Here is a 57,671-nt window from a genome sequence, read left to right on the forward strand (position 1 = left end):
TGATACACGCTTTGCGTCAGCTCATTGAGCATGATTAGCGACAGAGGAGATTCAGCCTCGAGATTCAAGCGCAGATCTTTGGGCGCATCGTCGCCACGAGTCGTCAATATTTGGCTACCGATCTGCAACCAATCTTGAAGATCTTTCACCATGCTCAGCGCAAGTGGTGTTGGCGTTAAACCTCTTGGTGTCTTTACAAATAGAGGATCATCGAACCAGTCTCGAAGTTTAGTCAGTGATTTGCTTACCGTTGAGGGCGTAACGTTGAGCTTTTTGGCAGCTTTGGAAACACTCTGCTCTTGCAACAGCAATTGCAGAGTGAATAACAGATTCAGATCAAGACGGGCTAGTGGCTTCTTCATAATCACTTTTAACTTGGGAAGGACCTACCCATAGTATTAGAGCAATACTGATAACTCCACCAGCAGCTAATATAAATACCAACATATTCAATGCACTTAGCCCGATAACGCCCATCAACCAGATAAACAGTGCCGACGTACACACCTGAGAAACGCCCAGTATCGAACTCGCGACGCCTGCTCGTTGTGAATAACAGCTCAATGCTTGGCTCATCGCAACACCAAAACCCAGTGAGAAACCGCCGCACACGAAAGCAAAACCTAACAACGTGACGTAATGGCCTAAGCCGCCGCCAATCGACGCGAGCAACAAAATAGTGGCAATAACAAAGCACGCTTGTGAAGTCAGCATTAGGTTCTTTTGTTTAAACACATTCAAAGCAAACGGGGCTGAGAAAGACACCAACATACTCACCAACGCGGTTAAAGCCATGGTGTAAGAGTACTGACCTCGGTCGAAACCAAGCTCTGTCATGATCAGCATTGGAGACACATTCACGTAAGTCAAAATCGCCGTCACGCCTAAGCTGGTCATGATCACACGGCTGACAAACAACGGTTCTTTAAACGTTTCGATTGAAGTTGATTGAGGTGTCTCAGATAAAGAAGCTTTCGTTATTATCGACTCTGTAACCTTAGGTTTAGTCTCTTTTAGCACGAGCACCGACAACAAACACACCACCACTCCCATGCTCGCCATGGTCGTGAACAAACTCGGCCACGGGTAAACCGTCATGATTAAGTGGCCAATCACAGGCGCAAGCACGGGTACGATGCAGGTAATGCCATTCATCATCGACAACACCTTAGCGCGCTTTTGGTCGTCTAACACATCTCGCAAAATAGCGAATGCCACTACATAACATGAACCCGCACCAACACCTTGGAAAAAGCGTACCGCTAGAAACGGTTCCGCACTGGTGACGACTCCACCTAACATCGAAGAGATAGCAAAGACAATCGCACCGAAAATAGCGACTGGCTTTCTTCCTACACTGTCGGCAAATTTACCGGCGAACAACATGGTGGTTGCCATGCCCGCAAGATAGATGGAGAACGCGACATGAAGCTGCGCCTCAGAGGCATTTAAGTCCGCTGCAATTTGAGGTAAGCCAACCAGATACAAGTCAATCGCCGTTGGATACAAGAGAACAAGCGCAAAACTACAAAACAGAAAACGATACATAAAACCCCCACATAATTGGTGTGAGGATAATAAGAGCGAAACGCTAAACTACCGAGTGGCTTCTGCGACAACGGATCTTTCCATTTACGACAAACCCTCATGACTCTGGTTAGAAGCATCTCTGATTGAGGCGTACATCAAACAGCTAATAACACAAAGTCCACCCATTATTAGATAGCCCGTACTCATACCAAACAGCTTTACACTCATCCCAGAAATCAAGTAACAAAACAACCACCAGAAGTGTGTCAAAGAAAAATGAGCCGCAAAATAGGGAGCCGTATCTTCACCTTCACAAGTTTGGGTAATCAACAAGCCAGCTGAGGTTTGAATACAAGACATACCAACGCCCATCGCTAAACACATTAGGCCAAACCCTATCCAACCCGGCGTAAAGCTCCCTAAGACAAAAGAAGCGCATATGGTAACTAACCCTATCCAGTGAAAATGCTGGGGAGAGTGACTCTCTAACCACTTTGGTAATCGTAGCGCCATAAGCATAGAGCCCAAGCCAACAACCATCATCGCTAATGCGGTTTGCGTTTCATCACCATGCAGTACTTCATGAACATAAATCACAGTGTTAACTAACACCATCGCAGATGCACTGGCGGCGGCCAAATAAGCAAACCACAAAGCTCTCAACTTAGGTTTTTTCAAATAATTGCGAAGCCCTTGCACCGCACTAGGGCTCTCAGTTTTATTGACTGACTCTTTCACACGTTTCAGATTTGGTAGTGTGCACAGTAAGATCAAAACACCCGACAGAATAAAAGTGGCCGCATCCAACATAAACAACTGCCTAAAGCCAATTAAACTCAGTAATAAAGCCGTTAACATTGGGCTAAAAATCTGCTCAAGATCGTAAGCCATTCTGCTAAACGATAGTGCTTTCGCGTATTGTGTTTTATCAACTAACACCAAAGGCAGAGTGGATTGAAACATCGGAGTAAACCCCGCAGAGCATGCATTGATAAGAAACATCAGCACATAGACTTCCCACACGTCAGTGACAAACGGCAAGCAAACAAACAGTAGCGCCCTAATCAAATCGAGTGCAACCAGAGTCTGCCGTTTCGGCAGCTTATGAGCAATAGCACCAAATATCGGAGCTAATCCAATATACGCCAACATCTTTAAAGCAAAAGCGATACTCAGAACCATACCCGCTTCATCGCCAGACAGTTCATAGGCAAGTAAAGCTAAGCAGACAGAGCTCATGCCAGTGCCGACCAAAGATATGATTTGTGCAGAGAGCAAGCGAACATAATCTCGATTGCGCCACATAGACGTATTGCTCATTTCCGCGATCATTCTTTCACCTCAATCCGCCCGATCAAGTCCGAGAATAACCCACGCAACCACAGCTTTACGCTATCCCACAGTCGCACTACCCAAGAGCCTTTTTCTACAGATTGCTCCGCTACTAAAATGTAACTTGCCACCTGATTGCCGTTACTTTCCCATACGACTTTTCCAACTTCGGCCCCCTGCTTAACTGGCGCAACCAACGGCTCAATCAATACAACCGATTTTTGCAGAGAATCGACTGTTCCTCTCGGCATTGTTAAATACGCATCTTCGGCTACCTTGGCGTTAACTTGTTCAGCTCCTCCCTTCCAAACTCGCACCTGAGACTCGATTTGATTCTCTTCCATCACTTGTTTGGTATCGTAGAAACGAAATCCATAACTCAATAAATTCTTTGAAGCCGTGGTTCGGGCTTGAGGACTATTGGTACCCATAACAACTGATATCAAACGCATTTTACCTTCTGTAGCAGAGCTGACTAAGCTATAGCCAGCATCTTCGGTATAACCCGTTTTTCCACCATCGACGTTGATAGACTTGTCCCAAAGCAGTTTATTTCGATTATATTGAGTAATCTTATTCCATTTAAACAAGCGCTCTTCATACAAAGCATAAACGTCTGGTACATCCTTAATAATCGACTTCATCAAAATTGCCATATCAAGCGGAGAAGTTTGAATTCCTTCACCGTCCAAGCCATGCGCATTCACAAAGTTAGTATCTTGCAGCCCGAGAGAACTCGCCCAACCATTCATTAGGCTAACAAAAGCTTGCTCACTACCCGCGATATATTCAGCCAAAGCAACAGAAGCATCATTTCCCGACTGAACGATCACGCCTTTCATAAGGTTAGAGATTGAAATCTCATCTCCAGGTTGAATAAACATCTTGGATGAATCTGAGAATTTGGCCGACCAAGCATTTTCACTGATCGAGACTGTATCCTCCCAGGTCAATCTACCGGCCTTAATTTCTTGCCCGATGACGTAAGCTGTCATCAATTTAGTTAAACTTGCAGGAGCTAAAATCGCACGTGAGTTTTGCTCAGCAATGATGGCGCCAGATTGAAAATCCATTAATACGTAACCTTTGGCGGGCAAGTCTGGTGGGTTAGGCGTTACCACCGCGAAGCTTGGGCTACTGACGCTTCCTAAAATAAAGCCTAACAATACGAATAGCCGGATATTCTTAATCAACGCTTTTAAACAAGTAGATGATTGCAAAGTAAGTAGGAATACACTTAGTCGATTCGACAATAACGCACGATTCATGACTCTTCCTCCAGCGTCAGTACAGCAATATCGCCAATATAGCTCTGACGACCAACTTGATTGGTCGTAATGTACTGGTGGGTTTCCGATCCTTTACCGCAAACCAAGATAAGATCGCCACTTCGACTCAATTGCTTAGCGACCTGAATTGCCTCATAACGATCACTAATTTCATAGCAAAGTGCGTCGTTTACTTGTGAGGTTAATGCTCTGAAAATGTCCTCTTGCATTTCACCTAATGGGTTGTCCGAAGTAAAAATGACAACATCAGAATGGTTAGCACATAACTTCCCGATATCCGCTGCATCACGAATTCGATCACCTGTCACGCCAACGACAGTGATAACTCGCTTAGCCAATTGAGAATGGATGCCTCGATAGAGAGCCGTGAGGCCATCATGGTTATGGGCGTAATCAACGAGAGCCACAGCACCATTATTTAGCGAGAGATATTTTGAACGCCCATCAGGGGCAACAACGCTATTCAACGCGTCCGCGATATTCGACAACGACCACTTTAATGCCAAAAGGGTTGTCGCCATTGCTAGGGTGTTCTCGACATTAAACTGAAAGGGAAGTTGGCTAGAAACAGACTTTTTGCTACCTTGATGATTGAGAATAAAGGTAGCGCCAAATTTCTCAACCTTAAGCTGTTCGACATAGAGATCCGCTTTAGGGTTATGCATTGAGAAAGTCAGTACATTCACTCGACTACTTGCTCGTTCAATCGCGACATTGGCGTGTGCATCATCGAGGTTGATCACCGCAAAGCCATTGGGTTGAATACGATCTAAAATCTGAAGCTTCGCTTGAACATAACCATCCATCGTCCTGTGATAGTCAAGGTGGTCACGACCAATGTTGGTGATCACTCCAACGGAGAGCGGTACAAACCCAGCTCTGTCTTGAACTAATGCATGACTACTCAGTTCCATGACATTGTCAGTAACCTGCGCTTCAGCCATATCCTTGAATAAGTTTAACAATGTGACCCCGTCTGGCGTGGTATTACTCAACTCTTGTTTTTTGCCCGCAAACTCCACACCGAGCGTCCCAATATAGGCGCTCTGTTGCTTGTTCTTAAGAATCTGATTCAAACCATGTGCGACGGTCGTTTTTCCATTGGTCCCCGTAATACCGATATGATTGATCTTCTTATGCGGGTATTCATAGAAAGCTTTAATAAGTAGCAGGCTTTGATAATGACTTCCGGTTATTAATACAGGCACAGACGCTGAAACGGGTTTTGTTGCAATGATTGCAACCGCACCATTCGCAACTGCACTTTCAATATATCGATGGCTGTCATGAGCAGTCCCTTCACGACAAACGAATACATCCTGAGGCTCAATGTCCTCACTATTTGTTGAGAAGCGCCTAATCGACAGCGTGCTCAGTTGTTTTAAGAAGCCTTTCAATTTGTCACTCAACATCCACTTGTCCCTTATTTGGCTAGGATTTCTTGCTTGAGTTGAGTATATTTTGCTAATCACCATCGATAAAATTGAACAAATCAATCCAACTTATCAGCGAAATTGATAACCTAGATTCTTTTTTGTTATTTCTACCAAATGCGAGGATTGCTGTGAAAGATCTTAATTGGCGTGGAATCGACCTCAACCTACTGTTAACTTTCGATGCTCTTTTTCGTTTAAAAAGTGTTTCGACAGCCTCAAAAGAGTTGCACTTGGGACAACCTGCCACCAGCTATAACCTAAAACGACTTCGAGAGTTATTAGATGACCCGCTGTTTGAAAGGCAAGGTAATAAGATGCTGCCAACCATGAGAGCACATGAAGTCGCCCCCAAGGTTCAACAAATTTTGGCGATTTTTACGCAAGATGTTTTACCTGCTGAGCAATTTGAGCCAGAAAACTACACAGGTCAGTTCGTCATTGGCATCAGTGATTATGCAGAGCAGATCTTTGGTCCGGACATTTTCGACACTCTTCAGCAACTTGCACCTCTTAGCAAAGTTCTGCTCAAACCGGTCGATAGCGCAAATTGTGTGACCTTACTTGAAGACCAAGATACTGACTTGTGCATTGGCGTATTTCAGGAATTGCCAAGCCATTTAAATACCACTTTCCTTTACCGAGAAAAACATCTGTGCACCTTTGATAACAAGGTATTGAAAACCATCCTCCCGATACCACTCGAGACTTATTTAAAAACGCCACAAATGATTATTACGGCTAACCAAGAACTCACGAGCCAAGTCGATATCACGTTGGAGAATATTGGTGTAAAACGCAATGTTGTGCTTGGTACAACTCGTTTTTTAACCATTCGAAGAATGCTTTCGGGAAGAAACGTATTAGCTGTAATGGCAGAGATGGTAGGTCGTTCTGAATTGATAGAAGATGACTTGGTCTTATGCGAACCGCCGATTAAAATCCCTGACTTTGACATCGACATGGTGACGTTGAAACGAAATGCAAATCACCCTCGCATCCAGTTTCTTACTCTGCTCGTCCAAAACCTGATTCAAGAAAAAGTCAAAGAGCTCAGGCTCATCAAATAACACTCATGACAAACACGATGACATGCAAGGATTCATTAAATAAGCAAGGTTTTGACTCAATTTCACTGTAATTAAGACATGACTTAATCAACCTCAACTTGCGAATTCTTGAACGGCGATCAATTTACAAAAGTTATCAAAAAGCTAAAAAGAATCACCAGGCAAATATCACAAGCTATCAGATATACACCCCATAAATTCGCGCTTAAATTTTTTAGAAAAATTCAAAATTTATTAGAATTTAACCCCTAACTTTGCTGAGTAATTTGTTAGTCTTGGCAACAAATATTTACAATCCAACTAAAAATTAATTGGATACCTCGAGGTTGTTTTCTTGAATATGAAATTATTCGGCAGTTCTTTGATTCTTTCAGGAACTGCATTAGGGGCTGGTATGCTTGCCATTCCCATGGTGTTGGCCCAATTTGGCTTCATGATCAGCTCAGTGCTGATGCTACTTATCTTTATCGGCACCACTTACTCAGCTCTTCTTCTGGCAGAAGCGTGCACCAAAACTAAAGACAACAGTGGCATGAGCAGTGTTGCTTACCTAACTCTGGGCAGCAAAGGTAAACACTTTATCAATGCACTCTTTTACCTGTTGCTGGTCTGCATGCTGATCGCTTATATCTTGGGTGTTGGCGATATCATTCATAAGCTATTGCTCGACGTGGGCGTAGACATCTCTGCATCCGCTGCTTATACCGTTTTCAGCCTATTGATGGGTGTGATTGTGGTGGCGGGTAAATCATATATCGACAAATTAAATCGCGGTTTATTCATCATGATGGTGGTGATGCTATTTATCGTTATCGCCTCTTTGTTTAGCAACATTCGCCTTGATTACCTGACTCAAGCCAGCAAATACAAGGCTAATGACGTGGTGCAGTACAGCGCGGTTATCTTTACTAGTTTTGCCTCTATGGTAGTGATCCCGTCACTGGTTATCTACAACCGCGAAGCGACTCAAAAGCAGATCCGTAACATGATTCTGCTGGGCTCGGTGATTCCACTAATCTGCTACCTAACTTGGTTATTCGCGATTATCGGTAACCTTGGTACAGACGCTATCAGCCAGTTCCATAACATTTCAGAACTGATCTCTGCGTTTAGCGGGCAGTCTGCTTGGCTGAAAGTCGTGATTGCGCTGTTCTCAGCATTGGCACTGGTGACATCTTTCCTTGGCGTGTCCATGGCGCTTTACGACCAAAACAAAGACGCCGTTACCAATAACAAACTACTGGCTTACGCTCTGACCTTTGTATTGCCTTTGGTACTCGCTGAACTGTTCGCGAGCCAGTTTGTGAGCATGCTGGATTATGCGGGCATGGTATTGGTATTCTTAGCTATCTGGGGGCCTCTGGCGATGGTAGTTAAGGTTCGTAGACCTGATTTCCCTCACCTACAAACTGAAGGCAGCTACACAGCAGCCGGTGGCGATACGGCACTGATGGCAACATTCGGCTTTGGTGCGTTGATTTTTATCTCTTGGTTTATGGGTTAACTATTCACTTGGTCATAGACCCAAACTAAGACCAGAAAGAGCAGCGTTGACTGCTCTTTTTTTATGCCTAATTTCCCTACCCACGTTATTCCTTCCTCCTTCTCGACAGGCATCGCCTGAGACCTTCAAAGAACGTATTTAGAAACAGTCATTTAGATAAACAACTCGTCATATTTAGATCTCAGCACCAGCTCAAAACACCATGTTCTATGATCATATAAAGTAACTCCATTGCTGATACATCTGATAATTAGATCACAAAACAACCTCAATGGTATTGTATTGGTACTATCATTTAAAATACCATCATTGCATACCCTACAGTACTAAAGGACATAATAATGAAATCGACTAACTTCAAACTGTCTTCAATGATGTTCATTGAATGGTTTATCTGGGGAGCATGGTTTGTTCCCTTATGGCAAATACTCAATACCAATGGTTTTACCCCGACTGAGATCGCATGGTCTTATGCATGTACCGCAATCGCCGCGATCATTTCACCGATCCTAGTTGGATCAATCACCGACCGTTTCTTCGCAGCGCAGAAAGTACTTTCAGTGATGTTGATAGCGGGTGCAGGTTTAATGTACTTAGCAGCTCAACAAACCGAGTTTGCCACCTTCTTCCCAATCCTTTTGCTTTACTCGTTAACCTACATGCCGACGATTGCACTGACCAACAGCATTGCTTTCTCTAACGTAGAAGACGTAGAACGTGACTTCCCGCGTATTCGTGTAATGGGCACCATCGGCTGGATCGCTTCTGGTATCGCGATTGGTTTCTTACCAGGTTGGTTGGGTTACGGCGATATTTCATCAAGCAATATCCCTCTAATTCTGACGGCACTCGCTTCAGCTGCTCTGGGTATCTTCGCACTGACATTGCCAGACACTCCACCCAAAAGTACCGGTAAACTTAGCCTAAAAGTAATGCTTGGCCTTGATGCACTCGTGTTGCTGAAAGACAAAAACTTCCTAGCATTCTTCGTTTGTTCTTTCATGTTCAGCATGCCATTGGCGTTCTACTACATCTTTGCAAACGGCTACTTAACCGAAGTAGGCATGAGCAACGCAACTGGCTGGATGACGCTGGGTCAGTTCTCTGAAATCTTCTTTATGCTGGCGTTACCTCTCTTCACCAAACGATTTGGTATTAAGAAGGTACTACTACTTGGTCTCTTTACGGCAGCAGTTCGTTACGGTTTCTTCGTCTACGGAAGCGCAGACACTTGGTACCTATACTCACTGTTGTTCGCAGGCATCCTATTGCACGGTGTGAGCTATGACTTCTACTTCGTAACGGCTTACATCTACGTCGACAAAAAAGCACCCGCTCACATGCGTACCGCAGCGCAAGGCCTTATCACATTGGGTTGCCAAGGTATCGGTAGCTTGCTGGGTTACCGCTTAGGTGGCGTATTAATGGAGAAGATGTTTGCTTACGACGAACCACAGAATGGACTCACGTTCGATTGGTCCGGCATGTGGGGCTTCGGTGCCATCATGATTGCCATCATCCTCGTGATCTTCATGTACTTCTTCCGTGAACCAAACGGCGAAATCAAAGAGATTAAAATCGACAACAAATCAGATGGAAACCCATCAGAGCAGACTCAAGTAGAAAAAGCTCAAGCGTAACTTTATACCTGCTCAGTCTTCTCTCTAGCCTTATTTTTTAGCTAAAGGCTGAGCAGTTTTTAAATAACCTATTTTTGGTGAAGTAAGATGAACATTTCAAAACAAGACAGAATTTTAGGCACTTTTTATGGTCAAGCACTGGGTGATTCAATGGGAATGCCATCAGAGCTTTGGCCTAGAAGCCGAGTAAAAGCGCACTTTGGTTGGATTGACTCTTTCCTGCCAGGGCCTGCTGAAAACAACGCCGCTTGTTATTTCGATGCTTGCCAGTTCACGGATGACACCTCAATGGCGCTGGCTCTTGCTGACGCTATCATCGAATGCGACGGTGAGATCTCACCAGAGATCATTGCTCGCAACGTATTAAGCTGGGCTGAAGGCTTTGACGCATTCAACAAAAACATTTTCGGTCCTAGCTCAAAAGCTGCGATGCGTGCGATTAAAGAAGGCACTTCCATTGATGAGCTTGAAAACAACGGTGTGACTAACGGTGCTGCGATGCGTGTATCGCCAATGGGCTGCCTTGTGCCAACCGCCAGCCTAGATACCTTTATCGAGCAAGTTGCACTGGCTTCAAGCCCAACACACAAATCAGATGTTGCTATCGCGGGTGCGGTTGCGATTGCTTGGTCGGTATCAAAAGCAATTGAAGGACATAGCTGGAGCGAAATTAAAGACCAATTACCTGCGATTGCCAACGCAGCACAAACCAAGAACATCACCACATTCAGTGCTTCAATGGGCGCTCGCATTGAACTTGCTTTGATGGTTGCTTCAGAAAACAGCGGCATTGAAGAGCGCATGGAAAAAGTCTACAACTTAGTCGGTGCTGGCGTGAGCACTATTGAATCGGTACCAGCAGCCATTGCGATGGTTGAACTGGCGCAAACCGATCCAAACCGCTGTGCGATCCTGTGTGCTAACTTAGGTGGTGATACCGACACGATTGGTGCGATGGCGACCGCAATTTGTGGCGCATTGAATGGTATCCAAGCTATCGATGTCGATCTAAAAAAACAGCTTGATGACGAAAACCAACTCGACTTTGCAGGTTATGCCGCAACCTTCCTGCGTTTAAGAGAAATTAAGGAGCAAGGGTATGCCTCATAGTTCTTTGATTACACTGATTCCAACCCTCAAGAATCAACGACAGTTGTGCCTGATTGGTGCGGCTGTGGTCGATATCGTGACAGAAACACCTGCCCTCCCGAAGCGTGGCACCGATGTAGAGCTGACCGAGAAAGGCATTCATGTCGGAGGTTGCGCCCTAAATATCGCGATTGCTCTGAAAAAGCTGGGCGTTGAATCAATTAATGCCTTACCAATTGGTCAAGGTAAATGGGCTGACATCATCACCACAGCAATGGCTGAAAAAGGCCTAACAAGTCACCTACAAGATCCAAGTGGCGACAATGGCTGGTGCTTAGCGCTCGTTGAGCCAGACGGTGAACGAACCTTCTTATCTGTTAGCGGTGTCGAGAACAACTGGAACCAACAAGCGCTTGATCAGTTAGATCTGCAAGACGATGCGATTATCTACCTTTCTGGTTATCAGTTGTCTTCGGGTTGTGGTGAAGAGATCGTTAGTTGGCTAGAAACGTTGCCCAACAGCATTGAGTTATTCATCGATTTTGGCCCTCGCATTGGTGATATTCCAAAACCACTGTTTGATCGCCTAATCAAACTGAAACCAACGGTATCTTTGAATCGCCAAGAAGCTGAAGTTCTGGGTATGCAAGACATCAACACCTTCGTTGAGCAATGGCATCACACTTATCGCTGCCCGCTGATTTTACGTATCGACAGTGATGGCGCTTTGTTCGCCACTCATGATGGCTACGGAAACGTTGCGCCATTTAAAGCTACAGTGGTAGATACTATTGGCGCAGGTGACACCCATGCCGGAGGCGTATTAGCTGGCTTGGCTTCTGGCTGGGAATTGCCCGACGCAATCTTGTTAGGCAACGCCGTGGCATCTTACGTGGTGAGCCATGTAGGTGGCGACTGTGCCCCAAGCGTGGACGAGATTACTCGCTACCTTAACCAATACTAATCCTTGCTAATTCATGTACACACTAGGCTCAGTCTTACTGGGCCTTTTTGTTACGCCTGTCTTTTTTCACCTACCTTTTTGGCCCTTCTCCCATGATTAATTTTTCTGCTTTGAACCGCTTTTCAATTGCAAATAACAAAGCAACCAGAATTCTGCTCGCGAGCTGTGGAATCAACCTGTGCATCGGTGTTCTTTATACTTGGAGTGTATTCAAAAACTCGCTTTTAGAACTTGGTTGGAACAACACTCAAGCCTCGATGCCCTACACGATCACCATCATCACTCTTTCATTGGCACTGCTCATTGCTGGTCGTATTCAAGATAAGATTGGTCCACAAAAGGTATTGATGGTGGGCTCTTTGATGGCGGGCACAGGAATGATCTTAGCGAGCCTATCTTTGACACCATGGAACCTGAATGTGAGTTTTGGTTTGGTCACTGGTGCGGGAATTGGCTTCGCTTACGCATGCTTGAACCCAACGGCAATGAAGTGGTTTCATTCTTCTCAGAAAGGCATGGTCAATGGGTTACTCGCCACGGCGTTTGGCCTTGCGGCTATCTACTTGGCTCCGCTTACTAGCTACCTAATATCCGTCGTTGGATTGGAACAAAGCCTCCGCATACTTGGAACTGGACTCATCGTCATTGCGTTCCCACTGGCTTGTTCGATCAAAAACCCGCCAACTGGGTATGAGCCGAAAGCCAACTCAGAAGAATCTGACTTATCAAAGCCTGCAGTACCTCCCGCACGTAATTACATGTGGAAAGAGATGCTCGCCACCAAGCAGTTCTACCTGTTGTGGTTCACTTACGCCTTTGGCACTGCCGCAGGTTTGATGATCATCGCCAACATCACCTCGATTGCTGCTGAGCAAGCCAATATCTTAGAAGGCGCTTATTTGATTGTGACCTTATCGATATTCAACTCAGCAGGTCGATTAGTGTCTGGGCTATTGAGCGACAAGATTGGTGCGTTGAAAACATTAGCGATTGCGCTTGGACTACAGACCATCAATATGCTGCTGTTCAGCCAGTTTGTGTCTAGCCCGACTCTAATGGTTGGCGCAGCGTTGGCAGGCATTGGATATGGCACCTTATTGGCAGTGTTTCCTTCAATCATGGCGGACTTGTACGGCCTGAAAAACTTTGGCGCCAACTATGGTGTTCTTTATACCGCTTGGGGTATTGGTGGCTTTATCGGCCCTATCCTTGCAGCAATCTCCGTCGATTGGTATGGCAGTTACTCGATAGCCTATTTGATCTGTGCGGTGTTGGTGAGTATCGCCACAGTTCTAACTTTCAAAGTAAAACCCATTTCAACAGAGCCTTGTAGCGACAAAGCGTCAGCCTCACGTTATCAGTTGAAACGTTCAAACTAATTGGATAAAACCTCGGAGCGGTGGAATCTTTGTTTCGCCCTCAGATTTCACATTTCTATTAAGTGTGGGCTGAGAACTTCGGGTATACTTCGATTAAATATAAAAGCTAAAACAGACCTTTATGAGCGCTTATCAACCACTGCTTACCCTGATTCAAGAACGAATCGAACAGAAAGATAAATCACCCTTATATCTGAAGATTGCCGATTCAGTGAAGCTGGCGACTGAGCAACAGATGCTCAAAGGTGGAGACTTCATTCCTACCGAGCGTGAGTTCAGTGACAAGCTTGGAGTGTCTCGTATCACCGTTCGTAAAGCGTTGGATATATTAGATAAAGAAGGCGTGATTGTTCGCTCTCGTGGTTTGGGTACCATGATCAGTGAAACCGTTGAGTACTCCAGTAAAGAAGCGACCGGCTTCTCTCAACAAGTGGTTCTGAAAGGCAAAAAGCCCGACACGTTATGGATTAAGAAAGACGTGATTGCGTGTTCTTCTGAAATAGCCAAGATGCTTAAAATCGACGAGAACGATCAAGTCTTTCTATTGAAGCGTGTTCGTTACATCGACGAGCAAGCGGTATCTATTGAAGAGTCTTACGTTCCTGCGCATCTTATCCACGACCCAGACGAGATTCAGTTGTCGCTTTACGACTACTTCCGCAGCCAAGATATCTCACCGACAAAAACTCAAAGCCGAGTGTCCGCTAAGATGCCAACGGAAGAGTTTCTAGAGAAACTCAACATCGATGAAACGGTGCCAGTGCTGCTTATCGAGCAAACCGCTTACGATAAAAAAGGCGTACCGATTGAATACAGCATCAACCGCTGTCGTGGTGATATGTATGTGTTCGTGAGCGAAGACTAGCTTCTAGCTTCTAGCTTCTAGCTTCTAGCTTCTAGCATCTAGCATCTAGCATCAATAATGACAGCAGATACAAAAAGCCCGTTAACCTTACTCAAATTAGCAATCGCAACTAATTAACAGTAGGACTAACGGGCTTTTTCAATTTCTGATTGTTATGGCCGATAACTAAAAGTACTTACTTAGTCAAATTACCAAGCAATTGCTCACACTGTGCTTTTAGCGATTTAAGCTCATCTTCATTCATCTGAGAAAGACACAGCATTTCAACTGGCACGGTCTGCGCTAGCTCTTTTAGCTCTACTCCCGCAGATGTCAGTGTAATAACCCTAACTCGTTCATCTTCAGCACTGCGAGTTCTAAGCACATAACCTTTCGCTTCCAAACGCTTGAGTAATGGCGTCAACGTCCCTGAATCCAAATGCGTTTTTGCGCCTAGCGCTTTAACATTGATCTCTTGTTGCTCCCACAGCACCATCATCACAATGTACTGCAAGTAAGTAAGATCAAGCGCTTTCAGTAAAGGTTGATACGCTCTACTCATTGCATTCGACGCACTATACAACGCAAAACACACCTGATTATCCAGCTTTAGATAGTCATCTTGGTCGCTCATGATCACCTCACTAATAAATTAAATTGTGCACAATATACTTGCGCGCTCAAATTTTATCAATTAAGCTAGCTTTAAAATTAAATTGCGCGCAATTTAATTTTACACAATTCAAAAAAAGGACTAAAATAATGACAACACTCTACACAACTTCTGCAACAGCAACGGCAGGTCGTAATGGCCAAGTATCAACTGATGACAATCTTCTCTCACTAGCATTGAGCTACCCTAAAGAGATGGGCGGTTCAGGTGAAGCGACCAACCCAGAACAGCTCTTTGCTGCAGGCTATTCTGCGTGCTTCTCAAATGCGCTACTTCATGTCGCTAAAGAGATGAAGATTAAGATCGCATCCGCGCCAACAACCGCAACGGTTGGCATTGGGCCAAACGAAAACGGTGGCTTTGCTTTAACGGTAGCGCTATCTATTGAGCTCGATTTAGAGCAAGAACAGGCAGTTACACTTGTGAAAACCGCTCACCAAGTCTGCCCATATTCAAATGCTGTTCGTGGCAACATTGATGTGAAGTTGTCGGTTAACGGAGAGGCACTTTAGTCCCACTTGATGTTTCTTCGAACTCAGTTCTGGGTGCTTGAGAATCCGTTCGAGCGCTTAGAACTTAGCTAATACGCAAATCTAGACACCAACAATAAGCTCGGACGACACTCTTATGCCAAAATAATAAAAACAAGATATCGAAATATTGCGATATCTTGTTTCAACGGGTATATTGCACATAAATCAAATACAGTAATCCAATGCCATGTCAGATATGAATGAAGTTTTAAAATCGATCAACAACCCTGTTCGCAGAGACATTCTTCATTGGCTAAAGTCGCCCCATGAGCACTTTAACCTTGAGAAACAGCTCGTTGATACCGATGTTGAAGGGGTATGTGTCAGCATTATTCAAGAGAAAAGCGGTTTGTCTCAGTCGACGGTGTCTTCTTATCTATCTAACCTGCAACGTGCAAAGTTGGTTACTTCAAAACGCATTGGCTCGTGGACTTACTACAAGCGCAATGACGAATACATCGAGAAGTTTTTAAAAGAATTATCTCATTCCCTCTAACGAGCGGGAACAAAACCGATTGGGTGGACGACACCGCCCTAACTTAAATTTTGATCTTTTAATCTTTAGCTGTTGTCCATTTTTAGAAGCTTAGACATCGAGAATTCTCGATATCTAGCTATTCAAATATGTAGTTAGGCAAATATATAGTTAAGAAAATATACAGTTAAGCACAAACAAAAATACGAAAAAATTAAACGGAGTTGGTACACATGAGCAAGTCTATACAATCTGTTGACCCGAGCAATGGCGAGCTTCTTGGTGAGGTGAACAATGCCTCTGTAGAGGAAGTGACTCAAACGATTCGTAAGTCAAAAGCGGCGCAAAAGGCATGGCGTAAACTCTCTATGAAGGAGCGCGCGCAAACCATCATCAAAGCCTATCAACAACTTGATCAGTACGCCGATTCTTTCTCTGAGTTGCTTGCTCGTGAAATGGGTAAAGATATTCGTCGCGCCACTGGCGAAGCAACTGGTGCGATTTATATGGGTCAGCATTATGCAGAAGAGGCACAACGCGCACTCAATACGCGAAAGTTATCTGGATCTACTGAACTTCAATATCGACCACTTGGTGTTGTGGGTGTTATCTCACCTTGGAATTATCCAGTCATGATGGCCAACAATCTCATCGTGCCTGCGCTGGTTGCTGGTAATACAGTGATTCTAAAACCTTCTGAAGAAACGCCTCTTATCGCCGAAGCTTTCTTTGGTGAGTTGCAAAAACACCTGCCTGAAGATGTATTAACCATTCTGCATGGCGACCGTGAAACGGGTAAAGCCTTGGTTGAGGGTGACATTCAAATGATCGCATTCACCGGTTCAAAAGCTGCCGGCCAAGACATCATGGTGCGTGCGGCAAGCAAGGTAAAGCGCCTTGTGATGGAGTTAGGCGGTAAAGACCCAATGATCGTCATGCGCGACGCGAACCTAGAACAAGCAGCACGCTTTGCCGTTGCGGGTAGTTTTGAAAACTCAGGACAAATGTGTACTTCTATCGAACGTATTTATGTTGATGAACGTATCGCCGATAAATTTGAACAACGAGTCACCGAGATCGCCAACATGTATCAGATTGGCCCTTGGGATATGCCCAACGTCAATATCGGGCCAATTATCAATGCGACACAACATGGCAAGATTGTCGACCAACTAGAAGACGCACAACAAAAAGGAGCGACTTTTCTTTTAGGTGGTTCAGAGCAACCCGAGCGTTATATCCGCCCTACGGTTATCACCGGAATGACAGCAGAAATGAAACTGGAAACAGAAGAAACCTTTGGTCCGGTTGTCGCGATCAGTCGCTATTCCGATATTGATGATGCGATTGAGCGAGCCAATGCCAGTGAGTACGGCCTAGGTGCCGTGGTATTTGGAAACCAAGGCGCCCACAACGTTGCTGACGAACTGGATGCTGGCATGGTTGGAGTAAATCAAGGACAAGGTGGCAGTGGCGATGCCCCATGGGTTGGTGCGAAACAGAGCGGTTTGGGATTCCATGGTTCTGTTGACGGACACCGTCAGTTTGCACAAGTAAAAGTAGTTTCAAAATAAGGGTTCATGATGAGTAACAATGAAAATTTCTATGTGGTTAGACGCGAATCAGGCACTCAACGCAGTGACCTACCCGTATGGGCACCAAAATCGGCTAATCCATTTGCACTTGATAAGCACGTAAACGCGGTGACACGCGCTGAAGTACACAATGTACCGGGTGCTTTTCAGTTACTTGACGTGCTGCTCCCTGAAGAAGTTCAGCGCATACTCGAAGAAGCCAACCAACTTGGCTTTACGGAAGATGCAGCCGTTTCTTTACCAAGAGAAGTTCGTCACAATCAGAATCTCAACTTGATCGCGGATACTGAAACCCTCGACATTATTTGGAAGCGTTGCCAAGATCATTTCGTTGATAAATACGATCACTTTGCTGGCGTGAAACCTTTGGGTATTAACGGTCGTTTTCGCTTTTATCGTTACGATGAAGGGGACTTCTTTAAGATGCATACCGATGGATCGTGGCCTGGTAGTCAGGTTATCGATGGGGAGTTGGTCGATGATTCATTTGGCGACCGTTGGAGCATGTACACCTTCTTGATTCTATTAAGTGACGACTTCGTTGGCGGCGAAACTCAATTTATGGTTAACCGTAATGACCCGAGCAAGCCTGCTCGTCGTCAAGGGCATCATCAGGAGAATGCCAATGTAGAATCGGTTAGAACACCAAGCGGCAGCATTCTGTGCTTTCCTCACGGCACTCACCCAGCCCATTGCATACACGGTTCTGCGCCAATACAGTCTGGAACCAAGTACATTGTTCGTACCGATGTGTTGTTTGAGCTTTAGCGTGTTGTCTTGATAGCTTTATCTCTTCCAAAAAAATGTCCCGCTCTAGGCGGGACATTTTGTATAGATGAACTCTTAACTCTTAACTCTTAACTCTTAACTCTTAAAAGTATTGGCGATCTGTTTGAGAGAAGCGGCCAATTCAGCTTGCTCCTTGGCTGTTGCTGCAATTTGAGTAGCGCCCGTGGTCGACTCTGTCGATTTCTGCTCTACTGCCATCACGTTCTGAGCGATATCTTGAGTCACAACCGCTTGCTCTTCTGTTGCCGTTGCAATCTGTTCAGTCATGCTGAAGATCTCGCTCACCGCTGCAGAAATGTCTTGTAGCGTATGCTCCACTTCTCTTGAGTCTTCAACCGCTTTCGATGACATCTTCTTGCTGTTATCGATAACATTGAACGCCGTTTGCACATCGGATTGAAGTGAACTGATGAAGCCTTCAATCTCTAATGTAGACTCTTGAGTACGTTGCGCCAATGTACGAACTTCATCAGCAACCACCGCAAAACCACGACCCTGCTCACCCGCACGAGCCGCCTCAATCGCCGCATTCAATGCCAATAAGTTAGTTTGGTCTGCAACCGACTTAATCACATCAATCACGCTGTTAATGTTATTGCTGCTCTCATGTAGATGAGTAATCTTGTCGGCTAAACCGTTAATTTCTGAAGCCAGCTTTTCGATAGAATGGTAAGAATTCTGAACGGTGCTCAAGCCTTCTTGCGATTGCTCATCGACCATTTTAGCCGAGCTTGCTGTCTGCTGAGTTTTAGCCGCAACTTCATTCACCGTTGCTGACAGCTCTTCAGTAGCCGTTGCGATCAAACCAATCTGATCTTGCTGCTGCACTAAAGTGTCTGAGTTGTACTGACACGTTTGTGATGTCTCTTCAGCCGCTGACGCCAGCGTCAGGCTCGATTGAGAAATACTATCAATCACACCTGAAAACTTCTCTAACGTTGCATTCAATGCTGATGATATCTGCCCTAATTCGCTGTTACCAACATACTTAGCACGAACGGTTAGGTCGTTATCATCACGCACTTTAGAGAGCATTAACGTTAGATCTTTTACTCTGGTCGTTAAGTCCGTAATCGCTTTAAAGCTCACAAACGTCGCGAACAAAGTAATCACAACAAACAAAGCAATACTGGCCATCATCGCAGACTGTGCTTGTGTTGTTTTTTGTTCAGTCAGCGTGATAAGTGATTCCGCTAAGTGGTTTTCTGTCTTTTTCAATTGAACGATACGAGCCGTCGATTGAGCGAACCAATACACTGGGTCGACATCAAAACCGCTCATCTTAGATTCAGCTAGATCACGAAGCTTCTCAACTTCTGCGACCGAGCGATCATTCAACTGTTGCTCAAAGAAACGCACGTTGGCTGAGTTGCTCAACACTTCGAAGTTTGAGAAGTAGGTATTTTGCTCTGTCACCAAGGAGATGAATTTCACCAGCATACCTGGGCCAAACTCATTTTTAGAAAAGGTGTTGTTGAGGACAGCGCGCTCGATACCTGCTCGCTCTTTACCTTGCAAGAAGTTGTAGTAAGCGATGGTTTCAGTCGTAATGGTGGCATCAGAACTCAGCTCAGCAATTAAGGCTGACACGCTAAGCAACTTTGCATTGAGTTTGGTGTAGTAACCCAAAGCTTCAGACAACGGGATAGATTGAGAATCCACTCGATTACGAATCGTGGTTATCTGATTAAGGCTTTGGCTTATTTCAGCGTTCAAGCGATTGATCTGTGGCAGATCGATATCGGCAGACTGCCAATATTCGTTTCTCTGCTCACGTCTGTTATCTGCACTGGTTCGTTGTGAACGTAATTCGCCCACAAATTGAGTGCCTTGAGAGCCGATAAAGCCAGCCGTCATGCCTCGCTCTTTTTGCAACTCATGCACCAATTCACTGTATACAACCGACAAGCGTGTCAGTTGATTCAATGAAGACATTTCACTCGTCGTTTCTACGCCTTTGGATATCGCAGAAACGCTGAGCCATAGAAACCCTAAGATCGGCAAAATAAGCAAAGCAATGATTTTTTGCTTAAAAGACATATCGGTTAATTTCATTTTTATTTCCTAGCAGCGAACAAATCTTATCTGTCGGGTAATTAGACACACTTCTAAAACGGTGTACCTTTACCGAGATCATATAATTATTTAGTTTTATCAATTACCGTGCCATGTAGGACAGCAATCGATAACGCTAGCATTTAACCTTACAGAATTCATTGACTTATTTATAAAACTGTTAGCTATGCAACTTTAGAAAACGCAAAAAACGTGCAACAACATTTTATTGACGTAAGTGACTGAAAGTTGACAGATTTTAATAACCCTAAAGGGGTATATAGGTGCTCATTATACCCTCCGTTCTTACTATATATTCAGCCCCAACTATGTATAATGCCGGGCTCAAAAAGTTAAGAATTCAATTAACGTAGAAGCATAATCAGAGGTTTTTATGGACTGTCCCGCTTGCGAAGAAAACATTGGATGGGAATGGGTAGAAGAAGCAGCAATCGAACCCAATGAAGAATTCGACTGCCCAGAGTGCGAAGAAACGTTGATGTATACCATTGATGAAGGCACCTATTACGGCGCGCAACATAAAACCGTCGAAGTTGTCGATCACTAGCCTTTATCTAGTTCACTACTAAGCAGGGAAAAGTGATCACTTAAATGATGCTTTCCCACGCATGGCGCAATGGCATCACCTTCCATTGCGCTCAAGAAAAATTCCGCAGGTCCTACTCGACTTTCCGGTAGTCGTCTTATCACGCATAAAGCCAGTTTCCTCACCCAGTCGGGAATGTACGTGATTCGCGCCGTTTTACCCTGAGATTGAAAAGCAAGCTCTGTTATTTGTGTTGCACTGAGGATATCAGGCCCGCCCACATCCAACTCTTTTTCGGTACGAGGCAGCGAAGCCAAGATAAAGTCGGCTAAATCTATGCCATGAATTGCATTCAAACGAACATTTCCTGAACCAAATAGGTGCACCCTTCCCGACTTCGCCATGTTGTAGAACTCTTCGATGTCGGCAAAAAATCCATTCGGACGAATCACACAAGGTGCTAAATATTCAGATGCCAATAATCGACGAGCAAAGCGTTCTTTTGCTTCAAGCAAGCGAACGTTTTTAATCACATTCGCCCTAAATGCCGAGACATAAACAAACTTTCTAACGCCTGCTCGTTCAGCTTCTTCTAACAGGTTGAGATTGGCTTGATAGTCCACATCCATGTAGCTCAATCCCTCTTTCTGACGTGTGATACCAACACAAGAGATGACGATATCCACTTCGTCACAACAACCTTTCAGGCTATCGGCATCGGTCACTTGAGCAATCTGGATTTGATAGTCACTCAAGCCGAGATCTTTCAATTTTTCAGCACTGCGAGCCTGAGCTTTGAAATCAGCATCACACGCTTGCAACGCTTCGATAAGATGACGACCTAAGTATCCTGTCGCGCCAGCCACTAGAATTCGGCTCTTGGGCTCATTCGTTACATTCATTTATAGACAGCCTCATTGATTAAACAGCCTCATTCATTAAACAGCCTCATTCATTAGACGGCTTCGTTTTCCGGACGGTAAGGTTCTTCTCGCAGAATGTGGCTGATTAATAACTTCAAATAGAACACAGGTAAGAACCACTCTAAGCCGACAGGGGATTCGACGACATAAAGCGATAAGATTAAGCTCAGTGTATACAAAATCAAGGCAACAGGGCGCTGAAGGTAGAGTGCAGTTTTCAGTACCAAGGCACATGCCAACATCATGTAACCACCCGTCACCGCTACCCACATCAGGTTCAAATCCAAGAACAACCAACTGAATACTGTTAACTGAATGAAGTGAATGGCGATAAAGGTCATGTGTTGCTTAAAACCTTCCCCTTCTCTGTGAAACCAACGCTTCGCACTTGATGTTGCATTGGTGATCACACCACCCAACATGTCGATAGTTAACAGTACCGCTGCTAGGTATTGTCCCCAAGACCAGCCCAACTCTGCATGGTTGGCATAAGCCGCAATAAGCGCACCCGCTATGAACGGAATGTACAGTTGCAGGTTCTTCTCTGCCGATGTCGCACCCGGCCCGATAAATTTATCTAGCCCGCCTAAGAAGCCCGCTCTGAATGGGGGTAGGTTCCAATCAATTCTCATAGTTACCTCGAATAATCGTCGTTTAATTTTTATTTAGAACACTTGGTCTTTTTAAATTAGATCGAAGTTTAACCGCTGTAAAGAATTATTTTGACTACTTGGACTAATTTAAACTAAAATGACACTCATCAGCTGCATTAAGCTATTGCTTCAGTTGCCTAAATTGACTGAACCTTCAATTATTGAATTCCGAGGAAGACTCATGCCAAAGATCGTCGATCATGACCAAAGACGCGAAGAGATCGCACTGAAAGCCGCAGGTGTGTTTTTGGAGTTTGGTTATAAAGAACTGGGAATGAGACAGCTGTGCTCGCACCTCAACATGAGCAAAAGCGCGGTTTATCACTATTACAAAAGTAAAGATGAGCTGTTCAAGGCTGCGACCGAAGCGATTGTTCGACACGATAGCGGTAACCTCGCCGACTTGCCTCTAGCTGTGGATGCAACCACTGAGCAGAAGATTGAAAACTTCGTCCATATCTTTCAGGCGATAGAATCACGTCACTTCCAAGAAATGAAATTGGTCTTTGATTACATTGATGTGATTGGTCAAGAAGCTGTGGCTGAAGATGCCAGCATCGAGATCGCCAACAATAAGTATCAACAACTGCTCGCCCATTACATTGATGCCGAGAATGCGATTGAGCTATATAGCATCCTCATCGGCCTGCTGACACACCAAACACTGTGTGGTGGAAAGCTTGAACCTGAGTATGTGCGTTCCGTGGCAAGCAAATACTTAGCCTAACCGGTTTCTCGAAAAGTAAGAACATAGCTAAAAAATATCAAAGGCTTAGTTACTCTATGCGGTTCAAGTGAAGCGATCACTTATCAAGCACAACCAAACACCCCTTTACTAGAACGAACGTTCAGCATAAAATATTGAACATATGTTCAGATTAATGAAGTAGATGTTATGGCCAAGACCGCGAAGTTCGATAGACAAGATGTAGTAGATAAAGCAACGAACCTATATTGGGAAAAGGGCTTCCACGCGACATCTATGCGCAACCTGCAAGACGTGATTGATATGCGTCCGGGTAGCATCTACGCGACGTTTGGTAGCAAAGAAGGTCTGTTTAAAGAGACATTGGCTCGCTATACCGAACTTGGCATCCTCAATCTGAACCGTTTCCGTAGCGAAACTGATTCTCCGATCAAAGCGCTCGAAAACTTCGTAAAACGTGCTGTGGTCGAATCAAAACAAAGCTCACCAAATGGCATGTGTATGCTGGCAAAAACGGTCGCAGAACTGACTGATGAACACGCAGAGTTATTAGAAGAAGCGAAGAAATCACTGAAGATCATGGAAAGTGAGTTCGCTAAGCTGATTTCAGAAGCTCAAGAGCTAGGTGAGATAAGCAAAGAGCGCGAACCTACTCAACTTGCTCGTCATGTTCAGGTTCAAATCGCAGGCCTGCGCACCTACGCGAAAACCTGTGACGATATCGATTTGCTTAACTCAATGGTTGAAGACGTATTTAAGTACCACCCTTTTTAAGAGCTAAACTTATCTATTGGAAAGCCATACAAAAAGACTCCACTTTCACCTTAACAGGTCTAGAGCGGAGTATTTTTAGTTTGGAACCGATAAACTTTGCGGTCTAAGGATTACACCTTTCTCATGATCAACACTTGCGCATTAAGCATCGCCTCTTTGGTGCTGACATCTAAGGTTTTAACGTTCGCGAAGCGCTCGACCTCTTTGATCGCCACATCGTGAGCGAAGATCACCAACCTCGCCCTTTCTATGTCTTTTTGTGTGATGCGATTACCTATCCCGTTGGCACCCTGTGTTTCGACTTTAATCCGAACCCCAAGATGATGCGCCGCCTTTTCCAAAGACTTAGCCGCTAGGAAAGTGTGGGCAACACCAGATGGACAAGACGTGATCGCGAGTACATCCGCTTGCCCTTCTTCTGTCACCGAACCACCCGCAAACTGATTAGAGCGAGCCTCACCTTCTACCACATTCTTTTTCAGCAGTATCACGATTAAAGCCGTAGTTAGTGCTCCCGCGAGTGTGCCAATGATGTAGCCAATTTTGCCATCCACCACAGGTAAAACAATCCAACCGCCCCATGGTGCATGATTGACTACATGGAACATAAAGCCGACCACGTTACCGACAATACCACCAGCCACAACTGCAGGCAGAACACGTGCAGGGTCGGCGGCTGCAAAGGGAATCGCACCTTCACTGATGCCGATCATTCCCATGATCCCCGCTGCTTTTCCGGCTTCGCGTTCATCGCGTTTGAATTTCTTCGGTGATATGAAAGTCGCCAATGCCATACCGAGTGGTGGCGTACAAATCGCAATGCCAACGCCGCCCATTAACCAAGGCTGGGTATTCACCTGCGTTTGAGCAAACAGCGTTGCAACCTTGTTGATCGGGCCGCCCATATCAAAGGCCGTCATCGCACCCAAAATACTGCCGAGCACCATTTTTCCCGAGCCCGCCATGCCCGTGAGCATTTGGTTCATCTCAAGCATAACCTGAGCTATCGGAGAGCCAATCACCCACATCACCGCGCCACAAGTGACGAAAGTGCCGACTAATGGATAGATGAAGATAGAACTCAGCGAGATCATGCTGTCTGGCAGTTTGATCTTCTTAAGTAGATTCACCACAAAGCCCGCAAAGAAACCGACCACTATCGCCCCAAGAAAGCCTGTGTTGTATTGATTCACCGCAACCCAAGAACCAATCATACCTGGCGCTAAACCCGGTTTGTCGGCCATCGAATACGCGATGTAACCGCCCAGCACCGCAGTAAACAGCGTTAAACCTGCGATGCCCATCTGCGCGATGTCTGCCAGAACACCGCTCTCAGGTACAGCGCCGTGACCCGACATCATCACCGACAGAGACAACAGGACTCCGCCCGCGACCACGAATGGGATCATGTGTGACGTGCCGTACAGCAGGTGTTCTTTGAGACGATTAAGAGATTGAGCCCAAGGGCTGAGTGGTTCGACGTAAACTTCATTATAGTTTGAGGCGTAACTATCGAACGATTCAGAATTAGCTTCGAGAAACAGCTCTTGAGCTTCCTCTACAGACTCAACCGCCTTTAATTTTGTAACAAAGTCATCTTCAATCAGTTTGGTCGAGATCTGAGCCAGTACCTCGATATGATGGTCATCGTTGTTATCTGGTGAAGCAAGCATGAAAAACACATCAGACAGCTCACCGCCATCAGCACCATAATCAATACCCGTTCGGCTAATCCCAACCGCAACGGCAGGTTTAGCTACAGCAGTACTTTTCGCGTGTGGAATGGCGATACCATCATCAAAGCCCGTGTTACCGATGGCTTCACGCTTCCAGATGTCATCAAGGAATTCACTTTTATTGGAAAGCTTACCAGAACGGTCGAGCAGCTCGACAAGCTCTTCAAATACCGCCTGTTTTGAGTCTGCCTGTAGTTCCAAGCAGATAATCTCGGGCTCGATAATGTCAGTGATATCCATGTGCTGCCTCGTCCGAGTACCAATTTGAGTGAATGAGATAAAGAGGTTAATAAGATGAAAAGATTAACGGTGTGGGGGCACTCAATATATAGGACGAAAGGTGCATTAACTAGATTATTGTAACCAAGAACTCAGAGTGTGACGTCCACCTTAGAATAAAAAACGGCAATCCATAAAATCCACAGAACCCATAACAATATCGCCCCTCCCCTATGCGAGCTTTCCATACTGGATTTCTCATGCAAGATAGCTTTTGCAAAATAGCTTCTGAAAGGTAGCTTATGTAACGTAACAGGGACGAGATTAAGCCGAGAATAATAATGAGAATTGTAGCGGTAACTGCGTGCCCTACAGGCATTGCACACACCTATATGGCAGCTGATGCTTTAAATAAAACAGCCCCTAAATTCAACGTTTCAATCAAAGTTGAAACACAAGGCGCTATGGGTATTGAAAACTTACTCTCTGCACAGGACATTAGCCTCGCAGACAAGGTGTTGATCGTCTCTGATATCGACATTGAACAGCCAAGTCGCTTCGACCCAGCTAAAACCTTATTCATTCCCATGGAAGAGGTATTGTTGAGTGTCGATAAAGTCTTTATTAAGCATTGTCGAACCTAAACCTTTCATGAACGAATATCAGATCACCTTCTTCGTTGACGATCCTGCAGCTAACTCACACGTCGCGCAGCCACTTAGCCGTTTGGCAAAGAAATTCAAAAGTACCATCCGTATTATCAATATCACTCAAAACCGAACGGCTGATCTCTCCAAATCTGTTGCGATGTTGCAAGTGGGTTTACTTCGTGGTGATTTGTGTCAGATCACCGCCATTGGCATCGATGCCGAGCTAGCGTGTTTCGTTCTTAAAGATGTGATTGCTGAGCATTACGCTATGGTCGGCTCGCAAGTGAACCATGAGTTCTCGAAGGACTTAATCCAACGCATGCCGCAGATATGTCCACCTTGTGACATCAAGTGGCACCATGCCAAAGCACAAACTCAACTGACCAAATTTGAGTGCTTGAAAGGGCTCGCTCACCTCGTTTACCCACAAGACCCAGATGAGCTGATTCTTGCCTTTATTAAGCGAGAGGAACGCTCGTCTACGTGTGTATCACCGGGGATCGCACTGCCACATGTAATGTTTGAATCAACTCAGGATCTTTCGATTGCAGTCATTGTCAGTGATGACCCGATTGATTGGGCTTCACGCATTGGTGAGGTGCACGTTGCTATCGCTTTGGTATTGCCAACGAAGCCACAGCGAGAGCATATTGTGGCGGCCACCAACCTAACCAGAAACCTGCTCCATGATCAGGTCAACGAGCGTTTACAAAAGACTCGAAGCAGCGTCGACCTACAAGCCCTATTGATGTACATCTCTTCACGCCTGATTTAGTTCTTCTCTCTCTTTTAAATTCAATTTATTAATCAACTAAGTTATTCACTCCATTAGTTGTAATCTCCATTGTTCGCACAATAAAAAACGGCTGAGCAATCACGCTCAGCCGTTCTATTCTAAATTGCTTTCTTGTAAGTTTAGTTACCTAAGCCGTTTTGTTCTCTTGTTTCGCATCTTCCACCGAGTCGTCCACGGCTTTCACCAGCATCAGACCAACGATGAATACGATACCGCCACACAGTACGAACATCATTCTTCCCCAGAATGGGTTAGGTAGAGCAAACATCGCCATTACTGCCACACCAGACACTGCAATCAGTGAACCCAGCATGTAACGTTGTTTGTTATCCAGTTTCTTCTGCGCTGTTGATTCAGAAACCAACGGTGTCGCAAGGTTGTTGAAGAAGGTATCAACATCTTTCTGACGAGTCGCTTCTAGTGGTTTGTAGAACAAAGTCGACAGAATGAAGAAGCCACCTGTAAACGTTAAGTGAGCAATCAGACCTACCGCTACTTTCAAGTCAGACCATTCACGGCCTGTTAGCGGCTCTAGGTTGAACCAGTTTTGTAGCATTTCAGCGGTAATAACGAAGCCTACGATGTAAGACACAATCGCGCCAACCACTAGCGTGCCCCAACCTGCCCAGTCCGGAGTCTTTTTAATGAAGAAGCCACAGAATGCTGGAATCGTCATTGGGAAACCGATTAATGCACCCACGTACATCATGGTATCGAACAGGCTCAAACCTTTCAGCGAGTTGATAAACAGTGCGATAAGGATGATAGCGACACCGAAGACCGAAGACATCAACTTAGACACAACCATCAACTCTTTCTCTGTCGCGTTTGGACGAAGAATCGGTTGGTAGAAGTTGATAACAAAGATACCTGAGTTACGGTTTAAACCTGAGTCCATTGAAGACATGGTTGCTGCAAACATCGCTGCAATTAGAAGCCCTACCATACCTGCTGGCATGTATTGCTCTACAAAGTATAGGTAAGCAAAGTCGCCCGCTTTAGAGCCTGCATCTGGATAATGCGCCGCAAGGTCAATGCCTTGTCCAGCGACAAACCAAGGTGGCATGAACCAAATGATTGGACCGATTGTCATCAGAATACATGCCAACAGAGCCGCTTTCTTCGCGTTCTTTGAGTCTTTTGCCGCTAGGTAACGGTAAGAGTTCAACATGTTGTTGGTGATACTGAACTGCTTGAAGAAGATGAAGAATGCCCAGATTCCGAAGATGCTTACGTAGTTCAGATTGTTACCAGAAACGAATGATGCGCCTTCTGCTACAGGGAAGTCATTAATGATCTCAGTAACACCGCCACCTTGCACAATAGCGACCGCAGCACACGTTACTGTTACCGCCATGATGATGACCATCTGCATGAAGTCAGATGCGATAACCGCCCATGAACCACCAGTCACCGACATAACAAGTACAACAAGACCGGTTAGAACGATGGTTGTCGTCATATCGAAGCCAAAGATGCCCGATGCGATAATCGCCAAACCGTTCAGCCAGATACCCGCAGAAACAATACTGTTCGGCATGCCAGACCAAGTAAACACTTGCTCGTTGAAGCTACCAAAACGCATACGAATCGCGTCAATTGGCGTGACTACACGCAGCTGACGGAATTTCGGAGCGAAGTACAGGTAGTTCATCAGGTAACCAAAGGCGTTCGCTAAGAAGATAACCGCGACAGCCATACCATCGGCATACGCTTTACCTGCTGCGCCAGTGAAGGTCCAAGCACTGAACTGAGTCATAAACGCAGTCGCGCCAACCATCCACCAAAGCATGTTACCGCCCCCGCGGAAATAATCACTGGTTGTACTGGTGAACGTTCTAAACATCCAACCTATTGCGATAAGGAAAAGGAAATAAATTCCTACGATCAGAGTATTGAGTTCCATGTATAAGTCTTCTTTATTATTAATATCTGAAGAGCATATTATCCGTAGAAATTTTAATTTGTAGTATTATAAGTCAAGATTGTGGTAAGCCGTATAAACCTGAATATTTAATTTTTAGACCTGAATTACATGTTAGTTAACAAAGAATATAATGCTATAAACTAAACATTAAAAATCAATAGATTACAGACATTTCAATCAGTAAGTCAACCAACAACAACGGGCTTTTATCGTCTCGATAAATGAATTTGAATTTACTTTAAAACCATTTAATGCACCCATTTTATATCTAAGCCCTTAGACGTTTAATCCCATTAATAGAGAGCGAAAAATAATAAGCAACTCGCAAAACCAAACCTTGTTGTTATTAATTGGAGCTATATAGAGAGTCGCAATAAATACACAAATATCAAAGAAAGGTTTGATAATAGATAAGGAAAACAGTCGAGAAGAGAAAGCTTAAAAGAAAACAGGGAACATATTGATCACCACCACACAGAGTCAGTTGTGATGACCAAGTCATACAAAATTCGCTCGTCTAAAATCAGATCGAGAAGATAATTTGAAACAGTATCAGATAGATCCACGATATTCGGTTGGGGTTTTTCCTGTTCGGTTTTTAAATACTCGGCAGAAGTAGTTCACATCTTTGAAGCCACAACGGACTGACACTTCATTGAGCTTGAAGTTGTACTTTTTGAGCATGAACTTAGCACGATCGACCCGCACGCGGGTGATGTATTCTGCCAGCGTCATGTGGCCTTGTTGACGGAACATTCGCGACAAGTGATTGGCTGAAATACTAAAGCGCGAGGCGATACTGTCTCGGGTGATATGACGGTGGAAATTCTCTTGAATGTAGATACAAATTCCCTGATAGACATCCTGCACTCGGCTGTGGGATTTCTCGACTGGCGCATCCAACATCGTCTTACTGTATTGCAGTAGCGCTTGCAGTAATAACTCGTCCATTGGCTGCTTGTTACTCTCTCTCGCGAGTGAGCTGAGCGCCTCTAGAATGTTATCAATCGCAAAACCAGAGCGAGTCTGAATACTGTGCTTTTGAATATCATAGAAGCTCTCCTCGCCTTTGCGTTTGCTCACCAAACTTAAACCCAGCTGGCGACGCCCAAATAGCATGCTCAGCACCGAGCAGTCAGTGTCCCAATTGGGTTTATTCCAACAGTTGGGTGGGATGAAAATCGCGTCTCCGGCTTTGGCAATCACGTTGGTGATCTTCCGATCATGACTCTCCATTTCATTAATATACTCTCCGTTCAGCACTAGCTCTAAACGTGGAAAGTTCACCTGATAACTGCATGCTGAAGGCGTATGAAAATCTCCAGCAAACCAGATGTTGTGAAACGGTTCTCGCTCGTTTAACACCGACGAGATTAGGTCATGAAATATCATTCTTCGAACTCTTATGGGCAGCAATAAGGCTACGGGAATAGATATACTCCTTAGTGAAACATAGTGCTATTGAGCAAAATCACAATTTGAGATCTAGGTTACAAAAATCCAGTCGTGGAAATAAATCTCCAGTCACAAATCTGGTATGGCACGTAATTTCTCTAATAACCCAACACGCTACAGCCCTTATAAATAAAAGCTTCATCACCTCAGAATCGCTGTCAACAGTGACCAAAAAACGCACCACTAACCGATCAAAATCACACTCCATTTAGAACGCATTAATCATCCAGTAAATGCATTTTTTCTTCACTACAGAAGGTAAGCCGTAGATTCCAGAATACCCCTAACAAAATAAAAAAAGAGTAGGGGTTCATTATGATCACGACATTGATCAATCAAGATTTGATTAAGCTTTCGCTTAACGCTGATTCAAAAGAAGACGTATTTAAAGAGCTGATAGACGTGCTTTATGCGCAAGGTCGAATTTCAGACAAAACACAGTTTCTTGCCGACATTAAGGCGCGTGAAGAGCAAGGTAATACAGGGTTTGAAGAGGGCATCGCCCTACCACACGCAAAAAGCAGTGCGGTGATCAAACCTGCGGTTGTTATCGGCGTCCATAGACAGGGCATCGAGTACGGCGCCGATGACGGTCAGCCATCAAAACTGTTCTTCATGATTGCTTCTCCTGATGGCGGCGATAATCACCACATCGAAGTATTGGCAGAGCTTTCTTCAAAACTGATTGAAGAAGGTTTTATCGAAAGCTTTATGAATGCTCAATCTGAACAAGAAGCATTGGAACTACTGCTTACCAAACCAGAACCTTCAGTAACCGAAACCAACATTGAGAAGCAAGGCTTCATCATTGGCGTGACTGGCTGTCCTGCTGGCGTTGCACACACTTATTTGGCAGCAGAAGCACTAGAGAAAGGCGCTGCAGCACTTGGCTACGACATCAAGGTCGAAACCAACGGTTCTATTGGTGTTAAGAACAGCCCGACTCAAGAAGAGATTGAACGCGCAGACGCGATTGTCGTGGCTTGTGACAAGCAGGTCGACATGGCTCGCTTTGCTGGAAAACGTGTCATCTGCACCAACGTAAAAGCGCCAATCAAAGACGCGCAAGGCTTAATTAAACAAGCACTCAACGCACCTAGCTACCAAGCTGAACAAACACCAACCAATCAATCTGTTGTAGAAAAAGCCTCACAAGCGCGTTCAGACCTTTATCGTTACTTGATGAATGGCGTATCTCACATGATCCCATTTGTGGTGACAGGCGGTCTTTTGATTGCCCTAGCACTAGCCATTGGCGGCGAACCAAGTGAATCCGGTATGGCAATTCCTGCTGGCAGCATGTGGAACCAAATATTAGAAGTGGGCGTGGTTGCCTTCACCCTGATGATCCCAATATTGGCTGGCTACATTGCTTACGCGATCGCTGACCGTCCTGCCCTAACTCCTGGCTTAATTGGCGGTTGGATTGCTAACAACGGCTCTTTCTACGGCGCTGACGCAGGCACAGGCTTCATTGGCGCAATCATCGCCGGTCTATTAGTCGGTTACTTCGTTAAATGGATCACCTCGTTTAACTACCACAAATTCGTTCAACCACTTGTACCTATCATGATCGCTCCGATCACTGGCTCTCTATTCATCGCGGGTCTGTTCATCTTCGTCATTGGCGCGCCTATCGCGGGGCTAATGGATGCTCTGACTGCCCTACTTACTAGCATGAGTACAGGCAATGTGGTTCTGCTTGGCATCGTACTAGGTGGTATGGCCGGATTCGATATGGGTGGCCCGTTCAACAAAGTAGCGTTCCTATTCTCGGTTGGCATGATTGCTAGCGGTCAAACTCAGTTCATGGGGGCAATGGCATGTGCAATCCCTGTCGCTCCGCTAGGCATGGCTATCGCGACCAGATTGGGCCGTAAGTTCGACCTGTTTGAATCTTCTGAAATCGAAGCAGGTAAAGCAGCAGGCGCAATGGGCTTAGTAGGTATCTCTGAAGGCGCGATTCCTTTCGCGGCTCAAGACCCAATGTCAGTAATCCCTGCCAACGTACTTGGCTCAATGACGGCCGCGGTAATGGCGTTCTCATTTGGTATCACCAACAGCGTTGCTCACGGTGGTCCGGTTGTTGCTCTGCTAGGCGCAATGAACTACCCAATGCTGGCACTTCTGTGCATGGCATCAGGTGCGGGTGTGACTGCGGTTACTTGTATCGCGCTTAAAAATCTACGCAAAGCCAAGCTAACGACAGCCGCGGCTTAAGCCATTTCAACTCCAATGGCTTGAGCCCTTCGACCCTACTGTTTTTAGTAACTAATACTTTTAGCAACGAATAAGTCGATTACAGCTCAAGCCATGTTTCCCTTCATGGTGATTTCGATGTCTGATTTTTCTTTAGCGAACGACTCGTTCGTACAACGCTTTTTCTACCCTATGACCAACGTGATTCAAAACTACGCATGGGGTAGCCCTTCTTCGTTCAATCAACTGTTTGGTATTGATAACCAGTCTGGTGAACCACAAGCGGAGATCTGGATGGGCGCTCACCCGAATGGTTGCTCGATGGTGACTGATAACGGGCAACAGACCACCCTTTCGAGCTTGATTTCTAAGAACCTAAACCTGTTTTTAAGCGAGAAGGTGGCGAGTCGTTTTGGCGAACTGCCGTACCTGTTCAAGGTGTTAGCAGCAGAGAAAGCACTGTCTGTTCAAGTTCACCCAAACAAGCAACAAGCGGAATCTGGCTATGCTCTTGAAGAGCAGCAAGGTATTCCGATGACCGCAGGCAACCGTAACTACAAGGATGCCAACCACAAGCCCGAACTGGTGTATGCCCTAACCGACTACACCGCAATGAATGGTTTCAGGTCTATCAACGAGATCCTTGAACACTTCCACTACCTCGGTATTCCAGAGTTACATTCGATGGTTAACGATCTCGCGGGCGATCAAACTCCCAATGGCTTAGCCTGCTTTTTTGCGAGTCTGTTGTCTTTAGAAGGTGAACAAAAAGGAATGGCGCTTACCATGTTGATCATGAAGGCCAAACTTTCTGATAAACGTGTATTCCAATTGATTTCAGAACTGGAAGATCAATACCCAGGTGATGTCGGCCTGTTTGCGCCGCTACTATTGAATGTGATTACCCTAAAGCCGGGGCAAGCCATGTATCTGGACGCTGAAACACCTCATGCTTACATCAAGGGTACAGGCTTAGAAATCATGGCGAACTCCGATAATGTGCTGCGCGCGGGGTTAACGCCTAAGTACATGGACGTAAATGAACTGGTTTCTTGTACTCGATTTAATGAGAAGCCTGCGGATAGATTACTACTGAGCCCGATCGAGCAAGGTGATGTAATGGAATACCAAATTCCAGTCGAGGACTTTAAGTTCTCTATCGTGCAAAACTCACATCAAAGAAAGATCACCACTGAGGGGGCAGAGATCCTGCTTCCGCTCGACGAGTCTATGGTGCTCACTCACCAATGTGGTGAAACCTGCGTAATAGAGAAAGGCCAGTCGGTATTCATTCCGGCTTATGCTGAGAGTTACAAACTGGACTGCGTTGGACGTGTAGCGCGCGCTTACAACTAGCTCCATCACCACTAATCACACACTATCTATGCCCTGCTTATTCAGGGCATTTTTGTTTCTGAAGAGGCAAGTCTACGTGTCAAAAACATAAAAAATACGTCATCAAATATGACCCAACTCACACCGCATTAATGATGCAAATCACACTTAATTTTGCTGGATACAAATGTACAGTGAAGGGCTTTTATTTGCTATTTCGCGAATCGGGTTAATCCATTAATTTTAATTCAAGAACTTCAATAGTGAATGAGTTAATAAATGATCACACAGCTAACTAACGTCAACTTAATTAATAACAACCTTCAAGCGAATAATAAAAAAGAACTGTTTGAAGAATTGGCAGGCATGTTATTTGAGAACAACCGAATCAGTAATAAAGAAGCCTTCTTGGCAGACATCGAAATTCGTGAATCTCAAAGCATTACCTCGATGGACGGCATCGCTTACCCACACTCAAAAAGCAAGGCTGTCACTGAGCCGGCAATCGCTGTCGGTGTTAAGCGCGAAGGCATTGAGTATGGCGATGAAGACGGCATTAACCCAACCGTGTTTTTTATGATTGCCTCACCAGACAACGGTGCTGACCATCATATTTATGTACTACAAGAACTATTTGGAAAATTCAGCGATGAATTTATTCAAGATATCCATAACGCAAAAGACGAACAACAGATCCTTAATATTTTAATTAATTCATAAGGCGTAGAAAATTATGAGCACCCTAACAACTCAAGCTACGAATACCAGTAGCAATTCTAATAAAACAAATAAAAACAGTAGTAGCGACTTTAAAAAAATCCTTAGTACCATGAAAGGTCACCTGCTTTTCGGAACCTCACACATGCTACCTTTTATCGTAGCCGGTGGTGTTCTGTTGGCTTTAGCGGTCATGGCATCAGGCAAAGGTGCAGTACCAGCAGACGGTTTGCTGGCAGACATCTCTAATATCGGTATCAAAGGCCTTGTTCTTTTCCCAATCATTCTTGGCGGCTTTATTGGTTACTCAATTGCAGATAAACCCGCACTAGCACCAGCGATGATCTCTTCTGGCATCATGGCTGACATGGGCGGCGGCTTCCTGGGCTGTATCGTGGCTGGCTTCATCGCCGGTGGCGTGGTGTTCCAACTTAAGAAGATCCCGCTTTCTGCAAACATGACGGCGCTGGGGGCTTACTTCATCTACCCGCTTCTAGGCACATTAATCTCTGCAGGTATTGTACTGTGGGGCATCGGTGAGCCAATCAAACTGTTCATGTCTTCAATGAACGAGTTCCTAGCTTCAATGGCTGGCGCATCTAAGATGGTTCTGGGCACAATCCTTGGCGGTATGACGGCGTTTGATATGGGCGGCCCTATCAACAAAGTAGCGACCTTATTTGCTCAAACTCAAGTAGACACGCAACCTTGGCTAATGGGCGGTGTAGGCATCGCGATTTGTACACCACCTCTAGGTATGGCATTGGCAACCTTCCTATTCAAAAACAAGTTCTCGAAACAAGAACAAGAAGCAGGTAAAGCAGCAGCAATCATGGGCTCTATCGGTATCTCGGAAGGTGCTATTCCGTTCGCAGCGAACGACCCAATGCGCGTACTGCCTTCAATCGTTGCCGGTGGCATCGTGGGCTGTGTGTTCGGCTTCATGACAGACGTTCTACTACACGCCCCATGGGGCGGCCTAATCACTGCGCCAGTATCAAGCAACATTCCAATGTATGTAGTGGGTATTGCACTTGGCTCGCTAACCACAGCGGTTATCGTTGGCTTCTGGAAACCAGTCTCGGTTGAAACAGAAGAAGACATGCTTGAAGCAGCGCCAGTACAAGCTCAAGCGGCTCCTGAAGCAGGTGAAGGCGAATATGACATCGTAGCAGTAACTTGTTGCCCTTCTGGTGTTGCACACACCTTCATGGCGGCAAAAGCACTAGAGAAAGCAGGCTTAGCAGCAGGCCTTAAGATTAAGGTAGAAACTCAAGGTCAAAACGGTATTAAGAACCGCATCACTGACCTAGATGTGGCGAATGCGAAACTGGTTATCTTGGCTCACGATATTCAAGTGAAAGATGCTCACCGCTTTGCCAATGCGAACGTGATTGAGTGTTCAACCAAAGAAGCGATGAAGAAAGCCGCAACACTGATCGTCGCATAACCCAACGTCAAGTTAGCTCCTAACTCTAGAGCCCTACCCCCTAAGGGCTCTATTTTTCTCTTCTCTATGAGCTCGTTACATGCTCTTCAGTCCCCACTTCTCAGCGGTTTGCTTGAAGAAACCTTGCGTCTTTTTCAATTCAACCCAGTGGTTAATGTAGTTAATCCAAACCTGATCATCTTGTGGTAGTAGCATCGCAATTGGAGTTGGTTTACGTGGCTCTTTCACCGGAACTATCGCGAGTTGTTTAAACTTCTCGACTAAGGTTGCAGCCTCTACGTTTGAAGTCACGGAGACATCGGCGCGGCGAGCTAAAAGCTCTTGGAAATCCCGTGCTGGCGCTTCAATCACGATGTGTTGTGCCGATGGAAAGAAGTCCTTCACCATTTTTTCTTGTACTGTGCCGAGCGTGGCAGCAACTTTGATTTCTGCTTTGTCAAAGTCACTCCAGTAGGAGAACTTCCCTAGGTCTTTCTTTTGCACAACAGGGACGAAAGCCAGATAGAAATAGGGTTGGCTGTACCCCGCGACTTTTGCTCGAGACATGTTGAGCGATGCGCTGCCAGTCACGTCGTATTTGTTGGCTGTGATGCCATTCACCAAGGTTTTCCAGTCTGTTGCGACGTATTCCACTTTAACGCCTAGGTCCTTAGCCAACTCAGTCGTGACATCGATATCAAAGCCGCGGTAGCTATTGGTCGCTGGATCCTTCATTGTCATTGGGTTCCAATCCCCAGTTGTACCAACGCGAAGAACTCCGGCATCGAGTATCTCCTGCAAACGACTTTGTGCATGTGCAATTTGTGTAAAAGCAAGTAAGCACATTCCTAATGCAATTAAGCTTTTCTTCATTTTTTATTCCTTCAAAGAATGCTGATTTCTAAGTGATGAATGTAGATATTCTTCTTAATTATTAACCATTAAACAGATTTGGTTGTTAACATAGCAATAACAAATGGAGTTTTTGGGAGTAAATGTGAACTATCGTCACTTATCGCTAGTTTCTCTGCTGTTTCTGACAGGATGTTCAGACTACCAATGGGGATGGTATGTACTCGACCCGTCGACGGAGCAGGGGCGAACTAACATTCAGTTTTTGATGGCTGGTTTTAGCGAGACTATTCAGGTTTCGTTGCTAAGCATGTTTTTTGCTATGGCTCTGGGTCTATTGGTCGCCTTTCCAGCGCTTTCTAGTTCTCCAATACTCAGGGGGATTAATCGACTTTACGTAGAGGTGATGCGTTCTATCCCTGTGTTGGTATTGCTATTGTGGGTGTATTACGGAATGCCGACATTACTCGATGTCTCTTTGAACCACTTCTGGGCAGGGGTAATCGCATTGACCATTGCCGAGAGCGCCTTTATGGCAGAAGTGTTCCGTGGGGGGATTCAAGCGATTAATCGTGGCCAACATGAAGCGGCCGAATCCTTGGGATTAACCTATTGGCAAAAAATGCGATTCGTTATCCTACCGCAGGCATTCCGTCAGATACTGCCGCCCTTGGGCAATCAGTTTGTTTATATCCTCAAGATGAGTTCGCTAGTGAGTGTGATTGGTTTGAGTGATTTAACAAGGCGAGCAAATGAGCTGGTGGTGAACGAATATTTACCTTTAGAGATCTATACGTTTCTGGTTTTGGAGTACCTTGTTCTTATTTTGGTCGTATCACAAGCGGTTCGTTGGCTAGAAAAAAGAATTGCGATTCCGAGCCATTAAATAGTTCTAACCTTCAAGAGTGTTTAGCTATCTCCAACAAAAAAGCCTCGAGCACAGTCCCGAGCTCCTGTTGATACTCCTCCTAAGAAAAATCCCCCCTCATCTGAGCGGGGATTTCTTTATTTTGACTCTTCGACACATCGACTTATTCAGTAAGTGCTTCTTCTGTCTCTAAATCAAACAGGTGACACTGTGAAGTGTTGAAGTGAAGCATTGTCTCTTGTCCAGTTTCTGCCGTGCGATCTGCATCGAAAGGCACGCGAGCCACCAGCTTATCAGCACCCAATTTGAAGTAGAGATACAGCTCGTTACCCATAGACTCAACCACATCAAGCCTGTGCGTTTGAGTATTTACCTCAGATAAAGGCGCATCGTGATTAGCCAGTTGAATGTGTTCTGGGCGAACACCGAACCACACCCACTCACCCATCTTTTCACGAGCGACAATCTGCTTGTCTTGTGGCAGCGTCCAACGAGTACCACTTTCAGAGACCACGTTCATCACACCATCAATCTCATCCAATCTCACCTTGATAAGGTTCATGGCTGGCGAACCAATAAAGCCCGCGACAAACTTGTTTGCTGGGTATTGGTAAAGATTCATTGGCGTATCGACCTGCATGATCTCACCTTGATTCAATACACAGATGCGGTCGCCAAGAGTCATGGCTTCCACCTGATCGTGTGTCACGTAGATCATGGTGGCGTTCTGCCCTTCTTGCTTCAGGTTATTGTGCAGCTGCGCAATGCTGACTCGTGTTGAAACACGCAGCTTTGCATCCAAGTTAGACAAAGGTTCATCAAACAGAAATACATCTGGCTTACGCACCATCGCACGACCTAGGGCCACACGCTGCCTTTGACCCCCAGACATTTCACCCGGCTTGTTATTTAGCAGATGTTCGATATCCAACGTCTTGGCTGCGTCTTCAATACGTTCATTGATTTCATGCTTTGGCAGCTTTTGTTGCTTAAGGCCAAAAGCCATATTTTCATACACCGACATGTGCGGATAAAGCGCGTAGTTCTGAAACACCATTGAGATACCGCGATCTTTAGGTGGCAGCTCGTTCACACGCTTATCGCCAATGTAGACATCGCCTTCTGAGATATCTTCAAGGCCTGCGATCATGCGAAGCGTGGTGGATTTTGCGCAGCCAGACGGCCCAACAAACACCATAAACTCACCTTCGCGAATATTAAGATCGACACCGTGCACGGCCTTAAAACCATTTGGGTAGGTTTTTTCTACCCCTCTCAGTGTGACTTCAGCCATAACCTGTCCTTAAATCAATTCGTTAAATACTATCTTTAGATTCTGTCGTTAAACGTTTTAGCCACGTTCTTGCAGTTGATTGAGCTCAAAATGAGCAACCGATGCGATGACCAGATCCGCCACTGGTTCTAACTCGCTGTGTTGCGCAGTGCCAGTCAGCACGCCAACATTACTTGCGCCTGCGTTGCGGCCAAATTCCATATCCGAAACCGTGTCACCAAACATGATCACTTCGTGTGGCTCAATACCACATTTTTCACAGAATGCATTGAGTAGTGCGGGCGCTGGCTTAGGTTCGATATCACCATCGGAGTAACCGACATAATCAAACATCTCGCTCAAACCAGATTGCTCTAAGGTGTAGATGGTTGAGTCTTTGGTGTCTGCGGTCGCGACACCTAAAATCATGCCCTGCTGCTTGAACAGACCCAGCTTTTCAGACACACCCGGTAGGGCTTCAATCCAGCTTGGATTCTCTTCCACTTCGTCATTGAAAGCGGCTTTGGTCATCTTAGTAAACTCAGCGAGCGAGACATTGGGTTGCAGCATTTTGAACCATGCTGTCGCGGTATCTTCCACTGGGTTTGAAGCTAATAATCCATAGTTATCAACCACATCACCTTCCACGCCGATGGCCAAGAGTAACTCAGCAGGTGTGACAGTTTGATTACCTTGATGCTGGTCACTGAAGGATTTCACGCGGTCACAGGCACCACGAGAAACGTTAAGCCACATCTTGTGAAACTCTAACAATGTGCCGTCTTTATCAAATAACATCGCCTTAAACTTCATCACGGCTCATTCGCTCCATTAGTTCTCCCCAAGTACGCACTAGGGGTTGGTTAAATTCTGGTTGTTTGCCGTCGAATACGGCATTGATACAGCCTTCAAATTCATTCTCATTCGATGAAGATTGAGTGCTGTTCGATCCTGTTGAAAATTGAAGATCTCCACGACGGATATCGACTCGACACCAACGGTAGCCCTCATCAACATGGATACTTGCCAGCTCATCACTTAAAGCGATTCGGTCTACAATCGCGCCATCCACCACGCACTCCGCGTAGTAAGGGTTTTCTGAGTCAGAGATTGCGATTCGGTATGTAAGAGTTTGTCCTTGAGAGTCGTTGCCCGGCAGCAAATCACCTAAGTTGATGTCAAACTTCAGGCCACAGCGGCGCTCTAGGTAAACTTGCCCATTACGCAAACCAGACAAGATGCCTTCGCCGCTCAAGCCATGGCTGTATACGAAAGTTGATGGGTCACCGTAGATAGAAGGCTCATCCGATTTAGGATTACGTTCATGGGGCTCAAGGTGTGAATCACTGCCGCCAATCGCGGTAATGCGCTGTCCACAGTTCCACATTTCATTGAGAACCAATAACGCCTCTTCGGTCGCTTTTGGCGAGGTCGACCATGTTGGGTCACAACACACTTCAAACGTAGACACTTGGCTTAGATCCACTTGCTCGTAATGCCAGTGCCACGGCTTCATCATCGGGTGATTAATGCCAAGGGAACTGTGTCCGCCATTGTGTCCACTTCTAGCTAAGCTCAATCCAGCTTCCATGGTCGCTTGGCTGCTGTGTTCAACGTTTCTGAGATCCAAAGACTTAACCGGCCCATGCACATTGAAGTGCCCAAGGTCGGTCGTGACTTCTAACGCTGGTAGAAACAAGCACTGATTGGATACAGGCAGCTTAGGCTGGCAGATGTTGTGCTCAGTGAAAAAGAAGAAATCGAGCCCTTGTGATTCGACAATATCTTTAGCCGCTGCCAAGGTGTTATGGCCATCAGAAAGCTGAGTGTGGGCGTGTAAATCGCCACGATACCAGCGGGAATCAGAACTCAGCATGTGGCTGTAATCGAACTCGATATAGTGATCAGTTGTGACCGTTGGGTTCAGTTCTAGCTCACTCTCAATTCCGTCAGTACCTAGCTCATTAGAATGATTAACTAACTCATCAGAGCAAAGCACATCGACTTGATATTGCATCGCGCGCTCGGTGCGAAACTCACCTTCGAGATTGTAAAGTTCTAAGAACCACTCGCCCGATGGAATGGCACCATCAATCGCGCCTAACCCGGAGTCTTGTTGTTGGATAGTGAGTGACTTGTGCGCCTTTTCAAACAGCACTTTGCCACGAAAAGCTTGATTGGCATCATACGCAGCCGCGTACAAAAATCCTTTTTTCACCGTCGTGCCCGTAATCACTACGCTGTGAGAACCTGCTGGCACATCAAAGGGGATACGTACTCTGCCAAACGGCAGCTCACCTTGAAATTGGGTCATTGTCTTCACCAAATTCGTCCTAATTGAAGGACTGGGTCAAAAAGAGGCCCACCCGAAAAGATGGGCCTTTGTTGGTTCATCGTTCGCTATTAATAGCTATTCGCTGTTAACAACTATTCATTGCTAATCGCTCTTCGTTACTAATAGCCAAGAGCTAATCACTTTACAGATTAAGAACGATTCGCTCGGTCTAGTGCACGTTGTGCTTTCTTAGCCGCTTGTTTTAGCGCTTTGTCAGCAGGCACGTTTTGGATTTGAATCTGGTCTGCTGCCACCTTCAGAGCATCCATGATCTTACCGTTGGTAGGATCTAGGAAGTCTTTGGTCGCCGTGTTCGCTTGCTTCAAAGGAATCAAAGCTTGTGGGTTATCTTTAGTGAACGCTTGGTATTCTGGTACTTCAGAAACACTGTTACGCACTGGGATGTAACCCGTAAACATTGACCATGCTGCCGTGTTCTTCGCATTGGTGTAGAACTCAACAAACTCGAATGCACCTTTTGCTGCCGCTTCGTCTGTGCCTTTTGGCATCACGTAAACCAACGCACCCGCTTGTGGTGCAGAAGGGTTTGAACCCCAACCAGGCTGTGTAGTTGCTGAAAGCTTAGTGAAGTCCAAATCACCTTGGTCGCCCGATGAACCAGTGTAACCAAGTGCGTTATCCTTCATCACGTCATCAATGGTTTTGTACCAGTATTCCCAACCTTGACCGCCGTAGTGAATGCGCATGATTTGATCATCGTGGATCCACTTACGGAAGCTGTCCCACACCTCAACCCATTCAGCCGAGTCGATGAGCACTGTTTTGCCATCATCACTGATGATCTGCGCGCCGTTAGAGAAAGCCGCGTCAATCATGTTGTCTTGACCCCACATCGGCTCCCAGCCATAAAACGTCACTTTGCCTTTCTCATCACGCTGTGTGACTTTCTCAGCGACCTTAGCCACGCCTTGCCATGTGTTTAGGTCTTGCTCGGTAAAACCGTTGTCTGCCAATACCTGCTTGTTGTAGTAGAACACTTGAGTTGTACCGTAAGCAGGCAAGCCGATGATGGTGCCATCGTCCGCAGTCACTTGGTCTTTAAACGCGCCAATGAAATCAGAGAAGTTAAACTCTTCATCCATGAAAGCCGTTAGGTCGCGGCTCAAACCACGTCCGTGCATCGCTTCCGCACGACCTGAATCTAACAACACAAGTTCAGGTGCCGTTTTAGATGCGAGGCCTGCTTGCAGCTTCTGGTAAGTTTCTGTGTAGTTACCTTGCAATGCTGGCTTCACCACATACTCATCTTGGCTCGCGTTGAACTCTTCGATGAGCTTAGTCATCATTTGCTGTGGCTTAGTACCACCGGAATACCAAAAGTTAACTTCGGTTGCGGCAAGAACACTGCTAGAGAACATAGACGCGCTTGCTGCGCCAGCACACACTAGTGCGAGAGTTTTTAATTTCATTTCCGTTTACTCTTTTACGCCGTTATCGGCGATACCTGAAAGAATCGTCTTTTGACAAATGACGAATAGAATTAACAAAGGCAATACTGCAATGGTGCTCGCCGCCATGATTTGCGACCAGTTCAACCCATAGTTACCTTCGGCAATAAAGTAGTGACGAATACCAGTAGCGATCAGGTTTAAATCCTGAGTTGTTATCACTAGGCTCGGCCACATGTAGCTGTTGTAATTGGTAATAAAAGTGATGAGGAACAGTGTTGCGACTGCTGCTCGGCATTGCGGTAAGATGATTGCCCATAAGATCTTGAGCTCACCTGCACCATCAATTCGTGCCGCTTCAATCAGCGACGGATGCACCTTGATAAACACTTGGCGCAGATAGAACACACCGAAAACCGACGCCGCATTCGACGCAACTAAGCCCATGTGAGAGTCCAACAAACCCAGTTTTGCCAAGGTGATGTAAGACGGAATGTAAGTCACTGCGCCCGGCAGCATGTAACAGCCCATCACGATGAAATAGAGCACCGTCTTCGAGCGAAACTTCAGCTGAGTCAGCGCGTATGCAAACATCGCCGAATTCACAATCACCAACAAGGTGGTGAACAAAGCCACACTAAAGCTGTTGAAGATGTACAAGCCAAACGGCGCGCTGTGAAAGGTTTCGACAAAGGTCTCCCAGCGAAACTGCTCTGGAATCAAATCCAGCGGGTTAGCAAAAATCTCATCATTGGTTTTCAGCGAACCAGACAACATCCATAAGAACGGGAACACCATGATGGTTCCGCAGGTTGCCAAGAACAGGTGCTTAGCCAGTGCGATAAACGAGCGGCGATCCACTGAGGTTTTCTTTGAGACAATCTCTGATTTGGTCGCTTTCATTTGGGCTGTGACTTTAGATTCAGCCACTCTTTGATTTAAGACTTGATTGGCATCCAATACTTGCGTGGTCATAATTCTGTCCTTTCAAAAATCGACTAGTAGTACACCCAGCGCTTGCCGATGTAGGTATTAATAAGTGCCAGCAATCCGGTAATCAGGAATATCACTAACGATGTCGCGGCCGCAGGTCCCATTTCGTAACGTTCAAACGCCTGTTGGTAGAACAAGTACAACAAGGTACGAGTCTCACCGCCCGGCCCGCCTTGCGTTAGGATCTGGAACTGATCGAACGCCTGCATTGCCGTGATAATGTTGACCACCACTAAGAAGAATGTAGTGGGTGAAATCAGCGGCAGCGTTATCTTCAAAAAGCGCGTTAAACTGCTGCAACCATCAATCAAAGAGGCCTCATACAGTGACTCTGGAATCTTATTAAGCGCACTAATGTAAAACAGCATCGTCCAACCAATCGCTTGCCACACCGTCACGATAATCACCGCAACCAAGGCCGTGTTTCCGTTTTCTAACCATGGAATCGCGCTAAACCCTGCCGACTCCAATAGGTGATTGACCAAGCCCGATTTCGTTTCAAAAACCCAAGACCAAACAATCGACACAGCAACGGTTGGCGTAATCCAAGGGGAGAAGATCACCGCACGATAAAACTGGCTGCCCTTGAAGTTTTTGTGCAGCAACATCGCAAACACGAGTCCAAGAATGATGGTTGGAATCACCACACCGACCGAGAACCAAAACGTATTGAGCACCGCTTGAATGAACTCGTAGTCCTCAACCATGTACTCGTAATTTTCTAAACCGATGAACGAATAATCTGGCGAGATGTAATCCCAATCGGTGAAGCTGATATAAATTGAATAACCAAATGGTACGAGCCAAAAAGTAAACAGTGGCACCAACAACGGTGCGGTAAATAACAGTACCTTTAAGCGGTTTTTCATTGGTTGTGAGAAAGCACTCATGGTGACCTCGTCCTTATTTGTATGCGGTTAAACTAAGTGTTTTTTATGACAGGTTAGTAAGAGCGTCCTTCATTTTTTTTATGGCTACCCATAAGAAAATCTTTACTCCAGTTCACCGTCTTCCATCTGGTGATAGAGCCAATCGCAGAAGAAATTCACCTTGGCGCTGCGACTGTGTTTGGTAATCAAGTAGTGGGCAGACTCGGCAGGCATCGACGAATCACTTGCCAGTACAAGGTCGTTTTTCTTTAGCAACTCTGACACAGCGAGAGAACGTACCAATAACATCCCAATGCCATGCTTGACCGCCTCCAAGGCGTGCAGAGAGTTACTCACTTCGAGCAGAACTTTCGGTAAAGTCATCTCGAACTGGTTATGACTGAGCCATTGCAACCAGTTCTCTCGGTAGCCTTTTACCTGAACCGTTGGCAGGGCAGCGAAGTCGGGCTTGCTAAGTAGTTCTTGATGGTCGGCTTTGAATTGAGGGCTGCACACCAACTGCCAATGTTCTTGAAACAGTCGCTCACAATGGGTGTCTTCGCTTTCGACCTTGCCGTTGGTCAGTTCGATATCAACATTCTGACAAGGGGTGGTTGATGGCCAGTCCACCAGCTGAATATCGAGCCTGATAAAAGGGTATTTTTGATAAAAGGATGGCAGGCGAGGTAACAGCCAGTTATGGCAAAAGGTGTGATTAACGCGCAGGCTCAACACGTCGGTTTCTTTTTCCCCGAACAGGATTTGAGTCTGCAATTTCAGGTGAGCGAGTGAGCCCGCCACAATCGGTTGATAATGTTGAGCCGAAGAGGTCAGCTTTACGCCTTTAGAGCTGCGTTCAAACAGGGTGGTATCGAGAAAGGTTTCTAAACTTTTGAGCTGCTGACTCACCGCAGCTTGAGTAACACAAAGCTCTCGGGCAGCCGCGCCAATGGAACCAAGACGAGCAACAGCTTCGAACGCAACAAGAGCGCGTAGAGGGGGTAACATGGCTTCACCTGATTGAAATAAAAGTGAAAAATACTTCAATCAGGTTTCAGTTTTTTGCGGTTCCAGTTACAGATTAATGACGAAAGGACATTGATCAGATATTTATGATCAACGTCCCTTTTCTTCTATTTCTTATTTCTATTGATATGTCAGAGGCTCAATTACTCAGTGATGTAGAGATCCTTAGAATAGATGCGCCCTTCCACGTTGTTCTTCGCAAAGCCACCAACACTTGGTCGCACTAGGCGAGCCTGCATGTAGTAATAAATTGGCGCGATAGGCATATCTTCAGCCAGTAACTGTTCCGCTTGGTCATAGAAACCTTGGCGATCTTGTTCACTGGTTGCGGCCAATGCGTTGTCCATTGCTGTGTCGTATTTGTCGTTGTTGTAGCGCGCAAAGTTACCGGAAGATTCAGAACGCAGTAGGCTCAAGAATGTCGACGCTTCATTGTAATCACCACACCAAGAAGCCCGCATCACATCAAAATCACCTTGGCGACGTGATACTAGGTAAGATTTCCACTCTTGGTTTTCTAGCTCAACTTGCGCGCCTAGATTACCTTTCAGCATGGAAGCAATCGCCACTGCAATCGACTTGTTCGATTCACTGGTGTTGTAAAGCAATTTGAAATCCAACGGATTAGCCGCATCGTAGCCCGCTTCTTTCAGCAGTTCTTTGGCCTTTTGGTCACGCTCCTTTTGAGTCCATGTGCTGTATTCAGGCTGTGTCGCATCAAAACCAGCCGTGTACTCATGAGCAAAGGTATAAGCAGGCAAGTTACCCACCTGAGTAACACCATTGGTGATAACGTCACGCATCATGGAATAAGAGACGGCTTTACGCACTCGCGCGTCATCAAACGGTGGTCGCGTGGTATTAAACGCGTAGTAGTAAGTACACAGCAAAGGCACCGCGGTAAACGCATCTTGGTATTTGGCTTTAAGTTGTTGCGCCATGTGTGTCGGCACATCAGACGTGATATCAACCTCGCCCACCGCGTAACGGTTGATCGAGGCATTCTGGTTCTCGAACGGAATGTAAGTCACTTCAGTTAAGTGCGTATCTGCGTTGTCCCAATATTTCGGGTTCTTCTTCAGTTCAATGCGCTCGTTAACCACCCACTCATCCAGCACAAACGCGCCATTCCCCACAAACTGCTTAGGATCGCTCCACGGCTTGTCGCTGTTTTCTAGCGTTGCCTTATGAACTGGCATCATTGAGGTGTGGCCCGTCATCGCCACAAAGTAAGGCACTTTACTATCGAGTTCGAACTTCACCGTGTGCTTGTCGACGGCAGAGATACCTAACTCTTCAACGGGCTTCTTGCCTTCAGCTACGTCAGCAATGTTGTTGATTTGAGTAAGCTTAAGATACCAAACATTCGGCGAAGCGAGTTTCGGGTCGACCGCTCGTCTTATCGCATACACGAAATCATCGGCAGTCACAGGATCGCCATTCGACCATTGAGCATCTTTACGCAGGTGGAATACAAACGTCTGGTTGTCTTCGGTTTCCCAAGATTCCGCAACACCTGGAGTGATGTTGCCATCGCGATCTTGAATCACTAAACCTTCAAATAGGTCGCGTAGAATGTGCATTTCAGGCAAGCCTTCTGCCTTCGCCGGATCGAGTGTCGCAGCTTCCGCATCATTAGCACGCACCAAGTGTTGCTCTTTCGCCAGAGAAGTTCCGGCAGGCAATGTGTCAGCAACGGCAGTCACTGAGATAAAAGGGGTCAATAAAGATGAAATGATTAAAGCCGTTGAATGTTTCTTAAAATCCATGTTTTTTTGCTCTCCTAGCCTATCTTTGAAGCAAGTAATAAAATTAACAATGCGACGGTTGACGAGTTTTAATGCTTTAGTTTATTTAAGTAGATTTGTTTAATCGTCAATACTTGATAGTACTTGATCAATCTGGAGATAAAGGTGAGTTTAATTCCAAGAACGGAAAGAGCTGCATTTTCAATAAAGCCGCTGTCATATGGAAAGTCGGTATTGGGCGCACCCTTGCTCTATTTCCCCGCGCAAGTAGAAAGCGAATCTCGAGGTCTAATATTAGCAGGCACACACGGTGACGAAACCGCTTCTATCGCAGGTTTGTCTTGTGCGTTAAGAAGCTTGCCAGCCGCCAACTTACGACACGATGTGATCTTGTCGATGAACCCAGACGGCAATCAACTAGGCACTCGCGCCAACGCAAACCAAGTCGATCTGAACCGCGCTTTCCCAACTGAAAATTGGACACAAAGCAGTACCGTCTATCGCTGGAGTTCTCACACACCAGTAAGAGATGTAAAAGTAAAAACCGGCCAAGCCGATCAGCTTGAACCGGAAGTGCAGTCACTCATTAACCTCATTGAGCAGCGCCAACCTAAATTCGTCATCTCTTTCCACGAACCACTCGCCATGGTCGACGACCCAACTCAATCAGAACTTGCCACTTGGCTAGGTAAGCAATTCAACCTACCAGTCGTCGAAGACGTTGATTACGAAACCCCAGGCTCATTCGGTACATGGTGCCAAGAAAGAGACCTGCCTTGTATTACAGTAGAGCTACCGCCCGTGTCTGCGGATTTGACTATAGAACAATATCTGGATGCGTTTGTGGCGGTGTTGGGGTGTGAGGAAGTTATTTAAAGAAGCACATTTGGGGATATAAATAAGTTCATACAAAAAAAGAGGCTATTGAAGCCTCTTTCTGGGTATCCTTTAACTTTTACTTTCTTCAATTTAGTTAAAGTTTGGGAGGAGAGCACTGAAAGTATTCAGTCCAGTAAGCTCTCCAATCAGAAGACAAGCTGAACAAAGGGATACCTCTCTGATGTGCTATCTCTAGCCAACCTTCACTTACCATAGGCTCCTGCCTCAAGGCTCGAGATATGTTATTGGGAGCTTTTATGTTCTTCGAATCTGTAATTATGTATGTATTAATTGCTTTTGTTATCTCGCTACCACTACTTGACCCATATCCCTGCTTTGCACGAACTACCAGACCCGCGAACACTATTGGGAGGTAAAGAGTCCCTTTGATTTTTCTCGCTTCCAAGTATTTAGGAAGTTCATCAAGGATCTCATCATCAAAATCTAATTCTTTGATTGGATTTGAGTAAAATTGTTTGGGTAGATCTATCTCCGAAGTGTTCTCAAAAAACGGTAGCAACCCCGTCTGATAGTATCTGTCTAAATCAAGAATAGAACTTCTGTTATACATATTGTCGATTCGCGGAACGGTTATGTAACTAGAATCATCACAGAGAAGTCCTTGAGGTTCATCTTTCGTATTTATTAGATGTGCATAACAACCATAGTCTAAGGAATACAGATTAAACTTCTGACTTTGTATTGAACTTACGGAAACACCTTGCTTAATCAAGTGAATCACCCTAGCGTCAAACAAGAAATCAATTAGCGAATCATTCGTATCACTTTGCACTAAAAACGCTCTAGTTTTTTTGTCAGCAATAACGGCACTAACAATCCATTCAAGTAGCTTGACTGCTTCTTTACGAGAATTGATGTCCTTGCTTTTTGAGGTCGTATACCAGTGCCTAGCAGCGTTGCGAATTCCTGTGACTCCAATTTTTCTCCCGTCAGCATACAATGATGCTTGGGATATAATATGAATTGCGTCTCTAGGAACACCTTCACTTGCTCGAGTAAATTCTTCTAGAGCGGGCTTGTTCGTAAACACCTGAGAGATAAATGACTCGACATTATCTGGAACTACGCCATATTTATCTGATGCTTGTACATGCTTATAAATAAGATTCTTAAAAAATTGTACCGACTTTTCACTATCACTATCGAAGACCATAAACTGGTCTAAATTAATTGAGGTAGAAGCGTCTGAAGCAACTTCTAAACCAATAAACTCCCCGCTGTTATTACATGTGCGGAAATTCGAACGATGCTCGATGGCTGCAATTTTTACCGTGATTGATGGAATAGAAAAGACTATTCTCCTAAGCATATCAGCTAAATATGGCTGAAGGTCTAGTGGAATCTCACTCCACTCATCTATCAATAAATAAAAGCTTTGCTCTGGTAGTTGTTTAACAATGCGAGTCAATATCCTAGATAGAGCCCCAAAGTGAATCCGAAGAGATCTTTTCCCACTTTCTCGCATTGTAGATGAGTCGGAGCACTTTTCCTGTTTTCGATCTGAAATAGAAATACCAAGTTTTGGCGTTGTTGATAACATCCCATTCAGACTGTTAGTGGAATCTTGAGAAACTGAACTGCTTGAGTTGGTCTCAACCTCAAACTGTCCCTCTACTGTCATATTAGTTGCTTCTTCAACGAAGTTATCCAATAGTGGAACTAAAATCGAAAGATCGCACTCATCGTTATTATAACTTTCTTCCAGAATCTGCTCTCTAACTTCACAGAGAGTATCAGACAATAACCGAGAAGCTCTTTCGCTGAGGGTTAAGTTTGTATCTGAATACATTCCACCTGTAGATCCCATCGTTCTCATGTCGAGACTAACGGTAAGAACTCCTTGGTTTTGAGTGTCATTCTTTAGATATCTAAGAAGGTGGGTTTTGCCTGTGCCTCGTCGGCCGTAAATAATTTGGTTTTCAGCACAAGAAAATAGTGAAAATACAGACCCAACATGAACAAATGACTTCACCAAGTAATCATCTGGCTTGCGCTCCGCTCGCCTAGGCATTGTCACAAGTATTTCACTCAGAGATTTCATTCTTCAGCTTGCTCCATTATTTTTATGTCACCACTATCATATAACGGAATCCATAACCCTGAAAACTAACAAGTTACTTTTGTCTACCAACAAACGAAGATGAAACGCTCAATGACTCACCGACGTCGAAAACAAGTTGATAATCACCACACCTGCCAGAATCAAAGCGATGCCAATAATCGCGAAGATATCGAGCTTTTGCCCGTAGACTAGCCAAGACAAAGCTGCGACTAGCACTATCCCTGCCCCACACCAAATCGCATACGCCACACCCAAAGACATGGTTTGCACTGTGAGAGACAACAAATAAAAGGCACAGCCGTAGCTAACCAATACTGCGGCAGTGGCCGGTAAAGAAGTAAATTGCTGCGTTTTAGGTAATAGAGAAGTTGCGACAACTTCAAGCACGATGGCAAGTGACAGCATCACTGGAGGTGGGAGAGATAAAAGCATGTTTGAGTCCACAACAATAAAATACGGCGCTCAGAATATTGTAGTTTTATTTCCAATTCATGCGATTTTCAGTAAGCAATTATTATGACGTACCCTAAAAGATCTTAACCAAAAAACTCAATGAATCGATCTTAGATAACTCATACTTATACAAAATAAAAGAGCCCGCTAATTCATGGCTAACAGGCTCTTCTGCAATCGAGCAAATAAGGTTTTTAGTCTTTTAAAAACAAAGCCGTAACGCTTAGTTTGCTGATGTCGAGTCTCTTAAAATATCGCGCTTAACTTCACCTTTCAGATCCGTCAAAGTTTGTTGGTCGATATCAATCAAGAAGTGGTCACTCGCTTGGCCTGTTGCGAATTTTTCAAGAATCACGAACAAGCTACCAAAGCGAGAACGGAACACTTCACCTACGGTATATTGGCCAAGGTCACCCAGTTCAGAATCCACGGTGCCGTCAAACTCAGCAAGCTCACGGCTTAGCAGTTCGTATTGGCGAAGCTGTGTTTCACCGATATCACGGAATGCCAGTTCGTCTGCATTACGTAGTCGGTAGAAATCAGTTGCGAGAGTTTCACCTTCCCATGTAGCGAAATCTTCGAGCACTAGACCTTCTTGAGATGCAATAGCTTCTGCTTCAACTGTAGCTGCTTGCCAGTCTTGCTTAAATTGTTCGAAATCGTCTACGCCATTTACAACACAACCCTCGACTGGATAATTCATTTCATCTGCTAGCTGACAAAGCGTAAAGTTCGTTTCTAGCTGAGACATGATCATCATCTCTTCACCGTTCATTTCCATGATCATAGCGCGCATCTCTAGCGGCCAGTCACCCGGAAGAAAACGAAGACGCGTTAATTCACGGATATGCCAATCCGTCAGTTCGTAGTAACTCTCTGAATTCAGAATATCTTTGTTCCAGATTTTAGCTTGTGCTTCTGGGTCTCCGATTGCAGCTTGAGTAAGGTATTCATGCTCTTCTTCATAGTGGCTGAATAACTCGTTGTAACGTTTAACTTGATCGATAACCACTGTTTCAACTTCGATTTGGTTATCAGGGCGAATGTTCAGCAGCTTGTACGCAGGAATGTAACCCGCTAGCGATGGTGCTTGAATATTAAAGAGTGTGTGCTGTACACCATCGATATTGAAGCTCTTCTTACCCGTATCGTTAAAGTGCATGTGGCCACCAACGTGGATATTTAGGCCAGTAGCAGCTAATGCTCGGCTAGTATTGTCATCCGGCTCACGAGCCAGTTGATGGCTTCCTTCACCAAACAAGTCTTCGATCTCTTCAGAGGCTCCGTTGTAGAAGTCGGTCATTGGGAAGTGCGAGAAAGAAACAAGCGTCTTATTCTGCTCTTTGGCTGCTTTTACTACATCAGAGATCCAATCGATCACATGTTCTTTGTGAGTCAGCATCATGTTGTAGCCAGCGCTGCTTGAACCATCAAAAGTGTTGCCATCTACAGAGCTATCAGACGAGTTTTCTTTAGGGCGATAAACGTTCGCGTCAATGGCCAACAACCACAACCCTTTAACTGGCTCGACTAAGTAACTGGTATCAGGCACTTCAGAACAGCTTGAGTAACCACTTTCTTTGTAACTGCCGCCCGTACCTTCATAACAGATCTCGTACATGCGCTTATCAAACGCCGCTTCTTCTTTAGCTAAGTCATAGCTGTAATTAGTTCGAGCTTGGTCGCTGCTGTAAGGGGTTTCAAAGTAGAGGTAATCTTGTTGAGGGTAGAAGCCGTGAGTACCAAGGATACTCATGATCTCTTCATAGCCCCACTCACGTACTTCTTCAGTGCATATGGTTGCTAGGTTGTCGCCTTCACCGGGAATGGTTGTCCACTCACCCTCATAGCCAACACACTCTTCTTTACCGCGGCTGTAGATACGCTGATTCTTACCACCCTCGCCTAGGTAATCCGATTTGCCTGCTGGGATTGTAAATGGACGCACTGGATCGTGGTTACCCGGCGCTGCAAAAAACTCAAGGCCGTACGTATCGCGATAGTGATCAAAAATGCTAACCAAGCCACGCATATGAATCGGCTGACCGTCGTCACTGAAGTCACCCGGCAGGGCTACGTATTTCACGCCACGCTCAACCACATCATCAAGCGCTGCGATCATCGCAAAGTAGTTTTCATTGAACAGACGAGTAGAGTTCATCTGCGACTCCATCGTTCGAATTGTCGCATACTCACCACTATCTGAGTTGTAGAGCCCAGCAAACGAACCGTCTTTAAAATCACCGTAAACGTCATGAAAATGGATATCAGGCATGAATGCGACTTGCACTGCACTCTCTAGATTACCGCTGTCGTCACTTGGCGAACTTGAATTACAACCCGCTAATGTGGCAGCTATCAAGCCTGACAGTACGGTCAATGTACTCTTTTTCATTTTCTCTTCCCAAAAAGTTAGAACTCAAAATTTGGCGAGGAGATTAGGTGAGAAAAATGACACTATTGTTTCTGATATCTTACAAAACGTCGCATATAGAGTGCTTATGCGACCTTGCTTCAATCCTTAAAATTCAATTAGTTAGCTAACATCACAAGCGTCAATGATTTGATAACACAAATCACATGCAAGTATACAAACCATCACACATCGAACGACCGAACATCAATGGTAGCAATGCATCCAAGCGGTTCAAGAATGTCACCCCTTGCCTAAAAGTGGCTTGTTGGTCTCAAGGTTTACGACCACTAAGTCGGGCAGACTCCCAACACCACTATTACATATATGTAATAATCATTTTCTATTTCAGGGGATTATCAAAACTCGCACTCGCACCTATACTAGCTCCAACAAAACGAGAGAGCGGAAACAATTAAGCTCAACTACTCTTAACGGGTTGAAGCTAATTGCACAGTTATCCGCTGTACTGACATATATAGGAAGCATCCAATGACAATCGAAATTAAACCTGGTCAAACTCATATCAAATCAAAAGCAATGGTTGCTTGGGCAGCTGGCGAGCCACTAAAAATGGAAGAAGTTGATGTACAACTTCCTAAAGCTGGTGAGGTTCTAGTTCGCATCGTTGCTACTGGTGTTTGTCACACTGACGCATTCACATTATCAGGTGACGATCCAGAAGGTATCTTCCCTTCAATTCTTGGTCACGAAGGTGGCGGTATCGTTGAGATGATCGGCGAAGGCGTTACAAGTGTTGAGATTGGCGACCACGTTATCCCACTTTACACAGCTGAATGTGGCGAATGTAAGTTCTGTAAATCGGGTAAAACTAACCTGTGCCAAGCGGTTCGTGAAACGCAAGGTAAAGGCCTAATGCCAGACGGTACAAGCCGCTTCTCTATCAATGGCGAAACAATTTTCCATTACATGGGTTGCTCTACTTTCTCTGAGTACACGGTACTCCCAGAAATCTCACTAGCGAAAGTAAGCAAAGAAGCACCGCTTGAAGAAGTTTGTCTTCTAGGTTGTGGTGTAACTACGGGTATGGGCGCGGTACTGAACACAGCTAAAGTTGAAAAAGGCGACAACGTTGCTGTATTCGGCCTAGGCGGTATCGGTCTTTCTGCAATCATTGGTGCTCGCATGGCTGGTGCTAACCGCATCATCGGTGTTGATATCAACGAGAGCAAATTCGAGCTAGCAAAACAGCTTGGCGCGACTGACTGCATCAACCCAACTAAATTCGACAAGCCAATCCAAGACGTTATCGTTGAGATGACAGACGGCGGTGTTGAGTACTCTTTCGAGTGTATCGGCAACGTAAACGTGATGCGTCAAGCACTTGAGTGCTGTCACAAAGGTTGGGGCGAATCGGTAATCATTGGTGTTGCGGGTGCAGGTCAAGAGATCGCAACTCGCCCATTCCAACTAGTGACTGGTCGTGTATGGCGTGGTTCTGCTTTCGGTGGTGTTAAAGGCCGCTCTGAGCTTCCAGAAATAGTTAACCGTTACATGGCGGGTGAGTTTGGTCTTCAAGAGTTCATCACTCACACTATGGGTCTGCAAGACGTAAACGAAGCATTCGACCTAATGCACAAAGGTGAATCTATCCGTACTGTTCTACACATGGATAGATAATTCACTTGGCCTCGATTCTTTCGAGCATCGAGGCCAAAGCTATAAATGAAAAGCAACAAACTGTCTTCACCACCTCCTGCCCGGTGGGTGGTGAAACTTTAGATGATATAGACATGTTATTCCCCAAAACCATCAACCTAACGGAGCACAATAGATGACAATCGAAAACATTAGCCAAGCAAAGGTTGCTGGTGGTTGGCACAAACAATACACCCACTTTTCTGCAACGCTTGACTGCAACATGCGTTTTGCGATTTTCTTGCCACCTAACGCAAGCAAAGAAAACCCAGTTCCTGTTTTGTATTGGTTATCAGGCTTAACCTGTACCGATGAAAACTTCATGCAAAAAGCCGGCGCATTCAAAGCTGCGGCCGAACAAGGTATCGCGATTGTCGCACCAGACAGTAGCCCACGTGGCGAAGGCGTTGCCGACAATGAAAGCTACGATCTCGGCCAAGGCGCAGGCTTCTATGTGAATGCCACTCAAGCACCATGGGACAGCCATTACCACATGTACGATTACGTGGTAACAGAGCTTCCAGCCTTGATTGAGTCTTTCTTCCCAGTAACATCTGTGAAATCGATTTCTGGTCACAGCATGGGCGGACACGGTGCCCTAACGATTGGTATCAAGAACGAAGATAGCTACCGTTCTATCTCGGCATTCAGCCCAATCACCAACCCAATGCAATGCCCTTGGGGACAAAAAGCATTCAACCAATACTTGGGCTTAGATATTGAAGAGTGGAAGCACTACGATGCCTCTGAGCTTCTAAAAACCAAAGGCACTAAGCTGCCAATGTTGGTTGACCAAGGTGAAGCCGATAACTTCCTGATTGAGCAGCTAAAACCTGAGCAATTAGTCGAAGCGGCTAAGGTAACCAATGCCGATTTAGAGCTACGTATGCAGCCAGGTTACGACCATAGCTACTTCTTCATCTCTAGCTTTATTGATGAACACATTGAGTTCCACGCAGCTTATCTGAACAAGTAGTCACACCGATTTAGCCCACACCTTGCAAAAGCGTGAGGTGTGGGCTTTTTTGTGCCTGCTATTTAGGCGAGCCCGCTGTAACTCAATAGCAGCAACAACGATTCACTCTTTCAAACACCCCGCTATACCAACAAAACAATACAACTAAAGGTACGACTATGAGCTGGTTTTTCTTAATGATGGGCGTGATGGCGGAAGCACTTTCTCACGTAGCACTTAAAGCAACTGATGGTTTTAGCTTATCTAAACCCATTCCTGCTCTATTGGTGATTTCAGGACACTTGGCGGCATTTCTATTTTTGAGCCAAGCCATGAAAGGGATGCCTGTTGGTGTGGTTCACTCTTTGTGGGCGGGTTTGGCTATCGTAACCGTGAGCCTGATTTCTACGTTCGTTTACCGCCAGCACCTCGATACTATGGTGTGGATCGGTATGTTATTTGTGGCAGCAGGTGTTGTGATGATCAACCTATCTCAAGGTCACTCGCACTAGTGTAGATAGTGGCTTATGAACAGTGTGTCAATTCATTCAAACTTCCTAACAGACAGGTGATGCCTTCACTTATTCATACTCTTACAATCAGCAAATCAAACCTGTTACCATAGCGTCTTCAACATCACCTATTTTGAAGGTTGCTATGAAAGCAATTAAGACTCTTTTCTTCCTGATGGTTTTGCTGAGCGGTCTGTTTACCGCTTGGCTGTTTATCCCGATTCCAGCGACCATGGACAAGCAAACGCTCGATGTTCCATTAACGGAACCATTCAAGCTTGTCGCGTACCGCAGCAACCCGAATGATGCCAGTAAGCCGCTCACTTACCACTACTATGTGATTTCTGATGTGGTTGGCGTGGACGACATGGACCCGTTTTTGATTACCACAGACCAGTTCGTGAAGCTTGGCGAATTCGATGAGAACACGTTTAATTTAACGGTTAACGGTAAGATCGAGAGCTATACCAACGATTTGTGGGTCAAAAAAGCCGACGGCAAACTGCAGCACTGGTACGTAAGTGTTGATACGAACTATATTCGTTAGAATAGACCTTAGATAAGATTTATCTTCAGACTGCGCTTTGGCTTCCAAGCGCAGTTTTTGTTTCTAGCCGCCCGCTTTACACTCTACTCTTTTCCACTTTCACCCGTGACTGCCGTACTCTTAAAAATGCTACAAGCAGAGCAGGTTTTATAAGCCCTTAAGATACGATAAGCTCCACCTATGCTCGACTCCCAATAAATCAAAAATAATAAAGGATCACCCGTGGAATTTACGCTCGACAAATTTAACGGCATCATCATCGACCCAGCAACAGCCCCTCACGATGCTGGCTCATTCAATGCCGAACTTAGCCAGATCACCGAATTTTCAAAGCAAAATAACAAAGGCATCATTTGGATTAGTTTGCCTATTTCGTTCTCGCACCTTATTCCGGTGGCGACTGAGCTTGGCTTTGTGTTTCACAACTGCTTAGAAGAAGAGATTACGCTGATTCATAAATCCGAGATTGTAGAATTTGTACCTTTCATCCCTACCCACACCTTGGGCGCTGGCGCGTTGATCACCAACGAACACAAC

51 protein-coding genes (2 of these 51 cut by a window edge) are annotated in these 57,671 nt (G+C 45.4%); 27 read left to right on the forward strand and 24 right to left on the reverse strand.

Translation table 11 applies throughout. The features are described 5' to 3' along the window. The 5 genes from yidZ to BCT49_RS16410 form a co-directional block, all read right to left on the reverse strand. Window positions 1-362: the 5' portion of an HTH-type transcriptional regulator YidZ gene (yidZ, locus tag BCT49_RS16390; protein WP_102436647.1), read on the reverse strand. It extends 625 nt beyond the left edge of the window; 362 of the gene's 987 nt are visible here — the first part of the coding sequence; its start codon is at window positions 360-362; its stop codon lies off the left edge, out of view. Further along, on the reverse strand, window positions 337-1,548 hold the full coding sequence (locus BCT49_RS16395; RefSeq protein WP_102436649.1) for an MFS transporter: 1,212 nt from the start codon (window positions 1,546-1,548) through the stop codon (window positions 337-339). The genes yidZ and BCT49_RS16395 overlap by 26 nt, the downstream gene beginning before the upstream one ends. A gap of 84 nt (window positions 1,549-1,632) precedes the next feature. Next, on the reverse strand, window positions 1,633-2,862 hold the full coding sequence (locus BCT49_RS16400) for an MFS transporter (protein ID WP_102436651.1): 1,230 nt from the start codon (window positions 2,860-2,862) through the stop codon (window positions 1,633-1,635). Then, window positions 2,859-4,055: a D-alanyl-D-alanine carboxypeptidase family protein gene (locus tag BCT49_RS16405; protein ID WP_372166250.1), complete on the reverse strand. Its 1,197-nt coding sequence runs from the start codon at window positions 4,053-4,055 to the stop codon at window positions 2,859-2,861. Before BCT49_RS16405 ends, BCT49_RS16400 begins: the two co-directional genes overlap by 4 nt. A gap of 71 nt (window positions 4,056-4,126) precedes the next feature. Beyond that, entirely contained in the window at window positions 4,127-5,563 is a 1,437-nt protein-coding gene (locus tag BCT49_RS16410) for a Mur ligase family protein (RefSeq protein WP_102436655.1), read from the reverse strand. A gap of 152 nt (window positions 5,564-5,715) precedes the next feature. Here BCT49_RS16410 and BCT49_RS16415 point away from each other — a divergent pair, with 152 nt between their 5' ends. The 7 genes from BCT49_RS16415 to BCT49_RS16445 all read left to right on the forward strand — a co-directional run bounded on the left by BCT49_RS16415 (window position 5,716) and on the right by BCT49_RS16445 (window position 14,095). Further along, the gene (locus BCT49_RS16415; protein ID WP_241908100.1) at window positions 5,716-6,654 is read left to right on the forward strand and encodes a LysR substrate-binding domain-containing protein; all 939 of its coding nucleotides are present in this window, start codon (window positions 5,716-5,718) and stop codon (window positions 6,652-6,654) included. A gap of 340 nt (window positions 6,655-6,994) precedes the next feature. Further along, entirely contained in the window at window positions 6,995-8,158 is a 1,164-nt protein-coding gene (locus BCT49_RS16420; protein ID WP_102436659.1) for an amino acid permease, read from the forward strand. A 341-nt stretch (window positions 8,159-8,499) separates the two neighbouring features. Continuing rightward, window positions 8,500-9,798, forward strand: coding sequence for a nucleoside permease (locus BCT49_RS16425; protein ID WP_102436661.1), 1,299 nt, complete (start codon window positions 8,500-8,502; stop codon window positions 9,796-9,798). Between the two features lie 87 nt (window positions 9,799-9,885). Continuing rightward, a complete protein-coding gene (locus tag BCT49_RS16430) occupies window positions 9,886-10,908 on the forward strand; it encodes an ADP-ribosylglycohydrolase family protein (protein ID WP_102436663.1) in 1,023 nt (340 codons plus the stop codon). Further along, window positions 10,898-11,851, forward strand: a complete 954-nt coding sequence (locus BCT49_RS16435; protein ID WP_102436665.1) for a PfkB family carbohydrate kinase — start codon at window positions 10,898-10,900, stop codon at window positions 11,849-11,851. The genes BCT49_RS16430 and BCT49_RS16435 overlap by 11 nt, the downstream gene beginning before the upstream one ends. A 92-nt stretch (window positions 11,852-11,943) precedes the next feature. Next, entirely contained in the window at window positions 11,944-13,230 is a 1,287-nt protein-coding gene (locus BCT49_RS16440; protein WP_102436667.1) for an L-lactate MFS transporter, read from the forward strand. A 121-nt stretch (window positions 13,231-13,351) separates the two neighbouring features. After that, entirely contained in the window at window positions 13,352-14,095 is a 744-nt protein-coding gene (locus tag BCT49_RS16445) for a GntR family transcriptional regulator (protein WP_102436669.1), read from the forward strand. A 175-nt stretch (window positions 14,096-14,270) separates the two neighbouring features. Here the strand turns inward: BCT49_RS16445 and BCT49_RS16450 are convergent, their stop codons facing one another. Next, complete coding sequence (locus tag BCT49_RS16450; RefSeq protein ID WP_198595873.1) at window positions 14,271-14,708, reverse strand: MarR family winged helix-turn-helix transcriptional regulator; 438 nt, start codon at window positions 14,706-14,708, stop codon at window positions 14,271-14,273. 128 nt (window positions 14,709-14,836) lie between these two features. Here BCT49_RS16450 and BCT49_RS16455 point away from each other — a divergent pair, with 128 nt between their 5' ends. From BCT49_RS16455 to BCT49_RS16470, 4 genes are all read left to right on the forward strand, one after another. Further along, window positions 14,837-15,259, forward strand: coding sequence for an organic hydroperoxide resistance protein (locus tag BCT49_RS16455; RefSeq protein ID WP_102436673.1), 423 nt, complete (start codon window positions 14,837-14,839; stop codon window positions 15,257-15,259). Window positions 15,260-15,467: 208 nt separating this feature from the next. Continuing rightward, window positions 15,468-15,776: an ArsR/SmtB family transcription factor gene (locus tag BCT49_RS16460; protein ID WP_102436675.1), complete on the forward strand. Its 309-nt coding sequence runs from the start codon at window positions 15,468-15,470 to the stop codon at window positions 15,774-15,776. A 212-nt stretch (window positions 15,777-15,988) separates the two neighbouring features. Continuing rightward, window positions 15,989-17,329 (forward strand): aldehyde dehydrogenase family protein, encoded by a 1,341-nt coding sequence (locus BCT49_RS16465; protein ID WP_102436677.1) that lies wholly within the window; start codon window positions 15,989-15,991, stop codon window positions 17,327-17,329. A 9-nt stretch (window positions 17,330-17,338) separates the two neighbouring features. Further along, entirely contained in the window at window positions 17,339-18,118 is a 780-nt protein-coding gene (locus BCT49_RS16470; protein WP_102436679.1) for a 2OG-Fe(II) oxygenase, read from the forward strand. 96 nt (window positions 18,119-18,214) lie between these two features. Here BCT49_RS16470 and BCT49_RS16475 read toward each other — a convergent pair whose 3' ends face one another. Next, entirely contained in the window at window positions 18,215-20,194 is a 1,980-nt protein-coding gene (locus tag BCT49_RS16475) for a methyl-accepting chemotaxis protein (protein WP_102436681.1), read from the reverse strand. A gap of 394 nt (window positions 20,195-20,588) precedes the next feature. Between BCT49_RS16475 and BCT49_RS25930 the strand changes: the two genes are divergently transcribed. Next, the gene (locus BCT49_RS25930; RefSeq protein WP_198595874.1) at window positions 20,589-20,762 is read left to right on the forward strand and encodes a hypothetical protein; all 174 of its coding nucleotides are present in this window, start codon (window positions 20,589-20,591) and stop codon (window positions 20,760-20,762) included. Here the strand turns inward: BCT49_RS25930 and BCT49_RS16480 are convergent. Together BCT49_RS16480 and BCT49_RS16485 are read right to left on the reverse strand one after the other, a co-directional pair. Further along, window positions 20,759-21,643, reverse strand: coding sequence for an SDR family oxidoreductase (locus BCT49_RS16480; RefSeq protein WP_102436683.1), 885 nt, complete (start codon window positions 21,641-21,643; stop codon window positions 20,759-20,761). The genes BCT49_RS25930 and BCT49_RS16480 overlap by 4 nt on opposite strands. A gap of 53 nt (window positions 21,644-21,696) precedes the next feature. Continuing rightward, window positions 21,697-22,296 carry a hypothetical protein gene (locus tag BCT49_RS16485; protein WP_102436685.1) on the reverse strand — a complete coding sequence of 200 codons (600 nt, stop codon included), beginning with the start codon at window positions 22,294-22,296 and terminating at the stop codon, window positions 21,697-21,699. Window positions 22,297-22,498: 202 nt separating this feature from the next. Between BCT49_RS16485 and BCT49_RS16490 the strand changes: the two genes are divergently transcribed. Together BCT49_RS16490 and BCT49_RS16495 are read left to right on the forward strand one after the other, a co-directional pair. After that, window positions 22,499-23,044, forward strand: coding sequence for a TetR/AcrR family transcriptional regulator (locus BCT49_RS16490; protein WP_102436873.1), 546 nt, complete (start codon window positions 22,499-22,501; stop codon window positions 23,042-23,044). Window positions 23,045-23,212: 168 nt separating this feature from the next. Next, complete coding sequence (locus tag BCT49_RS16495; RefSeq protein ID WP_102436687.1) at window positions 23,213-23,797, forward strand: TetR/AcrR family transcriptional regulator; 585 nt, start codon at window positions 23,213-23,215, stop codon at window positions 23,795-23,797. Between the two features lie 110 nt (window positions 23,798-23,907). On the opposite strand, the gene BCT49_RS16500 is transcribed toward BCT49_RS16495, so the two are convergent. After that, window positions 23,908-25,773 carry a fructose-specific PTS transporter subunit EIIC gene (locus BCT49_RS16500; RefSeq protein ID WP_102436689.1) on the reverse strand — a complete coding sequence of 622 codons (1,866 nt, stop codon included), beginning with the start codon at window positions 25,771-25,773 and terminating at the stop codon, window positions 23,908-23,910. A gap of 320 nt (window positions 25,774-26,093) precedes the next feature. Between BCT49_RS16500 and BCT49_RS16505 the strand changes: the two genes are divergently transcribed. Both BCT49_RS16505 and BCT49_RS16510 read left to right on the forward strand, forming a co-directional pair. Continuing rightward, window positions 26,094-26,396 (forward strand): PTS fructose transporter subunit IIB, encoded by a 303-nt coding sequence (locus BCT49_RS16505; RefSeq protein WP_010432939.1) that lies wholly within the window; start codon window positions 26,094-26,096, stop codon window positions 26,394-26,396. Between the two features lie 7 nt (window positions 26,397-26,403). After that, window positions 26,404-27,177 (forward strand): PTS sugar transporter subunit IIA, encoded by a 774-nt coding sequence (locus BCT49_RS16510; RefSeq protein ID WP_016767002.1) that lies wholly within the window; start codon window positions 26,404-26,406, stop codon window positions 27,175-27,177. 148 nt (window positions 27,178-27,325) lie between these two features. On the opposite strand, the gene BCT49_RS16515 is transcribed toward BCT49_RS16510, so the two are convergent. Continuing rightward, window positions 27,326-29,104 (reverse strand): sodium:solute symporter family protein, encoded by a 1,779-nt coding sequence (locus BCT49_RS16515; protein ID WP_102436691.1) that lies wholly within the window; start codon window positions 29,102-29,104, stop codon window positions 27,326-27,328. Between the two features lie 573 nt (window positions 29,105-29,677). Then, a complete protein-coding gene (locus BCT49_RS16520; RefSeq protein WP_102436693.1) occupies window positions 29,678-30,517 on the reverse strand; it encodes a helix-turn-helix transcriptional regulator in 840 nt (279 codons plus the stop codon). A gap of 378 nt (window positions 30,518-30,895) precedes the next feature. Between BCT49_RS16520 and BCT49_RS16525 the strand changes: the two genes are divergently transcribed. The 4 genes from BCT49_RS16525 (at window position 30,896) to BCT49_RS16540 (ending at window position 36,281) form a co-directional block, all read left to right on the forward strand. Then, window positions 30,896-32,800: a PTS fructose transporter subunit IIABC gene (locus BCT49_RS16525; RefSeq protein WP_102436695.1), complete on the forward strand. Its 1,905-nt coding sequence runs from the start codon at window positions 30,896-30,898 to the stop codon at window positions 32,798-32,800. A gap of 117 nt (window positions 32,801-32,917) precedes the next feature. Further along, window positions 32,918-34,135 carry a mannose-6-phosphate isomerase, class I gene (gene manA, locus BCT49_RS16530; protein WP_102436697.1) on the forward strand — a complete coding sequence of 406 codons (1,218 nt, stop codon included), beginning with the start codon at window positions 32,918-32,920 and terminating at the stop codon, window positions 34,133-34,135. A gap of 258 nt (window positions 34,136-34,393) precedes the next feature. Next, complete coding sequence (locus BCT49_RS16535; RefSeq protein ID WP_054541497.1) at window positions 34,394-34,834, forward strand: PTS sugar transporter subunit IIA; 441 nt, start codon at window positions 34,394-34,396, stop codon at window positions 34,832-34,834. A gap of 13 nt (window positions 34,835-34,847) precedes the next feature. Beyond that, the gene (locus BCT49_RS16540) at window positions 34,848-36,281 is read left to right on the forward strand and encodes a fructose-specific PTS transporter subunit EIIC (RefSeq protein ID WP_102436699.1); all 1,434 of its coding nucleotides are present in this window, start codon (window positions 34,848-34,850) and stop codon (window positions 36,279-36,281) included. A 75-nt stretch (window positions 36,282-36,356) separates the two neighbouring features. Here the strand turns inward: BCT49_RS16540 and BCT49_RS16545 are convergent, their stop codons facing one another. Then, on the reverse strand, window positions 36,357-37,133 hold the full coding sequence (locus BCT49_RS16545; RefSeq protein ID WP_102436701.1) for a transporter substrate-binding domain-containing protein: 777 nt from the start codon (window positions 37,131-37,133) through the stop codon (window positions 36,357-36,359). Window positions 37,134-37,257: 124 nt separating this feature from the next. On the opposite strand from BCT49_RS16545, the gene BCT49_RS16550 reads away from it, so the two are divergent. Beyond that, entirely contained in the window at window positions 37,258-37,998 is a 741-nt protein-coding gene (locus BCT49_RS16550) for an amino acid ABC transporter permease (protein WP_061033888.1), read from the forward strand. Window positions 37,999-38,143: 145 nt separating this feature from the next. On the opposite strand, the gene BCT49_RS16555 is transcribed toward BCT49_RS16550, so the two are convergent. The 8 genes from BCT49_RS16555 to BCT49_RS16590 all read right to left on the reverse strand — a co-directional run bounded on the left by BCT49_RS16555 (window position 38,144) and on the right by BCT49_RS16590 (window position 47,654). Next, complete coding sequence (locus BCT49_RS16555) at window positions 38,144-39,274, reverse strand: ABC transporter ATP-binding protein (protein ID WP_102436703.1); 1,131 nt, start codon at window positions 39,272-39,274, stop codon at window positions 38,144-38,146. 57 nt (window positions 39,275-39,331) lie between these two features. Further along, window positions 39,332-40,066: an HAD family hydrolase gene (locus tag BCT49_RS16560; RefSeq protein WP_102436705.1), complete on the reverse strand. Its 735-nt coding sequence runs from the start codon at window positions 40,064-40,066 to the stop codon at window positions 39,332-39,334. Next, on the reverse strand, window positions 40,056-41,567 hold the full coding sequence (locus tag BCT49_RS16565) for a CehA/McbA family metallohydrolase (protein WP_102436707.1): 1,512 nt from the start codon (window positions 41,565-41,567) through the stop codon (window positions 40,056-40,058). Before BCT49_RS16565 ends, BCT49_RS16560 begins: the two co-directional genes overlap by 11 nt. Window positions 41,568-41,737: 170 nt before the next feature. Next, complete coding sequence (locus tag BCT49_RS16570) at window positions 41,738-43,018, reverse strand: extracellular solute-binding protein (RefSeq protein WP_102436709.1); 1,281 nt, start codon at window positions 43,016-43,018, stop codon at window positions 41,738-41,740. 6 nt (window positions 43,019-43,024) lie between these two features. Further along, window positions 43,025-43,972 carry a carbohydrate ABC transporter permease gene (locus BCT49_RS16575; protein WP_102436711.1) on the reverse strand — a complete coding sequence of 316 codons (948 nt, stop codon included), beginning with the start codon at window positions 43,970-43,972 and terminating at the stop codon, window positions 43,025-43,027. Window positions 43,973-43,995: 23 nt separating this feature from the next. After that, the gene (locus tag BCT49_RS16580) at window positions 43,996-44,880 is read right to left on the reverse strand and encodes a carbohydrate ABC transporter permease (protein WP_102436713.1); all 885 of its coding nucleotides are present in this window, start codon (window positions 44,878-44,880) and stop codon (window positions 43,996-43,998) included. A gap of 102 nt (window positions 44,881-44,982) precedes the next feature. Further along, the gene (locus BCT49_RS16585) at window positions 44,983-45,867 is read right to left on the reverse strand and encodes a LysR substrate-binding domain-containing protein (protein ID WP_102436715.1); all 885 of its coding nucleotides are present in this window, start codon (window positions 45,865-45,867) and stop codon (window positions 44,983-44,985) included. 161 nt (window positions 45,868-46,028) lie between these two features. Further along, window positions 46,029-47,654 (reverse strand): ABC transporter substrate-binding protein, encoded by a 1,626-nt coding sequence (locus BCT49_RS16590; RefSeq protein ID WP_102436717.1) that lies wholly within the window; start codon window positions 47,652-47,654, stop codon window positions 46,029-46,031. A 144-nt stretch (window positions 47,655-47,798) separates the two neighbouring features. Between BCT49_RS16590 and mpaA the strand changes: the two genes are divergently transcribed. Beyond that, window positions 47,799-48,509, forward strand: a complete 711-nt coding sequence (mpaA, locus tag BCT49_RS16595; RefSeq protein ID WP_102436719.1) for a murein tripeptide amidase MpaA — start codon at window positions 47,799-47,801, stop codon at window positions 48,507-48,509. Between the two features lie 97 nt (window positions 48,510-48,606). Here mpaA and BCT49_RS16600 read toward each other — a convergent pair whose 3' ends face one another. The 3 genes from BCT49_RS16600 to BCT49_RS16610 form a co-directional block, all read right to left on the reverse strand. Continuing rightward, a complete protein-coding gene (locus BCT49_RS16600; protein WP_060981042.1) occupies window positions 48,607-50,574 on the reverse strand; it encodes a hypothetical protein in 1,968 nt (655 codons plus the stop codon). Window positions 50,575-50,682: 108 nt separating this feature from the next. Continuing rightward, on the reverse strand, window positions 50,683-51,027 hold the full coding sequence (locus BCT49_RS16605) for a DMT family transporter (RefSeq protein ID WP_102436721.1): 345 nt from the start codon (window positions 51,025-51,027) through the stop codon (window positions 50,683-50,685). Window positions 51,028-51,271: 244 nt separating this feature from the next. After that, window positions 51,272-53,443, reverse strand: coding sequence for a metallophosphoesterase (locus tag BCT49_RS16610; protein WP_102436723.1), 2,172 nt, complete (start codon window positions 53,441-53,443; stop codon window positions 51,272-51,274). Between the two features lie 510 nt (window positions 53,444-53,953). Between BCT49_RS16610 and BCT49_RS16615 the strand changes: the two genes are divergently transcribed. From BCT49_RS16615 to BCT49_RS16635, 5 genes are all read left to right on the forward strand, one after another. Continuing rightward, window positions 53,954-55,102, forward strand: coding sequence for an S-(hydroxymethyl)glutathione dehydrogenase/class III alcohol dehydrogenase (locus BCT49_RS16615; RefSeq protein ID WP_048611751.1), 1,149 nt, complete (start codon window positions 53,954-53,956; stop codon window positions 55,100-55,102). 154 nt (window positions 55,103-55,256) lie between these two features. Further along, window positions 55,257-56,096: an S-formylglutathione hydrolase gene (fghA, locus tag BCT49_RS16620; RefSeq protein WP_102436725.1), complete on the forward strand. Its 840-nt coding sequence runs from the start codon at window positions 55,257-55,259 to the stop codon at window positions 56,094-56,096. Between the two features lie 158 nt (window positions 56,097-56,254). After that, window positions 56,255-56,587: a DMT family transporter gene (locus tag BCT49_RS16625; RefSeq protein WP_009846216.1), complete on the forward strand. Its 333-nt coding sequence runs from the start codon at window positions 56,255-56,257 to the stop codon at window positions 56,585-56,587. 145 nt (window positions 56,588-56,732) lie between these two features. After that, window positions 56,733-57,134 carry a hypothetical protein gene (locus BCT49_RS16630; protein WP_102436727.1) on the forward strand — a complete coding sequence of 134 codons (402 nt, stop codon included), beginning with the start codon at window positions 56,733-56,735 and terminating at the stop codon, window positions 57,132-57,134. Window positions 57,135-57,356: 222 nt separating this feature from the next. After that, window positions 57,357-57,671, forward strand: partial view of an NUDIX hydrolase gene (locus BCT49_RS16635; protein ID WP_102436729.1) — the start only. It continues 423 nt past the right edge of the window; the window shows 315 of its 738 coding nt (coding positions 1-315); its start codon is at window positions 57,357-57,359; its stop codon lies off the right edge, out of view.

The organism is Vibrio lentus (assembly GCF_002875945.1).
GTDB classification, from domain to species: domain Bacteria; phylum Pseudomonadota; class Gammaproteobacteria; order Enterobacterales; family Vibrionaceae; genus Vibrio; species Vibrio apostichopi.

Coding starts and splice junctions, on each gene's coding strand:
- BCT49_RS16395 (WP_102436649.1), bottom strand. CDS start 1,548: ATGTATCGTTTTCTGTTTTGTAGTTTTGCGCTTGTTCTCTTGTATCCA.
- BCT49_RS16400 (WP_102436651.1), bottom strand. CDS start 2,862: ATGATCGCGGAAATGAGCAATACGTCTATGTGGCGCAATCGAGATTAT.
- BCT49_RS16410 (WP_102436655.1), bottom strand. CDS start 5,563: ATGTTGAGTGACAAATTGAAAGGCTTCTTAAAACAACTGAGCACGCTG.
- BCT49_RS16420 (WP_102436659.1), top strand. CDS start 6,995: ATGAAATTATTCGGCAGTTCTTTGATTCTTTCAGGAACTGCATTAGGG.
- BCT49_RS16425 (WP_102436661.1), top strand. CDS start 8,500: ATGAAATCGACTAACTTCAAACTGTCTTCAATGATGTTCATTGAATGG.
- BCT49_RS16430 (WP_102436663.1), top strand. CDS start 9,886: ATGAACATTTCAAAACAAGACAGAATTTTAGGCACTTTTTATGGTCAA.
- BCT49_RS16435 (WP_102436665.1), top strand. CDS start 10,898: ATGCCTCATAGTTCTTTGATTACACTGATTCCAACCCTCAAGAATCAA.
- BCT49_RS16440 (WP_102436667.1), top strand. CDS start 11,944: ATGATTAATTTTTCTGCTTTGAACCGCTTTTCAATTGCAAATAACAAA.
- BCT49_RS16445 (WP_102436669.1), top strand. CDS start 13,352: ATGAGCGCTTATCAACCACTGCTTACCCTGATTCAAGAACGAATCGAA.
- BCT49_RS16450 (WP_198595873.1), bottom strand. CDS start 14,708: ATGAGCGACCAAGATGACTATCTAAAGCTGGATAATCAGGTGTGTTTT.
- BCT49_RS16455 (WP_102436673.1), top strand. CDS start 14,837: ATGACAACACTCTACACAACTTCTGCAACAGCAACGGCAGGTCGTAAT.
- BCT49_RS16460 (WP_102436675.1), top strand. CDS start 15,468: ATGTCAGATATGAATGAAGTTTTAAAATCGATCAACAACCCTGTTCGC.
- BCT49_RS16465 (WP_102436677.1), top strand. CDS start 15,989: ATGAGCAAGTCTATACAATCTGTTGACCCGAGCAATGGCGAGCTTCTT.
- BCT49_RS16470 (WP_102436679.1), top strand. CDS start 17,339: ATGAGTAACAATGAAAATTTCTATGTGGTTAGACGCGAATCAGGCACT.
- BCT49_RS16475 (WP_102436681.1), bottom strand. CDS start 20,194: ATGAAATTAACCGATATGTCTTTTAAGCAAAAAATCATTGCTTTGCTT.
- BCT49_RS25930 (WP_198595874.1), top strand. CDS start 20,589: ATGGACTGTCCCGCTTGCGAAGAAAACATTGGATGGGAATGGGTAGAA.
- BCT49_RS16480 (WP_102436683.1), bottom strand. CDS start 21,643: ATGAATGTAACGAATGAGCCCAAGAGCCGAATTCTAGTGGCTGGCGCG.
- BCT49_RS16485 (WP_102436685.1), bottom strand. CDS start 22,296: ATGAGAATTGATTGGAACCTACCCCCATTCAGAGCGGGCTTCTTAGGC.
- BCT49_RS16490 (WP_102436873.1), top strand. CDS start 22,499: ATGCCAAAGATCGTCGATCATGACCAAAGACGCGAAGAGATCGCACTG.
- BCT49_RS16495 (WP_102436687.1), top strand. CDS start 23,213: ATGGCCAAGACCGCGAAGTTCGATAGACAAGATGTAGTAGATAAAGCA.
- BCT49_RS16500 (WP_102436689.1), bottom strand. CDS start 25,773: ATGGATATCACTGACATTATCGAGCCCGAGATTATCTGCTTGGAACTA.
- BCT49_RS16505 (WP_010432939.1), top strand. CDS start 26,094: ATGAGAATTGTAGCGGTAACTGCGTGCCCTACAGGCATTGCACACACC.
- BCT49_RS16510 (WP_016767002.1), top strand. CDS start 26,404: ATGAACGAATATCAGATCACCTTCTTCGTTGACGATCCTGCAGCTAAC.
- BCT49_RS16515 (WP_102436691.1), bottom strand. CDS start 29,104: ATGGAACTCAATACTCTGATCGTAGGAATTTATTTCCTTTTCCTTATC.
- BCT49_RS16520 (WP_102436693.1), bottom strand. CDS start 30,517: ATGATATTTCATGACCTAATCTCGTCGGTGTTAAACGAGCGAGAACCG.
- BCT49_RS16525 (WP_102436695.1), top strand. CDS start 30,896: ATGATCACGACATTGATCAATCAAGATTTGATTAAGCTTTCGCTTAAC.
- manA (WP_102436697.1), top strand. CDS start 32,918: ATGTCTGATTTTTCTTTAGCGAACGACTCGTTCGTACAACGCTTTTTC.
- BCT49_RS16535 (WP_054541497.1), top strand. CDS start 34,394: ATGATCACACAGCTAACTAACGTCAACTTAATTAATAACAACCTTCAA.
- BCT49_RS16540 (WP_102436699.1), top strand. CDS start 34,848: ATGAGCACCCTAACAACTCAAGCTACGAATACCAGTAGCAATTCTAAT.
- BCT49_RS16545 (WP_102436701.1), bottom strand. CDS start 37,133: ATGAAGAAAAGCTTAATTGCATTAGGAATGTGCTTACTTGCTTTTACA.
- BCT49_RS16555 (WP_102436703.1), bottom strand. CDS start 39,274: ATGGCTGAAGTCACACTGAGAGGGGTAGAAAAAACCTACCCAAATGGT.
- BCT49_RS16560 (WP_102436705.1), bottom strand. CDS start 40,066: ATGAAGTTTAAGGCGATGTTATTTGATAAAGACGGCACATTGTTAGAG.
- BCT49_RS16565 (WP_102436707.1), bottom strand. CDS start 41,567: ATGACCCAATTTCAAGGTGAGCTGCCGTTTGGCAGAGTACGTATCCCC.
- BCT49_RS16570 (WP_102436709.1), bottom strand. CDS start 43,018: ATGAAATTAAAAACTCTCGCACTAGTGTGTGCTGGCGCAGCAAGCGCG.
- BCT49_RS16575 (WP_102436711.1), bottom strand. CDS start 43,972: ATGACCACGCAAGTATTGGATGCCAATCAAGTCTTAAATCAAAGAGTG.
- BCT49_RS16580 (WP_102436713.1), bottom strand. CDS start 44,880: ATGAGTGCTTTCTCACAACCAATGAAAAACCGCTTAAAGGTACTGTTA.
- BCT49_RS16585 (WP_102436715.1), bottom strand. CDS start 45,867: ATGTTACCCCCTCTACGCGCTCTTGTTGCGTTCGAAGCTGTTGCTCGT.
- BCT49_RS16590 (WP_102436717.1), bottom strand. CDS start 47,654: ATGGATTTTAAGAAACATTCAACGGCTTTAATCATTTCATCTTTATTG.
- BCT49_RS16600 (WP_060981042.1), bottom strand. CDS start 50,574: ATGAAATCTCTGAGTGAAATACTTGTGACAATGCCTAGGCGAGCGGAG.
- BCT49_RS16605 (WP_102436721.1), bottom strand. CDS start 51,027: ATGCTTTTATCTCTCCCACCTCCAGTGATGCTGTCACTTGCCATCGTG.
- BCT49_RS16610 (WP_102436723.1), bottom strand. CDS start 53,443: ATGAAAAAGAGTACATTGACCGTACTGTCAGGCTTGATAGCTGCCACA.
- BCT49_RS16615 (WP_048611751.1), top strand. CDS start 53,954: ATGACAATCGAAATTAAACCTGGTCAAACTCATATCAAATCAAAAGCA.
- fghA (WP_102436725.1), top strand. CDS start 55,257: ATGACAATCGAAAACATTAGCCAAGCAAAGGTTGCTGGTGGTTGGCAC.
- BCT49_RS16625 (WP_009846216.1), top strand. CDS start 56,255: ATGAGCTGGTTTTTCTTAATGATGGGCGTGATGGCGGAAGCACTTTCT.
- BCT49_RS16630 (WP_102436727.1), top strand. CDS start 56,733: ATGAAAGCAATTAAGACTCTTTTCTTCCTGATGGTTTTGCTGAGCGGT.